At 45.9% G+C, this 42,642-nt stretch carries 36 protein-coding genes; 13 read left to right on the top strand and 23 right to left on the bottom strand.

Features of this window, described 5'->3' with window-relative positions; all coding sequences use genetic code 11:
• Positions 1-543, top strand: a 543-nt coding sequence (locus IQ270_RS08400; RefSeq protein ID WP_193972773.1) for a metal ABC transporter permease, incomplete at its 5' end; no start/stop codon positions are given.
• An 87-nt stretch (positions 544-630) separates the two neighbouring features.
• On the opposite strand, the gene IQ270_RS08395 is transcribed toward IQ270_RS08400, so the two are convergent.
• The 13 genes from IQ270_RS08395 to IQ270_RS08335 form a co-directional block, all read right to left on the bottom strand.
• Positions 631-1,509, bottom strand: a complete 879-nt coding sequence (locus tag IQ270_RS08395; RefSeq protein ID WP_193972772.1) for a hypothetical protein — start codon at positions 1,507-1,509, stop codon at positions 631-633.
• Between the two features lie 3 nt (positions 1,510-1,512).
• Positions 1,513-2,826 (bottom strand): DNA methyltransferase, encoded by a 1,314-nt coding sequence (locus tag IQ270_RS08390; RefSeq protein ID WP_193972771.1) that lies wholly within the window; start codon positions 2,824-2,826, stop codon positions 1,513-1,515.
• A gap of 72 nt (positions 2,827-2,898) precedes the next feature.
• The gene (locus IQ270_RS08385) at positions 2,899-3,477 is read right to left on the bottom strand and encodes a Uma2 family endonuclease (RefSeq protein ID WP_193972770.1); all 579 of its coding nucleotides are present in this window, start codon (positions 3,475-3,477) and stop codon (positions 2,899-2,901) included.
• 169 nt (positions 3,478-3,646) lie between these two features.
• A complete protein-coding gene (locus IQ270_RS08380) occupies positions 3,647-4,375 on the bottom strand; it encodes a M48 family metallopeptidase (protein WP_193972769.1) in 729 nt (242 codons plus the stop codon).
• A 416-nt stretch (positions 4,376-4,791) separates the two neighbouring features.
• A complete protein-coding gene (locus tag IQ270_RS08375; RefSeq protein ID WP_193972768.1) occupies positions 4,792-6,894 on the bottom strand; it encodes an SPFH domain-containing protein in 2,103 nt (700 codons plus the stop codon).
• Positions 6,895-7,602: 708 nt separating this feature from the next.
• Entirely contained in the window at positions 7,603-8,865 is a 1,263-nt protein-coding gene (locus tag IQ270_RS08370; protein WP_193972767.1) for a primosomal protein N' (replication factor Y) - superfamily II helicase, read from the bottom strand.
• Positions 8,866-8,953: 88 nt separating this feature from the next.
• The gene (locus IQ270_RS08365) at positions 8,954-10,045 is read right to left on the bottom strand and encodes an SPFH domain-containing protein (protein WP_193972766.1); all 1,092 of its coding nucleotides are present in this window, start codon (positions 10,043-10,045) and stop codon (positions 8,954-8,956) included.
• 124 nt (positions 10,046-10,169) lie between these two features.
• Positions 10,170-10,919, bottom strand: a complete 750-nt coding sequence (locus IQ270_RS08360) for a Uma2 family endonuclease (RefSeq protein ID WP_193972765.1) — start codon at positions 10,917-10,919, stop codon at positions 10,170-10,172.
• 70 nt (positions 10,920-10,989) lie between these two features.
• Positions 10,990-11,781 (bottom strand): Uma2 family endonuclease, encoded by a 792-nt coding sequence (locus IQ270_RS08355; protein ID WP_193972764.1) that lies wholly within the window; start codon positions 11,779-11,781, stop codon positions 10,990-10,992.
• Positions 11,782-11,856: 75 nt separating this feature from the next.
• The gene (locus IQ270_RS08350) at positions 11,857-12,267 is read right to left on the bottom strand and encodes a type II toxin-antitoxin system VapC family toxin (RefSeq protein WP_193972763.1); all 411 of its coding nucleotides are present in this window, start codon (positions 12,265-12,267) and stop codon (positions 11,857-11,859) included.
• Entirely contained in the window at positions 12,264-12,518 is a 255-nt protein-coding gene (locus IQ270_RS08345; RefSeq protein WP_193972762.1) for a hypothetical protein, read from the bottom strand. Before IQ270_RS08345 ends, IQ270_RS08350 begins: the two co-directional genes overlap by 4 nt.
• A 63-nt stretch (positions 12,519-12,581) precedes the next feature.
• Positions 12,582-12,755 (bottom strand): type II toxin-antitoxin system RelE/ParE family toxin, encoded by a 174-nt coding sequence (locus tag IQ270_RS30805; RefSeq protein ID WP_228056173.1) that lies wholly within the window; start codon positions 12,753-12,755, stop codon positions 12,582-12,584.
• Between the two features lie 172 nt (positions 12,756-12,927).
• Entirely contained in the window at positions 12,928-13,131 is a 204-nt protein-coding gene (locus tag IQ270_RS08335; RefSeq protein ID WP_228056172.1) for a hypothetical protein, read from the bottom strand.
• A gap of 227 nt (positions 13,132-13,358) precedes the next feature.
• Here IQ270_RS08335 and dnaK point away from each other — a divergent pair, with 227 nt between their 5' ends.
• Positions 13,359-15,491: a molecular chaperone DnaK gene (gene dnaK, locus IQ270_RS08330; RefSeq protein ID WP_193972775.1), complete on the top strand. Its 2,133-nt coding sequence runs from the start codon at positions 13,359-13,361 to the stop codon at positions 15,489-15,491.
• A gap of 296 nt (positions 15,492-15,787) precedes the next feature.
• The gene (locus IQ270_RS08325; protein ID WP_339384390.1) at positions 15,788-16,039 is read left to right on the top strand and encodes a four helix bundle protein; all 252 of its coding nucleotides are present in this window, start codon (positions 15,788-15,790) and stop codon (positions 16,037-16,039) included.
• Between the two features lie 31 nt (positions 16,040-16,070).
• Here IQ270_RS08325 and IQ270_RS08320 read toward each other — a convergent pair whose 3' ends face one another.
• The gene (locus tag IQ270_RS08320) at positions 16,071-16,325 is read right to left on the bottom strand and encodes a hypothetical protein (protein ID WP_193972761.1); all 255 of its coding nucleotides are present in this window, start codon (positions 16,323-16,325) and stop codon (positions 16,071-16,073) included.
• Between the two features lie 2 nt (positions 16,326-16,327).
• On the opposite strand from IQ270_RS08320, the gene IQ270_RS08315 reads away from it, so the two are divergent.
• The 6 genes from IQ270_RS08315 (at position 16,328) to IQ270_RS08290 (ending at position 21,329) form a co-directional block, all read left to right on the top strand.
• Positions 16,328-17,416 (top strand): DnaJ C-terminal domain-containing protein, encoded by a 1,089-nt coding sequence (locus IQ270_RS08315; protein WP_193972760.1) that lies wholly within the window; start codon positions 16,328-16,330, stop codon positions 17,414-17,416.
• Positions 17,417-17,595: 179 nt separating this feature from the next.
• Positions 17,596-20,031, top strand: coding sequence for a dynamin-like GTPase family protein (locus IQ270_RS08310; RefSeq protein ID WP_193972759.1), 2,436 nt, complete (start codon positions 17,596-17,598; stop codon positions 20,029-20,031).
• A 37-nt stretch (positions 20,032-20,068) separates the two neighbouring features.
• Positions 20,069-20,272: a hypothetical protein gene (locus IQ270_RS08305; RefSeq protein ID WP_193972758.1), complete on the top strand. Its 204-nt coding sequence runs from the start codon at positions 20,069-20,071 to the stop codon at positions 20,270-20,272.
• Positions 20,235-20,618, top strand: a complete 384-nt coding sequence (locus tag IQ270_RS08300) for a type II toxin-antitoxin system PemK/MazF family toxin (RefSeq protein WP_228056171.1) — start codon at positions 20,235-20,237, stop codon at positions 20,616-20,618. Before IQ270_RS08305 ends, IQ270_RS08300 begins: the two co-directional genes overlap by 38 nt.
• Before the next feature lie 28 nt (positions 20,619-20,646).
• Complete coding sequence (locus tag IQ270_RS08295; protein WP_193972756.1) at positions 20,647-21,087, top strand: KGK domain-containing protein; 441 nt, start codon at positions 20,647-20,649, stop codon at positions 21,085-21,087.
• Positions 21,084-21,329, top strand: a complete 246-nt coding sequence (locus IQ270_RS08290; protein ID WP_193972755.1) for an HNH endonuclease — start codon at positions 21,084-21,086, stop codon at positions 21,327-21,329. The genes IQ270_RS08295 and IQ270_RS08290 overlap by 4 nt, the downstream gene beginning before the upstream one ends.
• 119 nt (positions 21,330-21,448) lie before the next feature.
• Here the strand turns inward: IQ270_RS08290 and IQ270_RS08285 are convergent, their stop codons facing one another.
• Positions 21,449-25,264, bottom strand: coding sequence for a sugar-binding domain-containing protein (locus IQ270_RS08285; RefSeq protein ID WP_193972754.1), 3,816 nt, complete (start codon positions 25,262-25,264; stop codon positions 21,449-21,451).
• Positions 25,265-25,491: 227 nt separating this feature from the next.
• Between IQ270_RS08285 and IQ270_RS08280 the strand changes: the two genes are divergently transcribed.
• Positions 25,492-31,152 (top strand): PAS domain S-box protein, encoded by a 5,661-nt coding sequence (locus IQ270_RS08280; protein ID WP_228056170.1) that lies wholly within the window; start codon positions 25,492-25,494, stop codon positions 31,150-31,152.
• 475 nt (positions 31,153-31,627) lie between these two features.
• Here IQ270_RS08280 and IQ270_RS08275 read toward each other — a convergent pair whose 3' ends face one another.
• The 3 genes from IQ270_RS08275 to IQ270_RS08265 all read right to left on the bottom strand — a co-directional run bounded on the left by IQ270_RS08275 (position 31,628) and on the right by IQ270_RS08265 (position 32,792).
• Positions 31,628-32,167: a GIY-YIG nuclease family protein gene (locus IQ270_RS08275; RefSeq protein WP_193972753.1), complete on the bottom strand. Its 540-nt coding sequence runs from the start codon at positions 32,165-32,167 to the stop codon at positions 31,628-31,630.
• 66 nt (positions 32,168-32,233) lie between these two features.
• Complete coding sequence (locus IQ270_RS08270) at positions 32,234-32,560, bottom strand: hypothetical protein (protein WP_193972752.1); 327 nt, start codon at positions 32,558-32,560, stop codon at positions 32,234-32,236.
• Between the two features lie 40 nt (positions 32,561-32,600).
• Positions 32,601-32,792: a hypothetical protein gene (locus IQ270_RS08265; protein ID WP_193972751.1), complete on the bottom strand. Its 192-nt coding sequence runs from the start codon at positions 32,790-32,792 to the stop codon at positions 32,601-32,603.
• Between the two features lie 73 nt (positions 32,793-32,865).
• Between IQ270_RS08265 and IQ270_RS08260 the strand changes: the two genes are divergently transcribed.
• On the top strand, positions 32,866-33,663 hold the full coding sequence (locus IQ270_RS08260) for a hypothetical protein (protein ID WP_193972750.1): 798 nt from the start codon (positions 32,866-32,868) through the stop codon (positions 33,661-33,663).
• Between the two features lie 205 nt (positions 33,664-33,868).
• Here IQ270_RS08260 and IQ270_RS08255 read toward each other — a convergent pair whose 3' ends face one another.
• Both IQ270_RS08255 and IQ270_RS08250 read right to left on the bottom strand, forming a co-directional pair.
• Complete coding sequence (locus IQ270_RS08255) at positions 33,869-34,714, bottom strand: sulfite exporter TauE/SafE family protein (protein ID WP_193972749.1); 846 nt, start codon at positions 34,712-34,714, stop codon at positions 33,869-33,871.
• Between the two features lie 109 nt (positions 34,715-34,823).
• Positions 34,824-35,666, bottom strand: a complete 843-nt coding sequence (locus IQ270_RS08250) for a pentapeptide repeat-containing protein (RefSeq protein ID WP_193972748.1) — start codon at positions 35,664-35,666, stop codon at positions 34,824-34,826.
• Between the two features lie 376 nt (positions 35,667-36,042).
• Between IQ270_RS08250 and ilvD the strand changes: the two genes are divergently transcribed.
• A complete protein-coding gene (gene ilvD, locus IQ270_RS08245; RefSeq protein WP_193972747.1) occupies positions 36,043-37,728 on the top strand; it encodes a dihydroxy-acid dehydratase in 1,686 nt (561 codons plus the stop codon).
• A 49-nt stretch (positions 37,729-37,777) separates the two neighbouring features.
• Here the strand turns inward: ilvD and IQ270_RS08240 are convergent, their stop codons facing one another.
• From IQ270_RS08240 to IQ270_RS30800, 3 genes are all read right to left on the bottom strand, one after another.
• Positions 37,778-38,308 carry a DUF937 domain-containing protein gene (locus IQ270_RS08240; protein WP_193972746.1) on the bottom strand — a complete coding sequence of 177 codons (531 nt, stop codon included), beginning with the start codon at positions 38,306-38,308 and terminating at the stop codon, positions 37,778-37,780.
• Positions 38,309-38,703: 395 nt separating this feature from the next.
• Complete coding sequence (locus tag IQ270_RS08235) at positions 38,704-39,996, bottom strand: sensor histidine kinase (protein ID WP_228056169.1); 1,293 nt, start codon at positions 39,994-39,996, stop codon at positions 38,704-38,706.
• 24 nt (positions 39,997-40,020) lie between these two features.
• Positions 40,021-40,245 carry a hypothetical protein gene (locus IQ270_RS30800; RefSeq protein WP_228056168.1) on the bottom strand — a complete coding sequence of 75 codons (225 nt, stop codon included), beginning with the start codon at positions 40,243-40,245 and terminating at the stop codon, positions 40,021-40,023.
• A 629-nt stretch (positions 40,246-40,874) separates the two neighbouring features.
• On the opposite strand from IQ270_RS30800, the gene IQ270_RS08230 reads away from it, so the two are divergent.
• Entirely contained in the window at positions 40,875-42,506 is a 1,632-nt protein-coding gene (locus IQ270_RS08230; RefSeq protein ID WP_193972745.1) for a YcjF family protein, read from the top strand.
• The last annotated feature ends 136 nt before the right edge of the window (positions 42,507-42,642 follow it).

Genomic DNA, 42,642 nt, shown 5'->3' with positions numbered 1-42,642 from the left:
GCCTTTGGTTTAGTGTTAATTTCTAAAGTCAGAAGCTCGATCGATTTAACCCATATTTTGTTTGGCAATGTCTTGGGTATTTCAGATGCTGATATTACTCAGACTGTAATTATTAGTGTCGTCACCTTAGTAACTTTGGCAATTTTACGCAAAGATTTAGTGTTGTTTTGTTTTGATTCTACTCACGCGCGATCGATCGGTTTAAATATCACTTTTCTGTATTACGTGTTGCTGTCTTTGCTATCCCTGACTGCGGTGGCGGGACTTCAGACTGTGGGGATTATTTTGGTGGTAGCAATGTTGGTGACTCCGGGAGCGACGGCGTATTTATTGAGTGATAATTTTGACCATATGACGCTAATTGCGATCGCCACTGGTGTCTTTTCTAGCGTGATGGGAACATATATCAGCTACCACATCGATGGTTCCACAGGCGGATGTATTGTGGTGCTACAAACGCTGTTGTTTGTGTTGGCGATGATTTTTGCCCCAAAACACGGTTTGTTGGTTAGGGCGAAGAATGCAGGGGCGATCGGCGAATAGGGCAAGAGTCGATAAATGCGATCGTTGTTAGAACCACGACTCCTTAAAGAAGTCGGGTTCTCGGTATTAATCTCTAATCTGCTGAACTCAACTTTTCAGCTTTCTCAAGAAAGCTGCAAGCGAATTTTTGTCCTGAAAAGTTGCTCGAATTGTATCATTATTGTTGTAATCAACAATAACTTCAAACCTCTCAAACTCACCACTTGGACGATTGATATCAAGTGTATTTAGCTCTATTAGTGCATCATCAATCCTCTTAAACTCGTATTTTGTACCAAAAAGCGGGATGAGAATTATTTTAGCAATATAACGCTCAAGGCTGTTTCTCAGCGTATCCATAAAGCTATCGATTTCTTGTTTTGAAACTAGGATCAAAGCTTCTCCTAGCTTCTTTATATCTGAACTACTCAGATCAGCTAACTTTTTTGAGGCAATGGTATAGGTTATATCTGGAGTTGTTTCATCAAAGGCAATATCCAAATTGATTTTTTTAAATGCTGCTACCACATTTTGATAAGAAATATAAATAATGGCAAATCCATTATTTCTAAGTTGATCCAAAGCTGGTTTTGTGAATTCTCCAGCTAATACCGCACCATAAAATGGCGCTGACAAATTATGAAGCTCAATGATAGGTAGTATAGCAGCTTGGATTTCTTGAGCTTTGTTTTTTGAGTGTTTTGTATATCTACGCCATGCACATTCAATAAATGCCACAGGTGTACCAAGCTGGAGATCATTACCATCGACCTCAATTACAAAATCTAGATCGTGTTTATTGTCATATTTGTCTTTCCAAGTAACTTTTTTACCACTTCTAGCTTGACGAGTTCGCTGCCAATCGAGGTAGTAATTTTTGCTTTGTACAAACTGTAATAGCCGGGGCTTGAGAATATCGTTAAGTACGATATCTTCAATAAGTTTGCCTAGTTCTTGCCCAAATTTGTGTGATGAGGGTTCTGCCATAAATTAACCTTCTATCCAAAGTCGTCCTTCATGTAGTGGGACACTATGTTTTCTATTTTTCCACTTGATATTACGCTCTCTAATATGCTCAAAATTCCATGAATTAAACCCTGCTGAAATAGCCAGTTTACCGAGCCACTGCTCAACAGGAACATACACTCCATAGGGAGCTGAATCTCCGATTACAAAGCAAATTTTGGCATCAGATGCTGCAACTCGACGAAGTGCCTTAAATACAAATCCCATATCTGTAAAATAAGCAGCAATCATTGTGTGATATGCCTTATTGCCACTCTTGGTTCCGCGAATCCTTTCCATTTCTTGACAAATAGGAAGTAACTCGTCTCGAATCGCATCAATAATCGATTCAGCCATCAGAGTATCCAAACTAACTCGCTCTTTGGAAACGTGCTGTGAATTTGAACGGATGAGAAATTTACGAACTGTCTCATGTAAATCACTCCAAGAATTAACTTCGCCCCAGAAGGTCATTTCAAGACGTGTAGCATCTGCATAATCATAGTTGTTGGCATAAGGAGGAGAAGTAATCACTAAATCTATTGAATGATCGGGAATGCTGTTTAAGTTTCTAGCATCTTCTTTAATCAAAGTGGCTTGACTCGATCTAGTGATAAATTGCATTTGATACATATCTTCTTGCATCATAGCAACCTGCTTTTCTAGCGCCTCGAATGGTTCACAAGTCTTAGCTTTGCGTTTGTTAGGGAGAATATATTGCCACTGTGCAGTACCGACATGACTGGATGGACGTAGAATGGCACAAATAGCCAGAAAAATCAGAGACTGCAATTCTTCAGATAGAGAAGGGGCTATTTCAAAATAAGCTTGTCTGATTTTGAAAAGGTCTACTAAAGCCTCATCTGTGTAGCATTTGCTTAGCAATTCTGGAATTTTTTCTGGCAGCTTTTGTTGAAGACTTGCAGCAAAATGCTTGATTTCATTAACTGTTGCCAAAAATTCAGGAATATTTACCATCCAGGCGAGTTTTCCTTTGGCAAGCTTATAAACGAAAGGATGCGCTTCAATACCGTAAGAATTTACCCCAAGCTTATCAGCAGCGACGCAAACAGTGCCAGATCCTGCAAATGGATCGAGGATAGTTTGAGGTTCTAACTCTGTAATAACTTTTTCTACCCAAGCTGCTGAGAATCCCGCAGAATAGCGAAACCACCGATGGATAGGCAATTTCATATTATCGGTAAAAGTTCCTGTCCTCTCTTTGATAATCCTCGATTGAGTATTTTCGTGGGATTCAGGTATTGAGTCGAAAAGCCGAAGTTGAACAGGTTTAGTCATTGAGCCTCATGAGTTGAATACTCTCATAAATAACTACTACATTTTACCCTAATCCCGATCGCACTTTTCGTCTTATTCACTAAATTCAATATTCTCATACAAATCTGCCAGCAAAATCTCTACAGAAACAGACGTTAACATCAGCCGATCGCCCATAACACCATATTCCGAAAAAATCCACTTATTCGCATCAGTTTTGGAATATTGTTCCACATGCAGCCGATATTGGTCGATCAATAAATATTCTTGGAAACTGGGAATACTGCGATAAGCGGCAAACTTTTCATCTCGATCGTAAGCTCTAGTACCCTTAGATAGTACCTCAGCAATGAACACAGGATTGGTAATTGTATCAGTGCGTCCAGATTGGAGTTCGACTGGTTTCGCTACCACCATCACATCTGGATAAGTATAATTATTAAGTTGGCTAACCCAAAGCCGCTGATCCGATGCAAAAATACTGTAAGGTTTACCCTTGAGACTCACCCTCAAAATAGCGTTTAAGATGCTCGTGATTTCATTGTGATTCCGTGCGCCGCCGGCCATCAGAACAATCTGCCCATTGATAAATTCATGCCGCTCCAGAGAATTAACTTCCAATTCTAGATATTCCTGGGCCGTGTAGGTTTTGGTTTCAACTTGCGCGATCATACACAACGCTCTCTCTTAATCTACTCATTTTATTGTATCTGAAAATCTTGCTATTTCAACCTATAGCAATCCTAAATTATTCACAAAATTTGTAGGTATTGCTAAGAGTGCCTACCCTCGATCGGGGCAACCACGGGGGGATTTTCCCTACAACTGAAACGCAAAATATTCAAGTTTTAAGCAGCCTCCACCAGATAGTTCCCCAAATCTGGGCTACATACATTGCATCGTCGTGATAGCCTTGACTTTTTAACACGTTCTCCGCCTGTTTAAGGTAGGCAATTGCTTGTTCTTTGTTTTTGATTTCGTCTTTTTTTAACAAAGCAAATGCCAATTTCACGCGGGCATCAGCATCATTTGAATCAGTTGCGATCGCAGATTCCCAGTGGACAATTTCCTCCTCTACCGTCTCCCACTGCATTTCTTCGCTGAGAGTTGGCTGCCTGGGAAAGCCTTCAAGACCGTAATTTTTAATATTCAGAAACGTTGCAATGACTTCGGCTGTTTTCTGCTTGTCTGCAAAATCAGTGCTGAAGTATGAAGTTAGAGCAACGCACCGCTTTCCTGAAAATAGCACGAGACAGACGCGATACTTAATACTTTCGCTATCCTCTAACTTTTGTATTTCCACACCTGAAATATCTTGCAGCAGGTGTTTGATAATTTTTGTTTTGCAAATAAACGGTTGTTGGTGCTTGAAAATCAGATAACCGAGGTCTTTATCAAATGTAACGGTTTCAATCTGTGCAAAAATCACCACAAGCAAACCAATTAAAGTAAATAAATTCAACAAACTGCCGGAAAACCAACCAAACATGAAAAAGCTTCCCCCAACAATTAGGTGCATCCTAAAAGCAGATTTTTCTTGCATTTCCAGCTTTTTTGATGTTGGTTTCATGACTTTATCTTTGCTCTAATTAAATGGGTATTGTTAAGATAATCCATTATTTAATTATGCAAGTCAATTCATAAATTCATTAGTTTAAATTCATAAAAGTCATATTTTGATGTTTGGGGCGGGCAAGATGCCCACCCCACAGGAGTTTAATCAAATTTTGCTGTTTGCTGAAAGATCAATTTTTAGAAGACAAGGAGAGATTTGTCATGTTAGTCAAAGATTGCAATGGTAATAGTCCGGCAGGGGTTTAAACCCCTGCCTCAAAGCTAAACTCCTCTTGCATAAGACTGAAGAACTCATTAGTCCTATGCAAGAGGAGTTTAGCTATAAGAGGGGAATTCATTCCCGGTTGGAATGGCGGGCAGACTGGCAGAATTGGCGGACTGACAGCTTACGTTGACACCAATGACCTGTGCTTAAATATCGTCAGACAATTCACCAAATGCCCAATTAATATCAGTCTCAGCAACAACCCCATACTGAGGAAATGGTGAATGATTAGGAGACTCCACCGACTCCACCGAATGCACATTTGCTACTGGTGATTCGGCCACAGGTTCCACAACAACAGACTTAGATTTCTTAACATTAATTACAGGTGATTGTGCTCCATTATCTCCATGTTTACTGGTTTCATTCCGCAGCAACATTGCCATCAAACCGTCCAACAAACCCCCACTACCGCCGTTACCATTGACTGTGACATCGGGAACAACGCGAACGCTACCATCTGAGACAGCTTGCATCAATTGCAGCAGCGTGTAACTCTGGGTACCGAGAGCGTTGACACCAACTTGATAAGCATCCGCTTTTGCTTGTCCCATTAACCGAATTCCTTCTGCTTCACCGCTTGCGTGTTCGATCGCAGCAGTTGCACTCAATTGAGCAATTTTCACCCCTTGTTCCGCCGCCACCACCTGATTTTGAATATTTGCGATCGCCGTTGCGCGCACCAATTCTTGACGCTGATACTCTGAAATCCGCTGTACTTCGTAGGTTTTTTCCTGTTCCTGAGCAATTTTGCGATCGGTCAATGTTTGCATTAACTCTGGTGGCGGTGAAATCAAACCGATCAGCGTGTCCACAGCCTGCACATCATATGCCCGCAAGGCTTGACGGACGTGTTCTGCGGCCTCTGCTTGGCGTTCGCTACGCGCGATCAAAAAGTCGAGAATCGTGTATTCTTGAGCCGAATTCCGAAAGTAATTGCCCACAATTGGACGCAACACTTGGTCGATCAGATTCTGCATCGAACCTTGGCGCGAAATCACTCTCGGCGCATCCAAAGTACCGACATGAATGATTTGAAACACTTCTAAATCAAAGGTAAATCCGTCAAAAGAAAGCAATTTGAGAGCGCTTAATTTCGAGTCGTAGCCGTGTTCGCCGCTGAACCGCGATGTGAAGTTTAAAACTACATCGGTAGTAGGAACAAGTTCGACTTTCATCACTTTTGTATTGATCGGATGTTTGCCGGGATAAAGCGGTTCCACCCACACGCCTTTATCGCCTTTGTTGACAAGATTTCCGTGAGTAAAAGCCACGCCACTTACATCTTGGTGCGATCGCCCCACATAGGAAATCACGACGCCGACATAGCCGATCGGCACTTCGGTCATTTTTACCTGTTCGACTTGCACAAACCAGGGATTGAGGTTCCAGGAACCAGATAAAATCACCTGTTCTTGCAAGCCCCTGCGCCCGCCACCTTTGATGAAAGATTGCGCTTTTTGGAAATTGTCGTGGCCGGGAATTATCGGCCCCGCAATTTCACCTTCATCAATCGGAATTCCGTCGAGCACGTTGGCAATTCCCACGCGATCTGGAACAAGTTTGTACAGTTGAAGTTCCGACGGCTGCATACCTTTTGCCGCAGCATTAGCTGAAGTAATGACTTCAAATACAGCCGTATTAATCCGATAAGTACCCGTAGTGAGTATGGCTAACTGCCGTCCTTTTTCGCCACCGTCGATGAGAAATTTGCGGGCATTTTGGAAGTTGTCGCAATCGACGACTTTGCCTAAAATGCGATCGGCAGGAATGGTGGCTCCGTCATTGGCAATAATCAAACCAATTTCATCTTGAGGAACCACAACAACTGGTTCTCTGCGAACACTATATTGCCAGGGAAAATAACCGAAATGCCAGCCGGGAGGAAGGGTATCTGCTTGCAAACCTCCTTCACCATCGAGTGCAATCAATCTACTGGATGGCAAGTTTTTGCGGGAGAATTTCTTGACAACAATTCCTACTTCTCGTTCGCCGATCGCAATTAATCCCAAAGTCCAACCAATTTTGGGAATAAAAATGAACACAAAGAACATTGCGCCTACGGGAAAGATCCAAATCGGGATGGTAAAACCTTCTTCTGGCGCTGGTTGGACTTCCTGGGGTTGCGGAGGTGGCGATTTGACTTGTGCTGAAGTTGGTGGGGCAAAAGTGCCTGATACTGCGATCGTTGTTGCGAAAGATACTGCTAAGGGTAAAAGTTTGCGAAACAAACTTACTAATTTAGTCATGTTTTTTAACCTGCTTTAAGCTACGATATACAGAAATGTTGTGATCTACGATAAGTATTCAACTAATTTTTTTTAACGTCAATTCATTAAATTCATTAATTAAGTTCATAAAAGTCATATTTGGAATATTATTTTGTAGGGAGTGCGATCGTTCATGCAACAAAACGTTGGTCAAAACTTAACTTCAAACAGACAGTTTCTGTTGTTTGAAGTTAAGTCTAGATCCCCCAATCCCCCAGGGCGGTTTCATTCTCCAAAAAATGAGGGCTTTGTAGGGGTAGCGCAAAGAGTGCGTACCCGCCCCACCAACCATTTTCGGTCATTTCAGACTTTGGGGCAGCCACTCTTTGCTGCCCCTACAAGAGAATGAGCTGTAAATATCTCGATCGCCTTTATTGTTACTGGTTAATAAATTCGATAATATTTGATCTTAAAAATCAACCGTTTACTTCTCCCTTCAACGGCTTCAGCAATTATAAGTCTTAAATTTGAGCCGCCTCGAACTGGTTAAATACCTTGTTAACTCAAGACAAGTGTCAGTTCAAATAAAAAATCAAGAATGAACTACATTCCAGGAGGCAGTAAAAATCAAATTAACCTGGTTTCTTGACAAAAACCTACGCCGCGCGCCACTAATCCCAAGTTTTGAACAGGCCGGATGCCTATTCCACAATAATTATTCGATAGGTTTAATAAACAATCAATTAATTAATTAGAATAGGGGACAGGTGCTGGCGGTAATTTTTTGTTCGGTACAGGTGCGGTAGAGGGAATAGAAACTGGCGGTAAAGTTTGGCGCGGTACAGGTAGGGAAGTTGGTTGGGGTTCGGGTTGAGGCAAACCGGGAAAACGGATGTATTTCCAATTACCAGTAAACAATAGGTAGATCGCACCCGCAAGCACGACACCGCTAACCACAGCAGCAGCAATCTTCAAAACACTGTAGGGACGTTCGCCTTGAACTTCGGCGGTGCGTGCATTAACCATTACCTGATATCGCTGGTTTTGATAGCGATAGGCACACAGCCACACAGGTAGCAAAATATGCTTAAAAGTGATAGCATTGTAATCTGTAGAAATGCTGTGAACCTGCTGCACGTCGCCGCCGATGTCTCTACAAACATCGAAGTGAATAGTACCCGCCATGACATTTTTAGCAGATTCAAATCCTTGAGAAAGAGAAAGTTGCGATCGCTGCGCTTCAAATCCAGCTAAATAAGATGAATTGTAAGCGCGCAGGGACTGGTTGAGATGCCAAGGTTCCAGTGCATCCAGACGCGGGCGATCGACTGAAGTTGTGGCGGGAATTAGAATATCATCGAAAGGACGATCGACTCTGCCAGCAACAGGCCACCACCTGGTATGTTGGACTTGGCGAGTTTTAGTTTCAGTTTCGCCGTTAGCATTAGTTTCTGTATAAGTCTCAGTCACGTAGTAATGCTCTCCGCGAGCTCCCTGATAGTAACTCAGCGTATAACAGTCGTAAGTCCAAAACGGCAAATAAACCCCTTGAATTTTCTCCTGCTGCGCCAGGGATTTCAAAGCAGAAGGAGCAAACCAGCGGTTGCTGAGCCACTTCTGAATGCTTTGTCTGGCCTGTTTATCAGTAATTTCAAAGGGTACAATTCCCTCTGGCTGCACGCCAGGGCTGGCTTTTACAGGTTGCGTCACAATTGGAGAAGCACAAAATGGGCATTTACCCGCTACTTTCGGCGGTTCAAAAGTAACACTTGCTCCGCAATCATTGCATTTTACTTCCAGGGCTGTTGTGGATAAAGTTGTCAGCGTTGTGCGATCGACTTGGAGATATTGTTCGTAGGAATTCTCCTTTACTTCTTCCGCAGTTTGGGGAATTGCATCTTCCCAGCCGCAGTAACCGCACTTGAGTTTTCCTGCTTGGGGGTTGAACTCTAAATAAGCGCCGCAGCTAGGACAGGGAAAACGTTTAACATTAGGTTCCGAAGTATTCATAATGGTTTATTGGTAATTGGTAATTGGTAATTGGTAATAGGGAAAGCATACCAATTACCAACTACCAATTAACTAAAAATGCAAAATTTTAGGCTGCTGCTGGCGGGGGAGGCGGCGGTACTGTCGCCAACAAAGAGGCTAATTCCGGTACTTGCGATGCTAATTTCCAGCCCTCAAAACCCGATCGCCAAACCATTACCTGATGTGTCAAACCATTTTGCAAAAGTTGCTCCAATCCAAAAGGGCCTAATTGTTGACCGTTTTGGGCAATATACCACTGAGTTTGTGTTGGTGGAGGAGGCGGCGGCGGCGGAGTTTGAGATGCTGGCGGCTGCATCATATTTGTCATTTGCTGACCCATTGCCATTCCCATGCCTAATTCTAATGCTTGATTGCCGCCGCTGGGGTTATTTGCTGATGCTTCTATGGCGTTAGCAGCTTGATATTGGGTATATTGCTGCATATTTCCTAGAAGTCCGATCGAGGCTCGTTTGTCGAGTGCTGCTTCCACTTCAGCGGGCATCGAGATATTTTCAATTAATATCTGAGTTAATTCTAACCCGAATTGCTGGATACTTGGCTGTATGGCAACTCGCACCTGTTCGCCCATGTGGGTGTAGTTGGCTGCAAAGTCCAGCAGGGGAACGCGGGAATTGCCAACCCAATTAGCAAAGGCGCTGACTATTGTATTGCGGAGTTGTTCGCTAATTTCATCTACTTGAAATAGTCCGTCTGTGCTGATTAGTTGTTTTAAAAGTTCTTCGGGATGGGAAACTTTAATGTTGTAGGTGCCAAAAGCCCGCATTCGCACTGGGCCGAGTTCTGGATCGCGGATAATTACGGGGTTAGCAGTTCCCCATTTCAGGTTGGTAAATATTTTGGTGTTGAAAAAGTAGACTTCTGCTTTGAAGGGAGAGTTGAAACCGTAGGGCCAACCTTTTAAGGTGCTCAGAAGAGGTAAGTTGCGGGTGTACAGTTCGTGCATTCCTGGATCGAAGACATCGGCAACTTGACCTTCGCTGACAAAGACTGCTATTTGTCCTGGTCGTACAGTTAGTTTAGCACCTTGTTTGATTTCGTTTTGGTGGCGCTCGAATCGATAGGCAATGGTATCGCTGGTATTGTCCAACCATTCAATGATATCGACAAATTCGCCGCGAATCTTGTCAAAGAGTCCCATAGATTTATTTTGAGTTGTTGTTTGATTTTAGCTTCAATAGGGGCGATCGATTTTCCCGATCGCCCTTGTAAAGTTTTTAGGGGCGATCGCGCCCATCAGAGCGCGATCGCACTTACAAGACAATTTACAATTCCGGTTCAATGCCGGCCGATCGCAACTGAGCGCGCAATTGCTCTAATTCTTGTTCGGCGCGATCGGCTCTTTCAGAACCCGTTAACAACAGATTCCCTTGACTGTCCCACCAGCGCAGCCAAGGTAACTCAGCATTTTGATACATTCCTTGCCAAATTCCCAATTCCACTCCTAACTGTGGAATCGGATAATGACCGCGATCGTTTGCAGCAACTAATTCAAACCTATCTTCGATCAGGTGATAGACTTCTACACTAGCCTTGCTTACTTCATAAATTCCGTAAAATGCTGGATGGATGACATTTTCATAAATCCAGAATTTACCAGCCTTAGTTTCCTGTTTTCCCGAGCGCAACAAAGGCGTTCTGTCCCGTTCTTCCGTCCCATTTCCCGATACAAACTCTAACAGAATTAACGGCGATACAAATTCTTTCCACATCACGTAAGAACGGCGCAATTGACCGTCTAGTGTTGGCGGGACATTGGGCACGTAGAACCAATCTGGCGCTTCTGCACCCTTTTCTAATGGCTCAGTTAATCGCCAATAAATGCCGCAGTCTTGACCGATGCAATAGTTACCATCGGCGTGAATTCTTTCTAAAATGGAAGTAATTGAATCGGTTAGTAGGATGCTTTGGGGATGTTCTTGAAAGTTTTTCACAAAAGTACCGTCAGATTCGGGTAGCTGAGTATGGTCTGGCCAGCCTGTGGGGTTGTTTTCTACATCGAGGGAGAATTTCATAGTTTTATTGTGATTGGAGGTGTTTTTGAGACAAGAACAGCAATGAGTTCGATCGCACTTACAAGACAATTTACAATTCCGGTTCAATGCCGGCCGATCGCAACTGAGCGCGCAATTGCTCTAATTCTTGTTCGGCGCGATCGGCTCTTTGGCGCTCTTGTTGAGCTATTTGCTGTTCTTGTTCGGCTCTTTCAGAACCCGTTAACAACAGATTCCCTTGACTGTCCCACCAGCGCAGCCAAGGTAACTCAGCATTTTGATACATTCCTTGCCAAATTCCCAATTCCACTCCTAACTGTGGAATCGGATAATGACCGCGATCGTTTGCAGCAACTAATTCAAACCTATCTTCGATCAGGTGATAGACTTCTACACTAGCCTTGCTTACTTCATAAATTCCGTAAAATGCTGGATGGATGACATTTTCATAAATCCAGAATTTACCAGCCTTAGTTTCCTGTTTTCCCGAGCGCAATAAAGGCGTTCTGTCCCGTTCTTCCGTCCCATTTCCCGATACAAACTCTAACAGAATTAACGGCGATACAAATTCTTTCCACATCACGTAAGAACGGCGCAATTGACCGTCTAGTGTTGGCGGCACATTGGGCACGTAGAACCAATCTGGCGCTTCTGCACCCTTTTCTAATGGCTCAGTTAATCGCCAATAAATGCCGCAGTCTTGACCGATGCAATAGTTACCATCGGCGTGAATTCTTTCTAAAATGGAAGTAATTGAATCGGTTAGTAAGATGCTTTGGGGATGTTCTTGAAAGTTTTTCACAAAAGTACCGTCAGATTCGGGTAGCTGAGTATGGTCTGGCCAGCCTGTGGGGTTGTTTTCTACATCGAGGGAGAATTTCATAGTTTTATTGTGATTGGAGGAATTGTTGGGAGCGAGCTTTTGATTTCGATTATATGCGAACTCAATACATCTAACTCATGCCTCTATCTGCCAATCTTCCAGACGCAAACTCTCAACACGGCTGAAATCGCGGGTATTGTGAGTTACAAGAATTAGGTTGTTGGCAAGAGCCATAGAGGTAATCAACAGGTCATTAGGGCCGATAGGTGTCCCAGAGGCAGCTAATTGAGCGCGAATTTGACCGTAAATTAGGGCAGACTGGTCATCAAAAGGCAAACTTACAAACTCATTGAAAAAACGTTCTAGTCGAGCTAGATTGCTATCTTGACGAGAACTTTTAAAAGCACCCCAGTAAAGTTCTGCTTTAACTACAGAGCATATTGCTACATCATTTGACCGCATCATTGCTAGTCGGCGAGATACCGATGAGTTTCGGTCTGGATTTAACAAACGGATGCAAGTATTGGTGTCTAAAAGATAAATCACAGCAATTCTTCCCGGATTTCATATTCCAACTGATCGGGACGAACAAGCGGTTCTCCCTCCCAACTTCCTATTACTGTCTCAAAAAAACCGGGCGACCAGCCTAAATCTTCCGGTGTTTTACGCTCAGTTACTGGTGTTATGGGCTGGAAAACTACAATAACTTCCAACTCTGTATCTTTGATACCACCGGGGATTTGCAAATGCAACATCCCGTCGGAACCGACGCGCGATCGCACTTTAATACTTTGCATAACTCTAGCCTCCTTAAGTTGGTAGCGAAAATTAATCTTGTTCGGGAGTAAGTTTTTCAATAATCACTCCAACTCAGCTAACAAATCAAGCACATCCTCATAATCATAAGGCGGACGCTTCCTGATAGCCAACACAGCGATTTGTTGAAATTCATCATCAACAGCGTAAATGATTCTCCACAAATCAACTCTAATTCGCTTGGGTTCCAAATTCGCGTTTGCATAAAATCGAAGCATAATGCTGTTGTCAGGACGTGCATCTTCACCCAGCGCCTCAATTATTTTCTAAATTCGCTGGCGAATGACTCCTGGTAAGTTTCGCCTCTCATCGTGAGCAGATGCCAATAGCCGAATTCGATACATTTAATAAGCTCAATCTTCATCCCATTCATCTTTAACGGTTCCCCAATCAAGCCAACCCGCCTTTTCTGGACTGCCACCGCATTTGTGCAATTGGGCCATCGCCGTGCAAGAAAATCTGTTCGTCTTCCCGATCTTCGATCCAGTCGATCAAAGCTTCCCAAGCCGATATGCTCAATTGTGCGGCTTTCTTTTTACCGTTAGCATCAACCACAAATTGAACGGATTTTAATATTTCTTTGATACTGGTCATTATAATTAATTCCTTAATTTGCTCTCTATTCTAATCAATTTGCTCCTCGGTTGCGGCGCCAAACCGTAGGGAAAAAAGGTCGATCGTACCCAGCCAACCTCAGCGGCCAACCGAGGAGTGAGGCAAACCCTCCGCAGCCCCGCTGCTCGACAAGGTACAATAAATGCGATCGTACTTGCGCTTATATTAAAAAAGCTAGACACAACGCCACAGGAGACAACCGACGTATGGGAAAAGTAGTTGGCATTGACCTCGGAACGACAAACTCAGTAGTAGCCGTCATGGAAGGCGGCAAACCGGTTGTGATTGCCAACGCAGAAGGGATGCGGACAACTCCTTCGGTGGTTGCTTTCACAAAAGAAGGAGAACGCCTTGTCGGACAGATGGCCAGACGCCAAACTGTTCTCAACCCGCAAAACACCTTTTACGCTGTCAAGCGGTACATCGGACGCAAGTATACCGAACTGACAGCAGAAGCAAAGCGCGTCCCTTACACAACTCGGCGCGACGACAGCGGAAACATCAAAATCAAATGTCCTCGCCTGAAAAAAGATTTTGCACCAGAGGAAATTGCGGCGATGGTGTTGCGGAAGTTGGCCGATGAAGCCAGCCGCTATCTCGGACAAGAAGTCACGGGGGCTGTAATCACTGTTCCTGCTTATTTCAACGACTCGCAGCGACAGGCGACGCGGGATGCGGGACGAATTGCCGGACTTGATGTCAAGCGGATTTTAAATGAGCCGACGGCGGCTTCTTTGGCTTACGGTTTGGAAAGGCGAGAAAGTCAAACAATCTTGGTTTTTGATTTGGGCGGCGGTACTTTTGATGTATCTATTTTAGATGTTGGAGACGGAGTATTTGAAGTCAAAGCAACTAGCGGCGATACTCAATTGGGAGGTAATGATTTTGACTCCAAAATTGTTGATTGGTTGGCAGAACAATTTTTGGAAAAAGAAGGCGTGGATTTGCGGAAAAACCGCCAAGCTTTGCAGCGGTTGATCGAAGCGGCAGAAAAAGCCAAAGTTGAGCTGTCTGGAGTCGGTGTTACTGAGATTAATTTGCCGTTTATTGATGCCAATGAAGATGGGCCTTTGCATTTGGAAACGCGGCTGACTCGCGGTCAATTTGAGGGGCTGTGCACGGATTTGGTGCAGCGGCTGCGCCGTCCGGTGAAACAAGCTTTGGCTGATGCAAATTTGAGTCCGGCTCGGATTGATGAAGTTGTGTTGGTCGGTGGTTCGACTCGGATTCCTTTGGTGCAGGAAGTTGTTCGCAGTTTGATTGATAAAGAGCCGAATCAAAATGTGAATCCCGATGAAGTTGTGGCGGTGGGTGCGGCAATTCAGGCGGGGATTTTGGCGGGGGATGTCCGCGATGTGCTGCTTTTGGATGTGACACCGCTTTCTCTGGGCTTGGAAACGATCGGCGGGGTGATGAAAAAATTGATTCCTCGGAATACGACTATTCCTGTCAGGCGATCGGATATTTTTTCGACTGCCGAAAACAACCAAACTGTGGTAGAGCTTCATGTGATCCAAGGGGAACGGGAATTAGGCAGAGATAATAAGTCTTTGGGACGGTTTAAATTAAGTGGAATTCCGCCGGCGCCGCGAGGGATTCCGCAGGTACAAGTAGCTTTTGATATTGATGCTAACGGGATGCTGTTGGTGACAGCTTTGGACAAAACTACCGGCAGGGAACAAAGCATTACTGTGCAAGGTGCTTCGACGCTTTCTCAGCAGGAAGTGAATCAAATGATTCGCGATGCTGAACAGTTTGCTCAAGCTGATAAGTTGCAGCGGGAAAAGGTAGAAAAACGCAATCGCGCTGAAGCTTTGGCTTATCAAGCTGAGCGGCAGTTGCGAGAGGTGGCGCTCGATCGCGGAATGCAGTTTGCTCAAAGAAGTCGCCAGCGAATTGAAACTTTAATTCGGGAATTGCGAGACAGTTTGGAACGCAACGACGAGCGGGGTGTCGATCGAGTTGGCTCGGATTTGCAAGATGCTCTTTACGATTTGAGCCGCGAAGTTGCAGCGTTTGCGATGGATGACGATGATGATGATTTCTTTGAGTCTGTGAAGCGCACTTTTACGGGCGACGGTACGAAGCGGCGCAGCGATGACAGCAGCTATTATCAAAATGCTAAACCGTACAGGCGATCGACTGTCGATCCAATTCCCGATCGCCCCTACGAGCGCGATCGCCCTTACGAGCGCGATCGCCCCTACGAGCGCGATCGCCCCTACGAGCGCGATCGCCCCTACGAGCGCATACCCGAGCGCAGAAGCAGCGCGAATCGCCCCAGTCGCCCTTATCAAAATCAAAGCGACGATTGGGATGATGACGACGATTGGTTGTAATTGAAGGAAGAAGGAAGAGGGAAGAAGGAAGAAGGAAGAAGGAAGAAGGAAGAAGGAAAATAGCGGATTTTCAGCCGAGAATATGTGACGGCTCTTTTCCTAATTCTTCTCAGATCCTTTTCTTTCTCCTCTCCTACACTATACTTCTTTGAATTAGATAAAGATTACTATGATAAGTAAGGAGGGAATTATGTTGTATGACCCATAGAGAACAATACATCTAGCAGCGGGGTATTTATCTTTGTCAACTTTGCTACGAATTAACTAAATCTTTTCATTAGTCTGAACTTTATGGTATCACCAGTCAAATTCGCCGTGCATCTGTATCAGTACCAGCTAACATTGCGGAGGGATATGGACCTGTTACTAGACAAGAGTATATTCGATATTTGCGAATAGCTCTCGGTTCGCTCAGAGAACTGGATACTCATCTAGTGATTTCTGAAAGAGTGGGGTTAGCAGCACCAGAAAAAATCTCACCAGTTATCAAAGAAGCAGATGAACTCACAGGATTAATTGTCAGTACAATCAACAAACTACAAGGATAAAACCTCATCCCTAATCGCTAATCCCTAATCCCTAATCCTTCTTCCTTCTTCCCTCTTCCCTCTTCCGTCTTCCGTCTTCCGTCTTCCCTCTTCCTTCTTCCGTCTTCCCTCTTCCCTCTTCCTTCTTCCGTCTTCCTTCTTCCCTCTTCCTTCTTCCTTCTTCCTTCTTCCGTCTTCCTTCTTCCGTCTTCCTTCTTCCGTCTTCCGTCTTCCTTCTTCCTTCTTCTTCCTTCTTCTTCCGTCTTCCTTCTTCTTCCTTCTTCCTTCTTCCTTCTTCCTTCTCCAACTATGCAAAACTTTCGCAATTACTATCAAATTCTGGGAGTTTCCAGAGATGCTACGGCTGATGAGATAAAAAAAGCCTACCGCCGACTGGCAAGGCAGTTGCACCCAGACGTGAATCCGGGTGACAAATTTGCTGAAGATAACTTTAAGGATATTAATGAAGCTTACGATATTCTTTCCGACCTCGACAAGCGAGCTCAATACGATCGGTTTAGTAAATTTTGGAAACAAAAGGGATTTCAAGGCAAACAAGGCGTAAAACTTCCCAATTTCAAAAGTTGGGGAAATAACAAAGGCAGCCGCAATAAACCAGCCGAAGAAATCGATTTTAGCGATTACTCCGATTTTAATAAATTTCTCGATCAAGTGCTCGGAAGGCGGCGGGAAGTGAGGATGGGGACAGCGAATGATGCACCGGGAGTAGCCGCTTCGGAACCGTGGAGTACGGCTTCTAAAAAAACGAGTTATGTTGCTAATTATCGGGAAGATGGAAGGGATTTGGACGATCGCCAAATTCGACGCGAAACAGTCGATCGCGAAATTCGACGCGAAACTAGAGAAATTGACGATCGCGAAATCAGAAGAGACATCGAGGCCCGGCTGACTCTGCCTTTGGAAAAAGCTTATTCCGGCGGTACCGAGCGCATTCGTTTGGATGACGGGCGATGGATCGAAGTAAATATGCCTGCGGCAATGGTATCGGGCCAGCGAATTCGCCTGCGGAATCAAGGTATTGGTGGCGGCGATTTGTACTTAAAAATCACGGTTTCTCCCCATCCATTTTTTAGCTTAGAAATGTCGGATATTTGCTGCCAATTGCTGCTGACACCCTGCGAAGCGGTGCTAGGTGGAGATGTGGAAGTGCCGACGCTCGATGGCCCGGTGAAGATGAAACTACCGCCGGGAGTCACCTCTGGAAAGCGGTTGCGGATGGCAAATAAAGGCTATCCGACTGGAAATGGCGATCGGGGCGATCAGCTAGTAGAAATTCAGGTGTTAATTCCCAAGGAAATTAGTGAAGAGGAACGGGAATTATACGAAAAATTGCGGCAGATTGAGACTTTTAAACCCCGTCAAGATTTGTCGGTTTAATGTCTGGTGCTATAATAGCGCACCTTTAATGATGTAAGGTACGCTATTATAGCACCTTACGACTAATTATGTTAAGCAATTATTGATAACATAAGTAAAATTACTGTTGCAATTCTTCAGGAACTAGCGGACAATTAACCCTAAGCTAATTTTTCTACAATCAGGAGCAGTCTGCCGCCATGACTCAAATGCCGCCCCAATGCAACAATCTGCAAGAGCAAGTTGACACTTTACTGCAACTGCTGCGTCAAGAACCGTCTTTGCGACAACAAGATATTATGGCGGTACAAGCGTCTTTGAAAAAGGCAATTTCTCCTGAATTTGAAATTGTGTTTGCGGGCGCTTTTAGTGCGGGAAAATCGATGCTGATTAATGCTTTGCTGGAGCGAGAATTGCTCTACAGTGCTGAAGGACACGCAACTGGTACTGAGTGTTACATCGCCTATGCTGAATCGGCCCAAAAAGAGCGCGTTGTTCTCACTTTTTTGAGCGAAGTTGAGATTAGGACTCAAGTTTATGCTCTGTGCGAGCAGTTGAATTTAACTACTGAAATCAATATTAATCACATAGATGTAGTAAAGATTTTATCTCAGGGATGTTTGATAATTATCGAAAAGGAAGGCGGAGAAAATAAATCGGAGCTAGCCAAACAAGCTAAGGCTTTGATACTGTTGCTAGAAGGTTTTGAAGCTAATCGCGAGCGCATCCAAACTGTCGATAACGCTACTTATTCGATGGAACAGTTTAATTTTTCCAATCTCAAGGAAGCTGCTAGTTATGCGCGGCGCGGTAGCAACAGTGCTGTGCTGAAGCGAGTTGAATATTATTGTTACCATCCGCTGCTGAAAGATGGTAATATTATTATCGATACGCCGGGAATTGATGCGCCTGTCAAACAGGATGCGGAATTGACCTACGATAAGATTGAAAGCCCGGATACTTCGGCGGTTGTCTGCGTCTTGAAGGCTGCGTCGTCTGGGGAAATGACGACGGAAGAGACGGAGTTGATGGAGAAAACGCGATCGAATCCCGGAATTCGCGATCGGCTGTTTTACATTTTCAACCGCATTGACGAAACTTGGTACAACACGCAACTGCGACAGCGCTTAGAAAATCTGATTAATTCCGACTTTCGCGACACTACCAGAGTCTATAAAACCAGCGGATTGCTGGGATTTTACGGGAGTTTAATTAGAGGGACAACCGGGCGCGATCGCTTTGGTTTGGATACAATATTTGCCGAAAGTCGCGATCGCCTTGATGCAGACACAAATTCGGGTAACAACAGCGAAAATAGTCAAGACACACCGCAATTTGTCAACGAATTTAACCGCTACTGCGCCAATTCTGGCAAACTGTCTGCTAGTCAATTTCGGATTTCAGTTAACAGCTACGAAACCCCAAATCAAAACTACGTGCGGATTCTTGCAGAACAAGGTCAACCGTTAATCCAGCAATTAATTCAAGATAGCGGCATCGAAGATTTTCGCACAGCCATCACCGATTATCTCACCAAAGAAAAGCGCCCGCAACTGTTCAAAAATCTCGCTGACGATTTAGAAGATTTGTGCATTCAACTGCGGAAACAATACCAAACAATCCAGCGGAGTTTGGACAGCCAGCCCCGCGAAATTGAAGCGATGAAAGCCCAAGAACTTTTGCGGTTAAATCAAGAATTGCAGCAAGTTGGACAAGATTTTCGGGAACATATCGCCAAAGAAATCAATGAAATGATTATGAACAAATGCGATATCTTTGACATTGATTTTCGACAACTGCAATCTCGGATGATCCGCCGCTTGGATGAATTGTTAGACGGATTTTCGGTAGAGGCGGCTTACGGACGCACTTTGATGACTCATCCCCGCAATGCTACAGCACCTTTAATTGCTGTTTTAGTGGAAGCGCTTTATTATTTAGCGAATCAGTTGGAAGATATTTTAGTAGAGGCTACTAAGTCACTGATTGATAATTATTTCCAGTATCTGAAAGACAGCGTTCGCAAGTCGGAATACTATCGATTGCTTTATCGGTTGTTGGGGAACGATGGGGGAATTGAACAGCAGTTAGAGGAGTTGTCGCAGCGGGTTTCTAATGCTTTGGTGAATGCGGCGGGCGTGGAGTGCGATCGCTACGTGCGAGAAAGTCCCCGTTTTTACGACGAAGGAACGTTTTCGATTTACCAATTCCGGGAAACATTACAGCAAACATCTCAAGGTTACGATTGCGAAAACATGGTGGACGCGCAACCGGCAATTCGGCAATTGTTGCGGCTAGATTTTGAGCCAAAAGTATCTAGAACTATTCGGCAAACTTTCCGCCAAACTGTCAACCAAACGCTGAAAGAGCATTTGTTACCGATGGCGGAACAGCAAGCTGATGATATTTTGCAGAAATACAGCCAAGCCCGCGATTATTTGGAACAAACTTTAGCACAGGAAGCTGAGGAGAAAATTGCCAAGAATCGGCGGCTGCAAGATGAGAATGAAGAGAAAATTCAAGAGTACGATCGGGCGGTTTCTGGGATTAATGATTGTTTGCGGGCGATGAAGTTGCACGAGCATTTGTTGCCTGTAATTGTAGAAAACAATAGCGTTGCGGTGGATTTTGAGTAATGTGCTATAATAGCCAGCAAAGAGCGACTTTAATTCTATGAACATTCGGCAAAAACTTCTAACAATAATCGAGCAACTTCCAGATGATAAGTTGGCAATACTTCTCAACCTCGCGCTGTTTTTGACAAGAGGGAAAGAATCTGTTCAACCGATGCTTGAATCTCAAGCTTATCAAGATTGGCTGAGTGCGGAAAATGACATTTATGACGAAATATTTGCCGATGAACTTACGGCGCGGTGATGTAGTGTTGGCTCAAGTGCCAATGCCTTCTAGTCAGCTAACACAGTTTAAACTGCGTCCGGCTGTGATAATTTCGGCAGATAATCTAAACCAAATTCTTGACGATGTGATGGTTGTACCTTGTACTTCTAAGACAACTCGCCCTTTGAGGGTGGCTCAATATTTGATAACAGGAGATGAAATTGCATTAGCTGGTATTAGAGTGGAGTCTGTAGTTAGATGCGAGTCCATTTTTACCCTAAATAAATCAATGATTACTCGCAAACTGGGTTCTCTTTCAACTGAGGCTATAAACCACGTTAATCGCTGTTTAATGGTAGCTTTGGAATTAGAAATAGTAGATTAAATAGGACTTACATGAGGGTGGCAAAAATATGAAAAATAAAGTTGATTTCCACAACTGTGACAATAATGATGCTGTATCTTTCGGTATGACAATGCTTAAAATGGAAAAACTCAAGAAAACAGTAAATAAACTTTTTTCTGGGTGGGATTTAGGAGAAACACTTGATGATTTATTAAGAAAAGAAAACCTAAATATAGAGGTTCCTTGCAATCATCCCCAAAAAAATTGGTCATACGAAGAATGGTTTAGTCAAGGTATAGATTGTGAAATTCTCAGAGTGGGTGCTCCGGGTTGGAAAAAAGGAAAGATTAAGCTCAAACTCAATGTCACTATAGAGTTTTGTCCAGATGAACCAAAAGTTGAAGAAACACCAGAAAACAATCAATTAGAAACTAGCCAACCAGAATCACCCCTCGACGATTTGCGCCGCCAACTCCTCAATCAAGAAAATCAACCGCACAATTCATGACTAAAACCCCTAGAATTCGTATTCCACCCGAAGTCAGAAAATACGTATTTACTCGCAACAAATACCAGTGCCAAAGCTGCGGCCAAACCAAACTAGAAGCAGAACTGACGATCGATCATATCATCCCCCTAGGGCGCGGCGGCAGCAACGACATCAGCAACCTGCAAACCCTCTGCCGCCCATGCAACCAAAGGAAAACCGACAAACTAGACCCGCGCTTTAAGCGACACTTTGACCTGTGATATTATGTCCCGCCGATTACCCACAAAAAAACTGGTTTGTAGTAAGGACTTTAGTCCTTAATTGCTAACAGTCAGAGAGAGGACTGAAGTCCTCACTACAAACAAGTGGTTAAAAAATCCTACCATCGATAATACCGATAAGGATCGTCCCCATTCTCAAAATCCGCCTTATAATCCCAGTGATAAAACTCCCGACTCGAACCGTTAAACACAGATCCATCCGCCTTAAAAGTTGCCCCTAAATTAGCCAAAATCTGAGCATTTGCCCGAGTTTGCCGCCAGCGAGTAAAACGCAAATAAGTCTTAGTATCAGCATTCAAACTGTCCGGGTCAATTTGAGAGAAAATCGCCACGCCCTTACCAACTTGTACGCGACTTAACAAACCGTCACCACCGATTTCTCCCCCAGACTTAATCAACCAAGTATCATAAAAAGAGCGCGATCGCAAATCTGAACTGCTAAGCCCCTTCACCTCATCCCAACTCGGAACCGCCAGCGAACCCCCGAAATCCTTCGCCTGCTGCAAACCCACGCCCAAACCAGCTACAGGCACTTGACGCGGCAAGAAAAACGCCTTTCCGCCAGCATTCAAATAACCCCGCAAATCGGCATCTTTCAGATTCGCTTGAGCCCCCACAATTGTCAAAGCAACATCATTAGAAAGCGCATTAGCCCGCTGATAAATTACCCCCAAACTGTCCAGCTTTTGGGCATCTCCATCTCCCCCAATTAAAACCACCTTATCCGGCTTTCCAAGCAGCGGAGAATTCATCCCGTAACTCATAATTTGTTGGACTAACTGCGCCGCCCCACCATCTGCAGAATAATGGTCTTCCAAATCCAACTCGTTTAAAATCAGCCTTCCTTTTCCGTAATCCAATTCCATCAGCGGCGAATAAGCTAAATCAAACTCAGATTCCAAAATAGGCCGCCAACCGCTGCGGTGCGGCTTCTCAACAGCAGCGCTGCTGACACCGCCGCGATTTCCCCAATGCCAGCCGTACCAAGGCATATTTGCCGGACTCATTCTCGGCGCAGTTTGAATCGTATCTGGATAAGCTTCCACCAGCGTGCTTTCGCCAGTCCAATCCCGCAAATCTTCACTGTCTAAACCGATAACTGCGGGATGGTTGCTATCAACTGGATAAGCGCGGCGGCTGATGTGGCCAGACACCCGGAAACCCATATTTTCCAGCCATTCCTTGCGCTGGGGAAATATAATTGCTTTGCCGCCTCGGAGGACAAAATCTTCTAAACTTCCCGGCAATTTTTCGCCGCTAGAAAACGCTTCCCTACCGATAATTAGTAGGGATGAAACTTGCGAACCGTTCCACGGCACAAGCTGATGGCCTAGCTGTTTTAACATTGCCGATGTTTTGCCCGCCGGATCGAAAATTGCTACTGCATCTTTGATTTTGGCTGAATTGGCAAACACCCGGAAAGTAAATGTATCGGAATGGGGGCGATCGCCCACTCGCGCAGTCAAGCGAATTTCGCCCTCAGTCTTGCCGTAAATGGTATTTGGCAATTTTACGTCTATAGGGAAGAACAGCGTCCCTGCTGGCTGAATAACTCCTTTATTCTCGCCTTTTTTAACTTCGCTCCCCCCCACCAAAACTCGCCAACTAAACGCAAATTCTTGCGGGGTTCTGGTATCGTTAATTAACACTACTTGCTTGGCTAGTTTTCCGCCCGCAAAAAAGTTATGGTCTTTCGCAGTAAATACCGGATTAGCACCAGCTATCCAAGCCAAAGTCGAGCTATTATTATTCATAATTGCCTCGCCTCCGGGATGAACAGTGTAAGCTTGTGGCTGCAAATAATTCAAATATTTATTAGTAACTTGCTTCAAATAAACTCCTCGCCGCCCCGATTGAAATCCGCCAAGATCCACCTTATTTCTACCAGCATCGGAAAGTTCCCAACCGTGTCCGTCACTCCAAGGAATCATTCCCCCAGACATTCCAAAAGTCCGCCAACTCCGCCAAGTATTTGTGCTGAACAACTGCTGCAACTTTTGAAAAGCTGGTGCAAAATCTAAATCTTTGTTATTGTGCCAGCTTTTATACTCCTGATTTTTGACAAATTGCTCGCGAATTTTAGCTTTATAAGCTGCATTTTCCAACTCGTAAGCCTGATTGCCCAAATAAATTGCCGCAAACTCAGTCATCAAAGGTTCGCTGACAATCACTTTATCGAAACCTTGGCGGTTTCGCATCATTGTTGCGAATAGCGGCGTCCCGAACTCGACTACCATGTAGGGCATTTCCCCGGTTTTTCTCCACTCAGAAATCCACTCTTCCCGTTCTTGCAAGGGAATCACGTTTAAATAAGAATTCAGCGCATAAACATCGCCGAAGTTTGCGCCTTGGTGTACCATCACGGGTCTGGTTGGGTCGGCTGATTTAATCGCAGCTATGGTGTCATTTCCTAAAGGAATATTGACCTGCAAACGATCGCTGTCCCAGTCGCTGAGAGTTCCTTCTAATTCTTTTTTGCCGATGCGGCGGGGATTTTGGTCGTCACTGTTGCCAAAAAAGTTAGGACTTGTCGCCCACATTAATACTGATGGATGATTGCGGTAACGGCGCATTTCTGTTGCCATTCGCGCTTTCCAGCGGTCTCTCCACTGGCGGTTTTTCCACTTGCCGTTCCAAGCGATAGATGTAACGTTTAAAGTAGGGGCCATAATTGGAAAACCTTTGAGGTCTGCCCTTTCTGATAGCAGTTCTCGAAAGTGCCACCTACCGCGTTCGTCGTGATCCCAAGGCCAGGTTTCTACTATGTTAAAACCTGATTTCATGTAGCTGTCAATTAATTTGTCAGCAACTTCTACTGTCCCGCTTTCCCAAGAACCGTCTGAGTGCAAGGTTGGGCGGAGGCGAAACTCTGTTCCGTTTAAGAAAAATTTGCGCCCTTCTATCCAAAATTCGCGGAAGCCGAAAGGTTGGTTGTATTGGGTGTCGATGCCGCTGCCTTTTACTTCTAATTGCAGGGTGTAAAGGTTGGGTTTTTCTAGATCCCAAAGGCGGGGATTTTTCCAGTCCCACTGCACTTTTACTGTTTGAATTGGTTGGGCTTTAACGCTGGCAGTGCCTGTGAATTTTTGTTCTATTTTGCCTTTTTCGTCGAGCATTTGGGCAATTAGTTGAACTTGACCGTTTTGGGCAACGTCTTTGAGTTCGACATCTAATTTAATTTGCTTTTTTCGGGTGGAAGTTTGGACGAATACGTCGCTGACTAGGGGGCCTGGGGGAACGCTGAGAAGCCGTACTTCGCCGATGATTCCCCGCGATTGCAGGTTGGATTTTGCTGTATAAATTTCTGTGGGGCTCATAATCACGGCTTTGTCTTTTTCTTCGGAGACTGCCGCGACTAAAATAGATAGAGTGTTTTCACCTGGTTTTGCTGCTTTGGTAATTTCAACAGTACCGTAAGGCCATTCGATTTGACCGCAGTTAATGCCGTTGACAAAGATGACTGCATCGGTACTGACTCTGGCTAAGTCGATAAAAATTCGGCGGTTTTTCCAGTTGTCGGGAATGTTGGTTGTTTGTTGATACCAAGCTTTTGATAGTTGATGGCTGTTGAAGTTTTCCCAATCTTTGCCGCTGCCGCGGGTGATGATTCCGGGTACGAATTCGTTTTTTTCTTCCCAGTCTCCGGGCACCCAGATGGAGCCCCAGCTTGGGGAGGCGGGGGGGGTTTGGAGGTTGCCAACTGCGGGGACAAATTGCCACTTTCCGTTGAGATAGATTTGGGATCGTTTGTTGTCGATCGCCCGGATGGCTGCGATGGTAAGATTGGGAAAGCCGATCGACGATATCGCACTGTTACTGACCGAGTTGGGATTTTGAAGCGCGTAACCCATGAATCCAAAGACTGTGGCGGCGGCCAAGAATAATCCGATAATTTTTGCCAGCTTGTGACTCACCTTAAGTTTCTCCCCCAAATGCGCCGATCGAATTTGTCCCTCGATCTATCATAAGCTGCTGCCAATTAAATTGCTTGGTTGCGGCGACTGGGGAGTGGGAGAGGGGGAGAGTGGGAGATGGGGAGAGGGAGAGTTGGAAAAAGATTCTATTTTGCTTCTGACTGATGAGTGTTGACTGTTGACTGTTGACTGTTGACTGTTGACTGTTGACTGTTGACTGTTGACTGTTGACTTCCGTAAATCTGTCTCTGGGAAGATGGCATATCCCAGACAAATCTGGTTTGGTATATACAAATCTTATTATTAATTTTAACAATATTGTTTCAGCAGCAGAAGAAATAGTGCGATCGCGCCATCGCTACAGGTTAACAAAAATGAGTCGGTTTCAGGTCTTGCCCTTACCCCTTAAATCTTACAGCATTGCTACATTTAGCGCGGCCACGGCCTTACTGCTAACAACTCTCTTAGTCTTTGCATTCCAGGCAACTCCTGCAATATTACTTTTTGCCGCTGGAATGGTTGGCGCTTGGTATGTCGGCTTAAAGTCTGCTGAACAAGAACTAGAAATAGAACGCCAGATTATTTCAAAAGTAATTGACACGACGGCTTGCTTGATTGTAGTTCTTGACAGCCAAGGACGGATTGTCCGGTTCAACCAAGCTTGCGAAAAAACCACCGATTACTCGAGGGCAGAAGTGGTGGATAAATATGTTTGGGATTTGTTCTTAATTCCAGAAGAAATAAAGCCAGTGCAAACAGTTTTTAGCAAACTAAACTCGGAAAAATTTTACAGCAAATATCAAAATTATTGGCGAACTAAAAGTGGCGAGCAGCGCTTCATTTCTTGGTCTAATACAGTGATGCTCGATGGCGAGGGTTTAGTAGAATATGTGGTAGCAACTGGCATCGATATTACCGATCGCAAAACAGCAGAAATAGCCCTAGCTTCATCCTACACTGAGCTAGAAAACCGCGTCAAACAGCGGACGGCCGAACTGACAGTAGCGAAAGAAGCACTGCAAGCTCAAGAAGAACGATTTCGCTGCTTGAGTTCCTGTTCGCCGATGGGGATTTTCATGGCGGATTTCGAGGGGCGCTACACCTATGCAAACCCGCGCGCTCAGGCGATTTTTGGCTTGAGTTTGGCAGAACTTTTAGGAAACGGTTGGGAGAATTGCATTCACCCGGAAGACTGCGATCGCGTATTGAGTCGATGGCTGGATTATACTCGCGAAGGTGGGGAATATGCGATCGAATATCGCCTGCAAACAGCAGAAGAGATTGTCCGCTGGATTAACGTTTGTTCCTCGCCGATGTTCTCCGACTCCGGCGAACTCATCGGATACGTGGGCACTGTGCGAGATGTCACCGAAAGACAACAAGCGCAAGCAGCTTTGTCTAGTAGCGAACAGCAACTGAGAACGCTGCTAGAAAATACGCCAGATATGATTATCCGCACGGACAAAGAACTGCGTTATATTTATGTCAATCAAGCAGTTGCCAGAAGCCAAGGAAAACCAGTTTCATTTTTTCTGGGAAAAACCAGTCAAGAACTAGGAATGCCGCCAGAACAGTGCCAGATGTGGGATGAAACCCTGCACAAAGTCTTAGAAACAGGTAGAGAAGAAATTATAGAATTTCAGGCGCAATCAACCGAGGGTATCAGAAGTTATCAATCTCGCGTAGTTCCAGAATTTGACAAAGAGGGCGTACCAGAATCGGCATTGATTGTCGCCCGCGATATCACAGAACTAAAAGTTGCAGAAACTCAAAGATTGCAGTTGACAATCGAGCTAGCAGCTCGAGAAAAAGCGGAAAAAGAACAGCAGCGAGCGGCATTTTTAGCAGAAGCGAGCAAAATCCTGACTGCTACATTTGACGGGGAAACGGTGCTGCAAAAGGTCGCAGAATTAGCAGTAAATTCGATCGCTGACGGGTGCTGCATTCATTTGATCGAAACCGACTCAAAAGTGCGCCTCGCAGCTGTAGCTCACGCCCAAGCCTCTGCGGTTGATATTCTGAATAAGTTGACAATCCGTAGTCCGATCGCCCCTGATGCTGTTAATGGCTATCCGCTGGTAATTCGCACCGGAAAATCGGAACTAATTGCCGAAGTGGATGAGGAGATTTTAGCAGCAGCAGCCGAAGATACAGCAGAAATGGAAACATTGCGCTCGCTCGATCTCGGCTCCCACGCTTGTGTACCGATCTTAGCCCGCGGGCGGGTAATGGGTGCTGTTACCTGCTTTACATCTAAATCTGGTAGTCGCTACAATTCCCAAGACATGGCAATGTTAGAAGATTTAGCATACCATGTCGCTTTTGCCCTAGACAATGCCAGACTTTATGCAGAAGCGCAACAAGCACTATCTCAAACAGCGCAATCGTTTGCCTTAATTGACTCGCTCCTAGAAGCATCTCCCCTGGCGATTTGCTTTCTCGATCGCGAAATGCGCTTCATCCGCATCAATCAAGTGTTAGCAGAACTCAACGGTTTGTCTGCCGCGCAGCATCTCGGTAAAGACTTCCGCCAATTGTTCCCAGAATCTGCCCCCAAATTTGCATTAATAATTCAGCAAGTTCTCGACTCCGGCGAATCGGTTTTAAACGTAGAAATTAGCGGCGAAAATCGTGGAAAACAAGGAGAGTTCGGCTATTGGCTCGCCAACTACTACCCAGTCAAAAATGAAAGGGGAGAAATCATCGGCGCGGGTATAATTCTCGCAGATATTACCGCGGCAAAACAAACCGAAATAGCTTTGAAAGAAAGCGAAAAACGCTTCCGCAGCGTGGTAGAATCTAACATGATGGGCATCGGTTTCTGGGATGCGGGCGGTCAAATTACTGAAGCTAACGACGCTTTCTTGGAAATGATCGGATATACCAGAGCAGAGTTAGTTTCGGGACAGATCCGCTGGCTGGATCTCACGCCGCCGGAATATGCAGAACTCGATCGCGTCGCTGTAGCGCAAGTCGCAGCCGCAGGAAGTTGCGAGCCTTATGAAAAAGAATTCATCCGCAAAGATGGGACGCGCTTCCCAATTTTTATCGGTGCCGGAATTTTGGAAGGATCCACAGACAAAGGATCGTTCTTCGTGTTCGATATCACCGATCGCAAACAAGCCCAAAACCAGATCCGAGAAAACGAAACACGCATTCGCCGCCAACTAGCAGAACTCGACTTAGTTTACAACACCACACCAGTCGGGCTGTGCTTTGTCGATACCAATTTGCGCTACATCCGCATGAACGAATGCCTCGCTCAGATCAACGGCCGATCGATCGCCGAGCACCTCGGGCGCACCGTCAGAGAAGCGATACCGGAACTTGCCGATCTGGTAGAGCCGATTTACCGCCAAGTGCTCGCTACGCAAACCCCCGTGCTCGACTTGGAACTTAAGGCCGCAACCCTTCAACAGCCGGGAGTTGTGCGGGATTGGCAAGTCAGCTTTTACCCCGTGTGCGATGAATGGGGAACGCTGTTGGGTGTCAGCAGCGTAGTTGCCGAAATCACCGATCGCAACCAAGCAAAACGGGTAATCCAGCAAAGCGAAGCTTTATTTCGGAGGCTGTTAGATTCCAATATTTTCGGAGTTGCGATCGGAGATTTTAGCGGCCGCATCGCCTACGCCAACGACTGCCTGCTGAACATGGTGGGCTACACCCGATCGGACTTGCTCTCGGGTCAAATGCGCTGGGACAGGATGACCCCCTCCGAATACCTGCACCTCGACGCCAAGGCGGCCGGGGAACTGCGGGCATCGGGAGTCGCAACTCCTTTCAAGAAAGAGTACATCCGCAAAGACGGCAGCCGCGTGCCGCTGCTGATGGGCGGGACGACTTTGTGCCCGGACAAGGGCGAACCAGAGACGATCGTCGCATTTTACATCGACTTGACCGAAGTCTCCCGAGTGGAAGCAGAACTCAAAAACAATCAAGAACGGCTGCAAATCGCTCAGCAAGCAGGCAAAATCGGAACTTTTGAATGGAACGTCGAAACCGACGAACTCGCGTGTACGCCGGAGTTAGAGGCTTTGTACGGACTACCAGTCGGCGGTTTCGACAGCAGCTATCAGAATTTGCTGGCAATGGTGCATCCAGACGATCGCGCTTTCACTCAACAGCAGTTGCAGGCGGCCGCAGCATCCGGGGAAGAATTAAACATTGAGTTCCGCATCTGCCGCCCAGACAGCAGCGTCGGCTGGATTGCTTGCAGGGCTAAGGTGTTTCAGAACGACCGGGGTTTGCCCCAGCGGGCGATCGGGGTGAACGTGGATATCACCGATCGCAAACAAGCAGAAGCAGCGCGATCGGAAACCAACCAAACTTTGGAAGCTTTGATCCAAGCTTGTCCCCTAGGAATTACCGTTGTTAGCGCCGACGACGGGATTGTGAAAATGTGGAACCCAGCCGCCGAGAGGATTTTTGGCTGGTCAGAATCAGAGGTGACAGGTCAATTTTTGCCCTCCATTCCCGCAGACAAGCGGGAGGAATTCAGCGCTAAGTTGCAAAAAATTAGTCAAGGAAAGGCGATCGCGGGCATGGAAACCCAGCGCCAACGGAAAGACGGTACCTCGATCGACATCGGTTTGTGGGCAACTCCAGTCCGCGACGCTAAAGGCAACATAAACTGTATGTCGATCGTCGCCGACATCAGCGATCGCAAGCAAGTCGAGGCAGAACTCGCTCAGTTGCTCGATCGCGAACAAGCAGCCAGGGCCCAAGCAGAAGCCATCAACGGCCTGAAAGACGAGTTTCTCGCCACGCTTTCCCACGAACTCCGCACGCCTCTCAACGCGATTCTGGGCTGGGCGCAGATACTCCGCAGCCGCCCGTACACGGAAAATTCTTTAGCTTGCGGTTTGGAAGCGATCGAGCGTCAGTCAAGGGTACAGGCGCAGCTAGTCGAAGATTTGCTCGACGTTTCCCGGATTATTCAAGGCAAGCTAGCGATCAAACCCGGCTGGTTCGTCATGTCAAAGACGATCGAAATTGCTCTGAGTTCAGTCATGTTCGCCGCCCAGGCTAAGTCTGTCACGGTTTCTTCTGAATTAGACCCCGCAGTCAGTTTGATGTGGGGCGATAACCAGAGGTTGCAGCAGGTAGTCTCGAATTTGCTGACAAACGCCGTCAAGTTTACGCCAGCGGGCGGAACCGTGAAACTGCGTTTGTCGGCGCTAGCTGTGGCTGATTCCCCATCGCCCAATTACCTGCAAATTAGTGTCAGCGATACCGGAAAAGGCATTTCTGCCGAGTTTCTGCCCTACGTGTTCGATCGCTTCCGACAAGCAGACGGCTCAATTACAAGGGCTGACAGCGGTTTGGGACTGGGATTGGCGATCGTCCGGCACTTGGTGGAACTCCACGGCGGCACTGTAAGCGCCGAAAGTCCAGGTAAAGACAGGGGTGCGACATTCACCGTCATGCTGCCGCTCAAACAGCGGAGCCGTCAGCAGCGACAGTTGAGAGAGGAAAAGAAAGCCCCTCAAATGCGTCCGGCGGCGATGTTGGCCGGTTTAAAAGTGTTAGTTGTTGACGACGAACCCGACAACCGGGAGTTTTTGATTGTGGCCCTCGAACAGTGGGGGGCGCAGGCGACAGCCGCTGCTTCGGCTGACGAGGCGATCGACATTTTGCAGCAGTCGCCGCCGGATATTCTAGTCAGCGACATCGGGATGCCCGTTGAGGACGGCTACTCGCTGATCGGCAAAGTGCGATCGTCCGAATCTGACAAAATCAAGCGCTTGCCGGCGGTAGCGCTGACAGCTTATGCTAGCCAACAAGACCGAGATCGGGCGATCGCGGCCGGTTACGACGAACATTTAGCAAAGCCGATCGATCCGGCTCGATTCGCCGCCGTTTTAGCAAAGTTAACAAATTCGCAGTAAGGTCGATCGAACCCACAAATAATATCATTTCCCTATTGTCAAATCCACTCAACAACCACCGATTCATATCGTTTCCGGTTGCATCGGAATGATTTAACCTTACTAGAACACAGAGAACACAGAGAGATCAGAGAGAAATGAATACAGGACGATGCTAACGGAAATGATATCATCTGCCACTAAAATCAATCTCATTCATCTGCGTGAATCTGCGTTCATCTGCCCGTATCTGCGGTAAAAAAAAAGATAATTTTGCAACCGCAGATGACAATTGATAAACGCCGATTCACGCAGATTCCCTATTGTCAAATCCACTCAACAACCACCGAATCATCTTCCACCAAAATCAATCTCATTCATCTGCGTTCATCTGCGTTCATCTGTCCGTATCTGCGGTAAAAAAAAAGATAATTTCTGAACCGCAGATGACAATTGATAGACGCTGATGCACGCAGATGCAGAGAACAGAATAAGATTACTTTAAATCCAGCAATCCGCTAGTTTTCAACTTGGGATTAAACCGGATTTCTTCAGTTACACCGCGAGCTTTGAGCAGCGATAAAATTTCATTTTCCACCCGGCGCGCTACATTTTTTAGCAATTTATCTTTAGCAAGTTCATCGGCGACAATACCTTCATAATTTGCCACTTCTTGGGCCGTCATCACAGTTTTGGTGTCGATGGGATCGTTCCACTTGGCCGCACCCGCACCGTTACCCTCCGGCTGCGAGCCGTTTTCAGCAATCCAACTCGATCGGATGTTTTCTAGTATAGTGCGGCTGGGTCGATCTATAATTTGAACTTTCAACCAATAGCAATATTCGGTTTGGCGTACCAAATGCTGTTTCAGGCTGAGGTAAGTATCGCGAGAATAGCCGACAAATTGCAGCACTTTCTCGCTGTCAAAAATTGCATAAACGCCGATTTTTCCCTGAACAAACTCGGGCAATTTTCCCTCTGAGTCAATGTACGGAAAGAATTCTAAGCTGGCGAGAGGGTGAATGTCTTCTGTCATCCGATTTTAGATTTTAGATTTTAGATTTTAGATTTTAGATTAAACCACAAATTAACCCACCTTTACCTAACTCTTAAAAACGCGATAAACGGCACAGAGGCGGCTGGGTTTAAATATTTTGGCTTGGAACATGAAATTGGGCGGGACGTTGACGATCGCAAAATCGATCGATTCGTGATACTTTTCAAATTCAGCAGGCATTCCCTTCGGCGTGTCGCTACTGTAGGGTACTGGCACAAAAAGTAACTCAGCAAACTCAATCCGCGAACACTGCAATTGCACCGCTACTTGTTGGAGAAAGTTTTCACCCGTTAACAAACCGAACAGTGCAGCTTTAGCATTCGGTTCGAGGACAAAACTGTTATCGTAGCTTTGAATAATCTTGAGACCCATTTTATATATACTCCTGACAGACAGCCGCGCATTCTGCATTTTACCCGACAGCGGCCGCTTTGAGGACACTCACGCTCATCCGTCGGCCTTCGGCAGAAGTCACAGGATTTGAGATGTTAGATTGGAGATTGGGGAAGATATACTCAGCCAGCGGGTTGGGAACTTCGCGAAAGTTGGATTCTTTGTTGAAACCAGTGTCAATAAACCTCTGACAATCCCGAAAATTTGACAAAGAGCCCAGATTTATTTGCCGATCGCTTTTATCATGTCCCTATCGCCATCTATCAGACTACGACTAAAAGGCTATGCAGAAAATTGAAAAAGCATCATTCCCAGCTTTGAAAAATTCCACGAACCAGCCGGATTGGCTAGAATTGGCAGAGTACGCCTCTGTTGCCGGTTCAGCGATTGGCACGATTGCTGCGGGATTGTCAGGGCAAATTCTCTACGCGGCAGCCCCCTTAACCGCAGCCATATCGCTGAATATCGCCAATCGCCAGCGTTTCGAGCAACAAATGCAACTAAAGGCAAATTCTGCGCTCGCGGAGCTACAGGCCGCAGCAGAAGGTCGATCGCGGCAAATTCAGCTTCTACCTGGAGAACCTGCGGAACTCTACACCGCCGTCTCCGACTTGAAACAAAAACTCCTCGGCTTGGAATCGAGCGCCATCGCCGAGTTGCAAGCTGCCGTAGCATCCCTCGAACGCCAAGCGCAGGCGCTACCTGCCGATTCTGATGAACTCTACGCCATCCTGTCGGATTTGCAGCAAAAACTCGGGTTTTTGGAAAATAGCGCCCTCACAGAGCATGATTGGGGAAATGTCAACGTCCGATTTTTATTGATGGACGAAAAGTTAACTGAGGTGAAAACTATTACAGCTCAGTTGCAGGAGCAATCCACCCAAGTAGATTTGAATGAAATTCAAGGCTCTGTGAAACAATTGCAGGATTTGCTCGATCGACCGACAATAGACGCAGCCACACTCCAAACCGAGATTCAGCATTTGCAGCAGCAAGTTTCCCAATTGCAGCAGCAAAATCAAGAAATTGTCAAGCCTTATTTACAGCGTCTGACTCGCGCCATCAAGAAACTCAGTCAGTAGTCAGTAGTCAACAGTCATTAGTCATTAGTTATTGGTTAGTTGTTATTGGTTATTGGTTATTGGTTATTGGTTAGTTGTTATTGGTTGTTTGCTATTGGTTATTGGTTAGTTGCTACGAATTTCCAATTTCCAATTCTCAATTCCCAATAACAACTAACAAATAACAACTAACAACTAACAGTTAACAGTCAGCAGCCAACAGTCATTACCCATGACTAAATTTTTGCCAAGCTTGCCAGAAAATATAAATCGAGAGAATTGCCAAGAGCGATCGAAAAGCTAAACTAATAGTGCGATCGGGCAATCTCGGCAAAAACCGGGTGCTGATTTGCGCTCCCAACAAACCGCCGCCGCCCAGAATCAACCCCACAACCCACAAAACATTCCCGCGCGCCGCGTGTCCCGCCGTCGCCGAAATTGCCGTAATCACGATGACTCCCAAGCTGGTTTGAATAGCCGTTTTAATGCTTTCCCCTAACAGCAAAATTTGCAGGGGAACCATAATTACGCCGCCGCCTACCCCGAACAAACCCGCTAATAAACCCGCTGCACTGCCAGTTGCAATTTTAGCAAAAGTTGGATTGTATAAAATATTTGAATTCTTGGGTAATTCGCGATCTGTAATTAATAACTGAGCATTTTCTGGTTGTTCCCCTTGTTCTACTTCCGCTTTCTTCTTAGCTGTCAGGCGCTTGCGAACTTCAATTAAATAAATATTTATCCATAACAACAATCCAAAACAAACTAACAATAAATAAGGTGGAAATATTCCAGCAAAATAAGCACCGATTTGTGCGGTGATGACGGCGGGAAATCCGATGCCTGCGACTTGACTCAAACTGAGATAGCCCATCCGCCAATTCTGGATGCTACCAGAAAGAGCTGTAATGACGATCGACAAACCGCTAGTAGCAACCGCTTGCACCGGGGCGTAATTGAGAGCCACCAACAAAGGCACCAGCACCGTACCGCCACCGATACCCAAAAATCCCGCTAGAATTCCGGCAAAAAGTCCGGATGCACCCAAAATCAATAATTCAGTGATACTCATTAGTCATTAGTCATTAGTCCGCAGTCAGTAGTCAGCAGTCAACAGTCAACAGTCAACAGTCAACAATTCCCCAGTCAACAGTCAACAGTCAACAGTTAACAATCAAATTTTAAGAATCATTAGTTGTGCCGTCTGGCATAATTGCCCGCCTCAAATCTGCATCGCGGAAGTTCGTTCGATTGAGATTAGCATCAATCAAAACCGCTTCGATCAAAACAGCCCCGCTAAAATTAGACCAGCACAGCTTGGCCCGGTACAAATTAGCACCGCTCAAGTTAGCCCCGCGCAGGGTTGACCAACTCACATTGGCAACTCTCAAATTAGCATTGCTCAGATTAGCATTGCTCAGATTAGCTCCAACCATCGTTACTTGGCGCAAGTCTGCACCAGTCAGGTTTGCCCCGCTCAGCATTGCCCCGCTCAGAATTGCCTGAGTCAGGTTAGCTCTTTCTAACAGCGATTCGCTGAGGATAGCATTTGTCAGGTTTACCGCTTTGAGAGTTGACCAACTCAAATTTGCCTTCATCAAATTAGTGCGAATCATGCTAGCGTTGGTTAAGTTGGCAGCAAACAAATTCCCTTCGGTAAAGTTAGCTTCGGTCAAATTAGCTTCCGTCAAGTTAGCCTTGCTCATGTTGACTTCTCTGGCCATTGAGCCGCGCAGGTTGGCTCCCATCAGGTTAGCCCCGCTGAGATTGGCCCCGCTCAAATCAGTACCGATCAGATTTGCTTCGCTGAGGTTGGCTTCCGTCATGTCCACCCCTCCCAATTTCACCTCGCGCAAGTTCGTTCCCGTCAGGTTAGCGCCTTTGAGATTGGCGTCTTGGAAATTCCCTCTGGTAAAATTAGCCTCGCTCAGGTTTACCCCTTTTAAGTCGGCACCGGCGAGGTTAATCTCTCGAAAAATTCTTTCTCCGGCCGCATATTGCCTCAAAATTTGATCGGCCTCCATGTCATTCGCCTCGCAATTTTTTTTCAAACGTTAGAGTGATGGGTTTTACCACATCATCCCAGATAACCACGGTATTCACCTTGCACGGTGCAGTATCGGTAGAATCTTTGCACTCTGCTTTCCTGGCACTGCTGTGCGAATCTATTCTATAGGGCCTCACAAATGTCAGCGATTCTGAGAGAATCAAAAATAAGGTAAATATATCAGCAGTCAGCAGTCAAGACTATTTCAGATTTTAAATTTGAAATGAGAGATGCGAATGACTGACTGGATATAGGTTTAGGGCTTGTATACAGTTGTATTGTTTTTGGGAAACTGGTATGAGAGCAACTGACGGCTGACTGCTTTTCCCACCACTGATAAAGGATGTTTGAGAATGCCTGAAAATTTGAGAAGCCAAGCTGTGACTGGAGGCGTACAGCGCGCGCCCAACCGAGCAATGTTGCGGGCCGTCGGTTTTGGCGATGCCGATTTCACTAAGCCCATTGTGGGCATTGCTAACGGGTACAGCACGATTACGCCCTGCAATATGGGATTGAACGACCTGGCTTTGCGGGCTATTTCGGCTGCGCGGGAAGCTGGGGCGATGCCGCAGATGTTCGGTACGATTACGATCAGCGACGGGATCTCGATGGGAACTCAAGGGATGAAATATTCTCTGGTGTCGAGAGATGTAATTGCTGATTCGATAGAAACTGTTTGCAATGGCCAAAGTATGGACGGTGTACTGGCTGTGGGCGGCTGCGACAAGAATATGCCGGGGGCGATGATTGCGATCGCCCGGATGAACATTCCTGCTATTTTTGTCTACGGCGGCACGATCAAACCCGGACACCACAACGGACGAGATTTAACCGTGGTCAGCGCTTTTGAAGCTGTTGGTCAATTTAGCGCGGGCAAAATTGACGAAGCAGAACTGAATGCAGTGGAACATAAAGCTTGTCCGGGTGCCGGTTCTTGTGGCGGAATGTTCACGGCAAATACGATGTCGAGCGCTTTTGAAGCAATGGGGATGAGCTTGCCCTATTCTTCGACAATGGCTGCTGAGGATGCCGAAAAAGCTGACAGCGCGGCCGAATCTGCAAAAGTTGTAGTAGAGGCGATTCGCCAACAGTTGTTACCCAGCCAGATTTTAACTCGCAAAGCTTTTGAAAATGCGATCGCGGTAATTATGGCGATCGGCGGTTCAACCAACGCTGTGCTGCATTTATTGGCCATTTCAAATGCGATCGGCGTTGAACTTGCTCTCGACGATTTTGAAACAATTCGAGCCAAAGTGCCGGTGCTGTGCGACCTCAAACCAAGCGGCAAATACGTAGCAACCGATTTGCACAAAGCCGGCGGCATTCCGCAAGTAATGAAAATGCTTTTGGAACAAGGTTTGCTGCACGGCGACGCGCTGACAATTACCGGACAAACTATTGCTGAAGTGTTGGCAGATATTCCACTCGAACCCCGCACCGACCAAGATGTAATTCGCCCTTGGAACAACCCGATGTACGCCCAAGGACATTTAGCAATTCTGCGGGGAAATCTGGCAACAGAAGGAGCCGTTGCTAAAATTACCGGCATTAAAAAAACACAAATTACTGGTCCGGCGCGAGTATTTGAATCTGAAGAAAATTGTTTGGATGCAATCTTAGCCGGCAAAATTCAAGCCGGAGACGTGATTGTCGTCCGCTACGAAGGGCCCAAAGGCGGGCCGGGAATGCGCGAAATGTTAGCACCAACTTCGGCAATTATTGGCGCAGGTTTGGGCGATTCTGTCGGGTTAATTACTGACGGTCGCTTCTCGGGCGGGACTTACGGCATGGTGGTGGGTCACGTTGCGCCCGAGGCGCAAGTTGGCGGCACAATTGCTTTGGTAAATGAGGGCGATTCAATTACGATCGATGCTAAGAATCGGTTGTTACAGCTTAATGTTGCTGATGCAGAATTGGAGCAGCGCAGGGCTCTTTGGCAGCCTCCTAAACCTCGCTATACTAAGGGCGTTTTGGCTAAATACGCTAAGTTGGTTTCTTCTAGCAGTGTCGGTGCTGTGACTGATTTGGGTTTGGGTTAAAGTAGGAGTTTTTGTAACCGCTGATATCTGCGGTTACAAACATCCCAAATTAACTGCGCTGATTCAGAAAGCGGCTGGCCATCGACATTGCGTCAGCAATATCTACGTCGCCGTCTCCATCGGCATCTAAAAACGTATGCAAAACGGGATTTTGGCCTTGGGCTGGATTTTGAGAGTTGCCGCCGGTTTGCAGCAAATTCAGCAGGAGCGGCACCAAAACAGGTATCATTGCTTGGACTGTGGTGTTATTCAAACCGGTTCTTTGGGCGATATCCTGAATTATTTGAGCTAACTGGTTGTTTCCAAACAAACTTTGCACTGCTTGCGGATTGGGATTTGTGCCGCTAAATTGGTTGACAACTTGTTGAGCTTGTGCTTCTCCTGAGTTCGATCGCACGTCTTGCAATGCCGATCGCACGTGTCCGCCCAAAACCGACATCGCCAACTGAGTCGTGCCCGCATCCACGCCCTGGCTGCCGCTCAACTGCTGTACCGCACCCAGAATGTTGCCCAACTGATTGGGACTGGCTTGTTGGTTGGGATTGTCGATCGCGTTCAAAATTTGGTCAAATAGTCCCATGATTTTCGCTCTTTGCTGTAGTTGTTCCACTCTAGATTAACCCATCACCAGTTGCAAAATTACCAATTACAGAACTTATATCAAGTTCTGGTAGTTACTTATAATATTCGACCGAGACGGGTTTACGCTTATTGTTGGTTTGAGGCAATTATTGACAGGTTAACCCAATTCCCAATAACTAATGACTGCTATAGCAATCCTAAAAAATTTGAAAAGTCCTACGCAAGCAAGATACTTGCACTACAAAGATTCGGGTCTAAATCGATTTTGCTGCTGATTTAGGGCTGCTATAAATAATGACTAATGACTACTGACTACTGACTACGAAGAGGGCGGGCACAGGGGCATCGCCCCTACTGACTAATGACTACTGACTAATGACTAATGACTAATGACTAATAATGTTTAATCGGCAGGGCGATCGCAAATTCCGTACCCGTTCCCATCTCCGACCAAAAATTAATCGTCCCGCCGTGTTTCTTGACAATAATTTCGCGGCAGATTGCCAATCCCAAACCAGTACCTACACCCCTCGGTTTAGTCGTAAAGAACGTTTCAAACATTTTTTCTTGACTGGCCGCAGGTATTCCCGTACCGTTATCGGAAATTCGCACTACCACTGAGTCGTCGTCCAAGTATTCTGTAGCGATCGCAATCCGCGGCGAACAACTCGATTTATCCGGTTTTTTTGACTCCGAACCCGATTCTAGATTCGCCTCCTGAGAGCGAGTTTTTTCAAGTTTTGCTTTCTCTTCTACAGCATCTAGCGCATTGTTGAGAACGTTGACAAACACCTGGTAAAGCAAACCCATATAGCCTTCAACAGTCGGAAGTTCCCCGTAATTGCGTACCACTTCAACGCCCTGTTTGATCCGGCTGTTGAGAATCAGCAAACTGCTGTCTATGCAGGCGTGCAAATCGACTGGCCCAGGCGCTGGATCGTCGAGACGAGAAAAATATTTCAAACTTAAAATAATGGCTTTGGCTCTTTCGACACCGACTTGCATTGAGTTAAATATTTTTATCAAATCTTCTTGAAGAAAATCGATGTCTATTTCTTCTGCTTTCGCGCTTACAGCAGGAGGCGGGTTGGGGATTTCTGTTTCGTAAGTTTTGAGCAAATCTAAAATATCTTCAACGTAATTTTTGGCGGGCTCGATGTTGGCATAGATAAAATTGATTGGGTTGTTAACTTCGTGAGCAACACCGGCCAGCATCCGCCCCAAAGTTGCCATTTTCTCATTTTGAAGTATCTGACTTTGCTGTTTTGCTTTCAATTCTTCTAGCAAGTGATTTACTTTCTGAATCAGTTGGTTGAACGAATCTGCTAATACTCCTACTTCATCGGTGCTGGTAACTGGTACTTGCAACTGAAAATTAGATTCTTCTGTGACTCGCTGAGCTATTTTAGTTACAGCGGCGAGGGGTTTGCCGATCGCCCGACTGGTGAAGCTTCCCAGCAGTGCTGCAACTACGATCGACAGTACCATGCTACCAAAAATTATTTGCACTCGCAGCGTCTGCGCTCGCAGCAGGGCTTCCCGTGCTGCATCTTCTTGCAATGCGGCGCGATCAATTATTTCTGCTAAATCATTGGTCGCCTTATCTAATTCCTGCCCATTTTTATCTAGCTGGAAATTCGACAGCAACTTGCGTTTAACACTTTTTCTATCAGGCAAATCTGGCAAGTTACTGAGTTGAGCGTTAACTATTTATAGTTGCTGAATATAATTAGACAGGAGCGAATAGTAATTTTTTATCAATTCCTGTAAACCTACTGCCTGCTCCATCTTTTTCTGATTTTTTACTTCAGATAGCGACAACTTTAAACTGTAGATACTATTTTGTAGCTCTTGGTATTTCTTGTCAAATTCTTCTGGCTGTTCGAGCCAATAAATCAACCGCTGTTGGCTATTTTGCGTCCGCAGTAAAGCCACCTGCAACTTATTTAAAAGCTGAAACCTGGTTGTGATGTTTGAGCTGCATAGATGCGAACCTGTGAATAATTCACGCACTGATAATTGAGTCTAACTTAACTCGCGGATGATTAGAAGGTTCCACATTGATATTTGATGTGATAATTTTTGTGAATAAAGAGGCTAAGAGCCGGCTGAATAAACTTGGTTTCTCGTTTCCGGTTTCGGAGCTTCCAGGAGGCACTGGCGTAAAAAAACCTGGTTTCTGTGTACTTAATGTCACATTTGTTTGTTAATAAAAAAGTATTGCTAAACTGGCGATCGAATAAATCAGCGCGTAAATAAGTAGGTAGATGCAAATAAACCAGTCTGCAGTTCGGGCAGGTGATAAGCTGTAGCTAAGTTATCGTGCAAGCTACAATTACAGCAAGAGGGCGTTAGCGAAGCTTGCAGAAGAGGATCGCACTTGTCCGTCCCGCTGGCACTCAAATCCCCGTAAATCGGGATTTGCGGGCTCGCGCAGTACGATCCTCTTCTGCAAGCTTCGCTAACGGGCGCTTCAATATTTGAGATTTGAGATTTGCAATGACCGATCGCAATCGAAGTAATGTAAAAATCAAAGCATAACCCTTTTATTTGCCGCTCTCCTCATGCCTTTGCCGCGCCTGTTAACCTTAATTGCTGCTTTCTGCCTCACCCTGGGGCTGATTATTGGGCTGGTTAGTTCCTTAACAGGGCTTTACACTCAAGTTGCGTGGTCTAGTTCTGGGCTGTTGGCTAATTTGCTGATTTTTCTGATAATTGTACTTTTGGGAATCCTAATTTTTGCCCTTTTTTACTATTTTAGGCTGCTGCAACGCCCGGGAAAAGTTAAGGGAAAACAAGCGATTAATCCGAAGGTTCCTGTTGTCAAAAGTGAAGCTGCTTCGGAAAATCTTAAAGCGATTCGGCAGCAAGTCGATCGCATTCAAGATGAAGTAGCGCGGCAAGCTTTGCTGTTGAGAGCCCGCGAAATTGAAGCTAGCATGGCCCGCGGCAATGTTCGGATCGTGGTTTTCGGCACCGGTTCTGCGGGCAAAACTTCCGCTGTCAATGCGCTGGTGGGGCGGATGGCGGGACAGGTGGGCGCGCCGATGGGAACTACCGAAGTTGGAGAAACTTACACTCTTTCATTGAAAGGAATCGATCGAGAATTAGCAATTACTGATACCCCCGGCATCTTGGAAGCGGGAGTAGCGGGAACATATAGAGAGGAATTGGCGCGTCAGTTGGCGGCCCGGGCCGATTTGATCTTATTTGTTTTGGACGGCGATTTGCGTAAATCTGAGTACGAACCGCTGCGGACTTTGGCAGAAATTGGCAAAAGGTCGATCGTGGTTTTTAATAAAGTTGACCTTTATCCCGACAGCGACAGAGACGAAATTGTCACTAGATTGCGGCAGCGAGTCAAAGGTTTGGTGTCAGCAATGGATGTAGTTGCTATTAGCGCCAACCCGCAAAAAGTTGTACTAGAAAGCGGTACAATATTTCAACCAGACCCGGATATGATGCCATTAATTCGGCGCATCGCAGCAATTTTGCGAGCCGAAGGCGAAGACTTAATTGCCGACAATATTTTGCTGCAATCTCAGAACTTGGGAGAGCAAGCGCGCAAGTTAATTGACGCTCAAAGGCGGCGCGCTGCTGATAAAGTAGTAGAGCGCTTTCAATGGATCGGAGCTGGCGTAATTGCCGTAACACCTTTGCCCGTTGTAGATTTGTTAGCGACAGCAGCAGTTAACGCTCAAATGGTAGTAGAAATTGCCAAGATTTACGGCTGCGAAATAAATATCGATCGCGCCAAAGAATTGGCATTGTCTCTGGCCAAAACTCTGGCAAGTTTGGGAATAGTTGAAGGCGTAATTCAAATAGTATCCAGAGCCTTGCAATTAAGCGTAGCCGGGTTTGTTTTTGGCAAAGCAATTCAAGCAGTCAGCGCCGCTTATTTAACCAGAATTGCCGGAAAAAGTTTTATTGAATATTTTCGCCACGACCAAGATTGGGGCGACGGCGGCATCACCGAAGTCGTGCAAAGACAGTTTCAGTTAAACCGGAAAGACGAGTTTGTCAAAGCATTTGTCAAAGATGCGATCGCCCGCGTTGTCGAACCTCTGAACATTTATCAGCAACAAGAATCGGAACCCGAATTAGAAATATCAGCCGAAGTGGAACCAGAACCATTGTATCAGCACCCAGGCGACGATTGGGAAACTTACAACAACAAACGAAACGATGAATGGTAATTAGTCATTAGTCATTAGTCAGTAGTCATTGGGAATGGGGAATTGGGAATGGGGAATGGGGAATTGGGAATTGGGAATGGGGAATTGGGAATGGGGCATTGGGGAATTGGGCATTGCTAGCAACTGACTAATGACA

Source organism: Microcoleus sp. LEGE 07076 (assembly GCF_015207455.1).
Lineage (GTDB): Bacteria > Cyanobacteriota > Cyanobacteriia > Cyanobacteriales > Microcoleaceae > Microcoleus.
The sequence above is the reverse complement of the archived record's forward strand: the minus strand, read 5'-3'. Positions and strand labels throughout refer to the sequence as shown.

What these genes read in the sequence shown, in the direction of transcription:
- IQ270_RS08310 (WP_193972759.1), top strand. Translation starts at nt 17,596, where the DNA reads ATGACTCAAATGCCGCCCCAATGCAACAATCTGCAAGAGCAAGTTGAC.
- IQ270_RS08295 (WP_193972756.1), top strand. Translation starts at nt 20,647, where the DNA reads ATGAAAAATAAAGTTGATTTCCACAACTGTGACAATAATGATGCTGTA.
- IQ270_RS08360 (WP_193972765.1), bottom strand. Translation starts at nt 10,919, where the DNA reads ATGAAATTCTCCCTCGATGTAGAAAACAACCCCACAGGCTGGCCAGAC.
- IQ270_RS08250 (WP_193972748.1), bottom strand. Translation starts at nt 35,666, where the DNA reads ATGGAGGCCGATCAAATTTTGAGGCAATATGCGGCCGGAGAAAGAATT.
- IQ270_RS08355 (WP_193972764.1), bottom strand. Translation starts at nt 11,781, where the DNA reads ATGAAATTCTCCCTCGATGTAGAAAACAACCCCACAGGCTGGCCAGAC.
- IQ270_RS08375 (WP_193972768.1), bottom strand. Translation starts at nt 6,894, where the DNA reads ATGACTAAATTAGTAAGTTTGTTTCGCAAACTTTTACCCTTAGCAGTA.
- IQ270_RS08240 (WP_193972746.1), bottom strand. Translation starts at nt 38,308, where the DNA reads ATGGGACTATTTGACCAAATTTTGAACGCGATCGACAATCCCAACCAA.
- IQ270_RS08395 (WP_193972772.1), bottom strand. Translation starts at nt 1,509, where the DNA reads ATGGCAGAACCCTCATCACACAAATTTGGGCAAGAACTAGGCAAACTT.
- IQ270_RS08255 (WP_193972749.1), bottom strand. Translation starts at nt 34,714, where the DNA reads ATGAGTATCACTGAATTATTGATTTTGGGTGCATCCGGACTTTTTGCC.
- IQ270_RS08390 (WP_193972771.1), bottom strand. Translation starts at nt 2,826, where the DNA reads ATGACTAAACCTGTTCAACTTCGGCTTTTCGACTCAATACCTGAATCC.
- IQ270_RS08270 (WP_193972752.1), bottom strand. Translation starts at nt 32,560, where the DNA reads ATGGGTCTCAAGATTATTCAAAGCTACGATAACAGTTTTGTCCTCGAA.
- IQ270_RS08230 (WP_193972745.1), top strand. Translation starts at nt 40,875, where the DNA reads ATGCCTTTGCCGCGCCTGTTAACCTTAATTGCTGCTTTCTGCCTCACC.
- IQ270_RS08305 (WP_193972758.1), top strand. Translation starts at nt 20,069, where the DNA reads ATGAACATTCGGCAAAAACTTCTAACAATAATCGAGCAACTTCCAGAT.
- IQ270_RS08345 (WP_193972762.1), bottom strand. Translation starts at nt 12,518, where the DNA reads ATGCAAAGTATTAAAGTGCGATCGCGCGTCGGTTCCGACGGGATGTTG.
- IQ270_RS30805 (WP_228056173.1), bottom strand. Translation starts at nt 12,755, where the DNA reads ATGCTTCGATTTTATGCAAACGCGAATTTGGAACCCAAGCGAATTAGA.
- IQ270_RS08335 (WP_228056172.1), bottom strand. Translation starts at nt 13,131, where the DNA reads ATGACCAGTATCAAAGAAATATTAAAATCCGTTCAATTTGTGGTTGAT.
- IQ270_RS08365 (WP_193972766.1), bottom strand. Translation starts at nt 10,045, where the DNA reads ATGGGACTCTTTGACAAGATTCGCGGCGAATTTGTCGATATCATTGAA.
- IQ270_RS08370 (WP_193972767.1), bottom strand. Translation starts at nt 8,865, where the DNA reads ATGAATACTTCGGAACCTAATGTTAAACGTTTTCCCTGTCCTAGCTGC.
- IQ270_RS08275 (WP_193972753.1), bottom strand. Translation starts at nt 32,167, where the DNA reads ATGACAGAAGACATTCACCCTCTCGCCAGCTTAGAATTCTTTCCGTAC.
- IQ270_RS08385 (WP_193972770.1), bottom strand. Translation starts at nt 3,477, where the DNA reads ATGATCGCGCAAGTTGAAACCAAAACCTACACGGCCCAGGAATATCTA.
- IQ270_RS08290 (WP_193972755.1), top strand. Translation starts at nt 21,084, where the DNA reads ATGACTAAAACCCCTAGAATTCGTATTCCACCCGAAGTCAGAAAATAC.
- ilvD (WP_193972747.1), top strand. Translation starts at nt 36,043, where the DNA reads ATGCCTGAAAATTTGAGAAGCCAAGCTGTGACTGGAGGCGTACAGCGC.
- IQ270_RS08300 (WP_228056171.1), top strand. Translation starts at nt 20,235, where the DNA reads ATGACGAAATATTTGCCGATGAACTTACGGCGCGGTGATGTAGTGTTG.
- IQ270_RS08260 (WP_193972750.1), top strand. Translation starts at nt 32,866, where the DNA reads ATGCAGAAAATTGAAAAAGCATCATTCCCAGCTTTGAAAAATTCCACG.
- dnaK (WP_193972775.1), top strand. Translation starts at nt 13,359, where the DNA reads ATGGGAAAAGTAGTTGGCATTGACCTCGGAACGACAAACTCAGTAGTA.
- IQ270_RS08315 (WP_193972760.1), top strand. Translation starts at nt 16,328, where the DNA reads ATGCAAAACTTTCGCAATTACTATCAAATTCTGGGAGTTTCCAGAGAT.
- IQ270_RS08380 (WP_193972769.1), bottom strand. Translation starts at nt 4,375, where the DNA reads ATGAAACCAACATCAAAAAAGCTGGAAATGCAAGAAAAATCTGCTTTT.